At 68.9% G+C, this 51,179-nt stretch carries 46 protein-coding genes and 13 pseudogenes (1 of these 59 cut by a window edge); 30 read left to right on the plus strand and 29 right to left on the minus strand.

The features are described from left to right. Positions 1 to 46, plus strand: partial view of an NAD(P)H-dependent oxidoreductase gene (locus tag ACFZDJ_RS48000; protein WP_391068961.1) — the 3' end only. The gene continues 236 nt to the left of window position 1, outside the view; the window shows 46 of its 282 coding nt (coding positions 237-282); the start codon falls outside the window, past its left edge; the stop codon is at positions 44 to 46. A 204-nt stretch (positions 47 to 250) separates the two neighbouring features. Next, on the plus strand, positions 251 to 1,018 hold the full coding sequence (locus tag ACFZDJ_RS48005) for an SDR family NAD(P)-dependent oxidoreductase (protein WP_391068964.1): 768 nt from the start codon (positions 251 to 253) through the stop codon (positions 1,016 to 1,018). A gap of 46 nt (positions 1,019 to 1,064) precedes the next feature. On the opposite strand, the gene ACFZDJ_RS48010 is transcribed toward ACFZDJ_RS48005, so the two are convergent. Next, positions 1,065 to 1,673, minus strand: coding sequence for a TetR/AcrR family transcriptional regulator (locus tag ACFZDJ_RS48010; protein WP_385376510.1), 609 nt, complete (start codon positions 1,671 to 1,673; stop codon positions 1,065 to 1,067). Between the two features lie 160 nt (positions 1,674 to 1,833). On the opposite strand from ACFZDJ_RS48010, the gene ACFZDJ_RS48015 reads away from it, so the two are divergent. After that, a complete protein-coding gene (locus ACFZDJ_RS48015) occupies positions 1,834 to 2,286 on the plus strand; it encodes an iron chaperone (protein ID WP_391068967.1) in 453 nt (150 codons plus the stop codon). Between the two features lie 201 nt (positions 2,287 to 2,487). Here the strand turns inward: ACFZDJ_RS48015 and ACFZDJ_RS48020 are convergent, their stop codons facing one another. From ACFZDJ_RS48020 to ACFZDJ_RS48045, 6 genes are all read right to left on the minus strand, one after another. Then, the gene (locus tag ACFZDJ_RS48020; protein WP_391068970.1) at positions 2,488 to 3,393 is read right to left on the minus strand and encodes a YncE family protein; all 906 of its coding nucleotides are present in this window, start codon (positions 3,391 to 3,393) and stop codon (positions 2,488 to 2,490) included. Further along, entirely contained in the window at positions 3,390 to 4,379 is a 990-nt protein-coding gene (locus ACFZDJ_RS48025; RefSeq protein ID WP_391068973.1) for a 3-hydroxyacyl-CoA dehydrogenase NAD-binding domain-containing protein, read from the minus strand. The genes ACFZDJ_RS48020 and ACFZDJ_RS48025 overlap by 4 nt, the downstream gene beginning before the upstream one ends. A gap of 344 nt (positions 4,380 to 4,723) precedes the next feature. After that, a complete protein-coding gene (locus tag ACFZDJ_RS48030) occupies positions 4,724 to 5,956 on the minus strand; it encodes a CoA transferase (RefSeq protein WP_391068976.1) in 1,233 nt (410 codons plus the stop codon). A gap of 5 nt (positions 5,957 to 5,961) precedes the next feature. Next, entirely contained in the window at positions 5,962 to 7,188 is a 1,227-nt protein-coding gene (locus ACFZDJ_RS48035) for an acyl-CoA dehydrogenase family protein (RefSeq protein WP_391068979.1), read from the minus strand. 283 nt (positions 7,189 to 7,471) lie between these two features. After that, a complete protein-coding gene (locus tag ACFZDJ_RS48040) occupies positions 7,472 to 7,849 on the minus strand; it encodes a helix-turn-helix domain-containing protein (protein ID WP_391068982.1) in 378 nt (125 codons plus the stop codon). Continuing rightward, entirely contained in the window at positions 7,850 to 8,155 is a 306-nt protein-coding gene (locus ACFZDJ_RS48045) for a DJ-1/PfpI family protein (RefSeq protein ID WP_391068985.1), read from the minus strand. A gap of 26 nt (positions 8,156 to 8,181) precedes the next feature. On the opposite strand from ACFZDJ_RS48045, the pseudogene ACFZDJ_RS48050 reads away from it, so the two are divergent. Next, positions 8,182 to 8,442: pseudogene (locus ACFZDJ_RS48050) on the plus strand (hypothetical protein); the annotation flags it as partial. 72 nt (positions 8,443 to 8,514) lie between these two features. Here ACFZDJ_RS48050 and ACFZDJ_RS48055 read toward each other — a convergent pair. Next, positions 8,515 to 9,204, minus strand: a pseudogene (locus ACFZDJ_RS48055) (transposase); the annotation flags it as partial. Between the two features lie 191 nt (positions 9,205 to 9,395). Next, entirely contained in the window at positions 9,396 to 10,544 is a 1,149-nt protein-coding gene (locus ACFZDJ_RS48060) for an FAD-dependent monooxygenase (RefSeq protein WP_391068987.1), read from the minus strand. Positions 10,545 to 10,719: 175 nt separating this feature from the next. Between ACFZDJ_RS48060 and ACFZDJ_RS48065 the strand changes: the two genes are divergently transcribed. Next, a complete protein-coding gene (locus ACFZDJ_RS48065) occupies positions 10,720 to 11,337 on the plus strand; it encodes a TetR/AcrR family transcriptional regulator (RefSeq protein ID WP_168504126.1) in 618 nt (205 codons plus the stop codon). Between the two features lie 82 nt (positions 11,338 to 11,419). Next, a pseudogene (locus ACFZDJ_RS48070) lies at positions 11,420 to 11,617 on the plus strand (transposase); the annotation flags it as partial. Positions 11,618 to 11,739: 122 nt separating this feature from the next. On the opposite strand, the gene ACFZDJ_RS48075 reads toward ACFZDJ_RS48070, so the two are convergent. Then, the gene (locus ACFZDJ_RS48075; RefSeq protein WP_391068990.1) at positions 11,740 to 12,003 is read right to left on the minus strand and encodes a hypothetical protein; all 264 of its coding nucleotides are present in this window, start codon (positions 12,001 to 12,003) and stop codon (positions 11,740 to 11,742) included. An 80-nt stretch (positions 12,004 to 12,083) separates the two neighbouring features. Continuing rightward, positions 12,084 to 13,367, minus strand: a complete 1,284-nt coding sequence (locus tag ACFZDJ_RS48080) for an MFS transporter (protein ID WP_391068993.1) — start codon at positions 13,365 to 13,367, stop codon at positions 12,084 to 12,086. A gap of 133 nt (positions 13,368 to 13,500) precedes the next feature. Between ACFZDJ_RS48080 and ACFZDJ_RS48085 the strand changes: the two genes are divergently transcribed. Together ACFZDJ_RS48085 and ACFZDJ_RS48090 are read left to right on the plus strand one after the other, a co-directional pair. Then, a complete protein-coding gene (locus tag ACFZDJ_RS48085; protein ID WP_385388340.1) occupies positions 13,501 to 14,436 on the plus strand; it encodes a LysR family transcriptional regulator in 936 nt (311 codons plus the stop codon). A 152-nt stretch (positions 14,437 to 14,588) separates the two neighbouring features. After that, positions 14,589 to 14,870 (plus strand): annotated as a pseudogene (locus ACFZDJ_RS48090) (transposase); the annotation flags it as partial. 288 nt (positions 14,871 to 15,158) lie between these two features. Here ACFZDJ_RS48090 and ACFZDJ_RS48095 read toward each other — a convergent pair. The 4 genes and pseudogenes from ACFZDJ_RS48095 to ACFZDJ_RS48110 form a co-directional block, all read right to left on the minus strand. Next, positions 15,159 to 16,067 carry a hypothetical protein gene (locus tag ACFZDJ_RS48095; protein WP_391068996.1) on the minus strand — a complete coding sequence of 303 codons (909 nt, stop codon included), beginning with the start codon at positions 16,065 to 16,067 and terminating at the stop codon, positions 15,159 to 15,161. Between the two features lie 88 nt (positions 16,068 to 16,155). Beyond that, on the minus strand, positions 16,156 to 17,136 hold the full coding sequence (locus tag ACFZDJ_RS48100) for a pyridoxal-phosphate dependent enzyme (RefSeq protein WP_391068998.1): 981 nt from the start codon (positions 17,134 to 17,136) through the stop codon (positions 16,156 to 16,158). A 73-nt stretch (positions 17,137 to 17,209) separates the two neighbouring features. Beyond that, entirely contained in the window at positions 17,210 to 17,332 is a 123-nt protein-coding gene (locus tag ACFZDJ_RS48105) for a hypothetical protein (RefSeq protein WP_391069093.1), read from the minus strand. Next, positions 17,312 to 17,621 (minus strand): annotated as a pseudogene (locus tag ACFZDJ_RS48110) (IS256 family transposase); the annotation flags it as partial. The gene ACFZDJ_RS48105 and the pseudogene ACFZDJ_RS48110, both read right to left, overlap by 21 nt. A gap of 404 nt (positions 17,622 to 18,025) precedes the next feature. Between ACFZDJ_RS48110 and ACFZDJ_RS48115 the strand changes: the two are divergent. After that, entirely contained in the window at positions 18,026 to 18,571 is a 546-nt protein-coding gene (locus tag ACFZDJ_RS48115) for an AAA family ATPase (protein WP_391069001.1), read from the plus strand. A gap of 31 nt (positions 18,572 to 18,602) precedes the next feature. Here the strand turns inward: ACFZDJ_RS48115 and ACFZDJ_RS48120 are convergent. Both ACFZDJ_RS48120 and ACFZDJ_RS48125 read right to left on the minus strand, forming a co-directional pair. Next, positions 18,603 to 18,731: pseudogene (locus ACFZDJ_RS48120) on the minus strand (AAA family ATPase); the annotation flags it as partial. Between the two features lie 31 nt (positions 18,732 to 18,762). Further along, on the minus strand, positions 18,763 to 19,311 hold the full coding sequence (locus ACFZDJ_RS48125; RefSeq protein WP_391069004.1) for a hypothetical protein: 549 nt from the start codon (positions 19,309 to 19,311) through the stop codon (positions 18,763 to 18,765). Positions 19,312 to 19,653: 342 nt separating this feature from the next. Between ACFZDJ_RS48125 and ACFZDJ_RS48130 the strand changes: the two are divergent. After that, positions 19,654 to 20,607: pseudogene (locus tag ACFZDJ_RS48130) on the plus strand (phosphotransferase family protein). Between the two features lie 245 nt (positions 20,608 to 20,852). Here the strand turns inward: ACFZDJ_RS48130 and ACFZDJ_RS48135 are convergent. Together ACFZDJ_RS48135 and fabV are read right to left on the minus strand one after the other, a co-directional pair. Further along, positions 20,853 to 21,584: an HAD family hydrolase gene (locus ACFZDJ_RS48135; protein ID WP_391069007.1), complete on the minus strand. Its 732-nt coding sequence runs from the start codon at positions 21,582 to 21,584 to the stop codon at positions 20,853 to 20,855. 305 nt (positions 21,585 to 21,889) lie between these two features. Continuing rightward, positions 21,890 to 23,098, minus strand: coding sequence for an enoyl-[acyl-carrier-protein] reductase FabV (fabV, locus tag ACFZDJ_RS48140; RefSeq protein WP_391069096.1), 1,209 nt, complete (start codon positions 23,096 to 23,098; stop codon positions 21,890 to 21,892). 304 nt (positions 23,099 to 23,402) lie between these two features. Between fabV and ACFZDJ_RS48145 the strand changes: the two genes are divergently transcribed. The 4 genes from ACFZDJ_RS48145 to ACFZDJ_RS48160 all read left to right on the plus strand — a co-directional run bounded on the left by ACFZDJ_RS48145 (position 23,403) and on the right by ACFZDJ_RS48160 (position 26,878). Then, entirely contained in the window at positions 23,403 to 23,972 is a 570-nt protein-coding gene (locus ACFZDJ_RS48145) for an aldo/keto reductase (RefSeq protein ID WP_391069011.1), read from the plus strand. 39 nt (positions 23,973 to 24,011) lie between these two features. After that, positions 24,012 to 24,980: a sigma-70 family RNA polymerase sigma factor gene (locus tag ACFZDJ_RS48150; protein ID WP_391069014.1), complete on the plus strand. Its 969-nt coding sequence runs from the start codon at positions 24,012 to 24,014 to the stop codon at positions 24,978 to 24,980. An 85-nt stretch (positions 24,981 to 25,065) separates the two neighbouring features. Continuing rightward, the gene (locus tag ACFZDJ_RS48155; protein ID WP_391069017.1) at positions 25,066 to 25,971 is read left to right on the plus strand and encodes an alpha/beta fold hydrolase; all 906 of its coding nucleotides are present in this window, start codon (positions 25,066 to 25,068) and stop codon (positions 25,969 to 25,971) included. Positions 25,972 to 26,230: 259 nt separating this feature from the next. Continuing rightward, positions 26,231 to 26,878, plus strand: a complete 648-nt coding sequence (locus tag ACFZDJ_RS48160) for a histidine phosphatase family protein (protein WP_390942146.1) — start codon at positions 26,231 to 26,233, stop codon at positions 26,876 to 26,878. A gap of 46 nt (positions 26,879 to 26,924) precedes the next feature. Here ACFZDJ_RS48160 and ACFZDJ_RS48165 read toward each other — a convergent pair whose 3' ends face one another. After that, positions 26,925 to 27,548: a WHG domain-containing protein gene (locus ACFZDJ_RS48165; protein ID WP_391069019.1), complete on the minus strand. Its 624-nt coding sequence runs from the start codon at positions 27,546 to 27,548 to the stop codon at positions 26,925 to 26,927. Between the two features lie 89 nt (positions 27,549 to 27,637). On the opposite strand from ACFZDJ_RS48165, the gene ACFZDJ_RS48170 reads away from it, so the two are divergent. From ACFZDJ_RS48170 to ACFZDJ_RS48185, 4 genes are all read left to right on the plus strand, one after another. Next, positions 27,638 to 28,870, plus strand: a complete 1,233-nt coding sequence (locus ACFZDJ_RS48170; protein WP_391069021.1) for an NADH:flavin oxidoreductase/NADH oxidase family protein — start codon at positions 27,638 to 27,640, stop codon at positions 28,868 to 28,870. Between the two features lie 360 nt (positions 28,871 to 29,230). Then, positions 29,231 to 30,331: a serine hydrolase gene (locus ACFZDJ_RS48175; RefSeq protein WP_391069098.1), complete on the plus strand. Its 1,101-nt coding sequence runs from the start codon at positions 29,231 to 29,233 to the stop codon at positions 30,329 to 30,331. A gap of 545 nt (positions 30,332 to 30,876) precedes the next feature. Continuing rightward, positions 30,877 to 31,194 (plus strand): hypothetical protein, encoded by a 318-nt coding sequence (locus tag ACFZDJ_RS48180; RefSeq protein ID WP_391069024.1) that lies wholly within the window; start codon positions 30,877 to 30,879, stop codon positions 31,192 to 31,194. Between the two features lie 254 nt (positions 31,195 to 31,448). After that, positions 31,449 to 31,889 carry a transposase gene (locus tag ACFZDJ_RS48185; protein ID WP_391069027.1) on the plus strand — a complete coding sequence of 147 codons (441 nt, stop codon included), beginning with the start codon at positions 31,449 to 31,451 and terminating at the stop codon, positions 31,887 to 31,889. A 1-nt stretch (position 31,890) separates the two neighbouring features. Here ACFZDJ_RS48185 and ACFZDJ_RS48190 read toward each other — a convergent pair whose 3' ends face one another. Together ACFZDJ_RS48190 and ACFZDJ_RS48195 are read right to left on the minus strand one after the other, a co-directional pair. After that, positions 31,891 to 32,625: a transposase gene (locus ACFZDJ_RS48190; RefSeq protein WP_391069101.1), complete on the minus strand. Its 735-nt coding sequence runs from the start codon at positions 32,623 to 32,625 to the stop codon at positions 31,891 to 31,893. Positions 32,626 to 32,842: 217 nt separating this feature from the next. After that, a pseudogene (locus ACFZDJ_RS48195) lies at positions 32,843 to 33,016 on the minus strand (hypothetical protein); the annotation flags it as partial. A 388-nt stretch (positions 33,017 to 33,404) separates the two neighbouring features. On the opposite strand from ACFZDJ_RS48195, the gene ACFZDJ_RS48200 reads away from it, so the two are divergent. Together ACFZDJ_RS48200 and ACFZDJ_RS48205 are read left to right on the plus strand one after the other, a co-directional pair. Beyond that, complete coding sequence (locus ACFZDJ_RS48200; protein ID WP_391069029.1) at positions 33,405 to 33,824, plus strand: hypothetical protein; 420 nt, start codon at positions 33,405 to 33,407, stop codon at positions 33,822 to 33,824. 267 nt (positions 33,825 to 34,091) lie between these two features. After that, positions 34,092 to 34,532, plus strand: coding sequence for a GNAT family N-acetyltransferase (locus ACFZDJ_RS48205; protein WP_390942134.1), 441 nt, complete (start codon positions 34,092 to 34,094; stop codon positions 34,530 to 34,532). Between the two features lie 73 nt (positions 34,533 to 34,605). On the opposite strand, the pseudogene ACFZDJ_RS48210 reads toward ACFZDJ_RS48205, so the two are convergent. Beyond that, positions 34,606 to 35,494 (minus strand): annotated as a pseudogene (locus ACFZDJ_RS48210) (RNA-guided endonuclease InsQ/TnpB family protein). Between the two features lie 20 nt (positions 35,495 to 35,514). On the opposite strand from ACFZDJ_RS48210, the gene tnpA reads away from it, so the two are divergent. Together tnpA and ACFZDJ_RS48220 are read left to right on the plus strand one after the other, a co-directional pair. Further along, complete coding sequence (gene tnpA / locus ACFZDJ_RS48215) at positions 35,515 to 35,943, plus strand: IS200/IS605 family transposase (protein ID WP_391069032.1); 429 nt, start codon at positions 35,515 to 35,517, stop codon at positions 35,941 to 35,943. A gap of 322 nt (positions 35,944 to 36,265) precedes the next feature. After that, positions 36,266 to 36,796 (plus strand): GNAT family N-acetyltransferase, encoded by a 531-nt coding sequence (locus ACFZDJ_RS48220; RefSeq protein ID WP_391069035.1) that lies wholly within the window; start codon positions 36,266 to 36,268, stop codon positions 36,794 to 36,796. Positions 36,797 to 36,847: 51 nt separating this feature from the next. Here ACFZDJ_RS48220 and istB read toward each other — a convergent pair. Then, positions 36,848 to 37,558 (minus strand): annotated as a pseudogene (istB, locus tag ACFZDJ_RS48225) (IS21-like element helper ATPase IstB); the annotation flags it as partial. A gap of 65 nt (positions 37,559 to 37,623) precedes the next feature. Here istB and ACFZDJ_RS48230 point away from each other — a divergent pair. The 4 genes and pseudogenes from ACFZDJ_RS48230 to ACFZDJ_RS48245 form a co-directional block, all read left to right on the plus strand. Continuing rightward, positions 37,624 to 38,223, plus strand: a pseudogene (locus ACFZDJ_RS48230) (IS630 family transposase); the annotation flags it as partial. A 50-nt stretch (positions 38,224 to 38,273) separates the two neighbouring features. Next, a complete protein-coding gene (locus tag ACFZDJ_RS48235) occupies positions 38,274 to 38,390 on the plus strand; it encodes a hypothetical protein (RefSeq protein ID WP_391069037.1) in 117 nt (38 codons plus the stop codon). Between the two features lie 95 nt (positions 38,391 to 38,485). Further along, positions 38,486 to 38,928: pseudogene (locus ACFZDJ_RS48240) on the plus strand (transposase). 362 nt (positions 38,929 to 39,290) lie between these two features. Next, positions 39,291 to 41,117 carry a protein kinase gene (locus tag ACFZDJ_RS48245; protein WP_391069040.1) on the plus strand — a complete coding sequence of 609 codons (1,827 nt, stop codon included), beginning with the start codon at positions 39,291 to 39,293 and terminating at the stop codon, positions 41,115 to 41,117. A 707-nt stretch (positions 41,118 to 41,824) separates the two neighbouring features. Here ACFZDJ_RS48245 and ACFZDJ_RS48250 read toward each other — a convergent pair. From ACFZDJ_RS48250 to ACFZDJ_RS48260, 3 genes are all read right to left on the minus strand, one after another. Continuing rightward, positions 41,825 to 42,061: a hypothetical protein gene (locus tag ACFZDJ_RS48250; RefSeq protein WP_391069043.1), complete on the minus strand. Its 237-nt coding sequence runs from the start codon at positions 42,059 to 42,061 to the stop codon at positions 41,825 to 41,827. 250 nt (positions 42,062 to 42,311) lie between these two features. Continuing rightward, positions 42,312 to 42,725 (minus strand): hypothetical protein, encoded by a 414-nt coding sequence (locus ACFZDJ_RS48255; protein ID WP_391069045.1) that lies wholly within the window; start codon positions 42,723 to 42,725, stop codon positions 42,312 to 42,314. Continuing rightward, positions 42,713 to 43,108 carry a hypothetical protein gene (locus ACFZDJ_RS48260; protein ID WP_391069048.1) on the minus strand — a complete coding sequence of 132 codons (396 nt, stop codon included), beginning with the start codon at positions 43,106 to 43,108 and terminating at the stop codon, positions 42,713 to 42,715. The genes ACFZDJ_RS48255 and ACFZDJ_RS48260 overlap by 13 nt, the downstream gene beginning before the upstream one ends. Before the next feature lie 764 nt (positions 43,109 to 43,872). Between ACFZDJ_RS48260 and ACFZDJ_RS48265 the strand changes: the two are divergent. The 3 genes and pseudogenes from ACFZDJ_RS48265 to ACFZDJ_RS48275 all read left to right on the plus strand — a co-directional run. After that, positions 43,873 to 44,133, plus strand: a pseudogene (locus tag ACFZDJ_RS48265) (zinc ribbon domain-containing protein); the annotation flags it as partial. Positions 44,134 to 44,283: 150 nt separating this feature from the next. Then, positions 44,284 to 44,721, plus strand: coding sequence for a hypothetical protein (locus ACFZDJ_RS48270; RefSeq protein WP_391069051.1), 438 nt, complete (start codon positions 44,284 to 44,286; stop codon positions 44,719 to 44,721). Next, complete coding sequence (locus tag ACFZDJ_RS48275) at positions 44,693 to 45,286, plus strand: HEAT repeat domain-containing protein (protein WP_391069054.1); 594 nt, start codon at positions 44,693 to 44,695, stop codon at positions 45,284 to 45,286. The genes ACFZDJ_RS48270 and ACFZDJ_RS48275 overlap by 29 nt, the downstream gene beginning before the upstream one ends. Positions 45,287 to 45,443: 157 nt before the next feature. Here the strand turns inward: ACFZDJ_RS48275 and ACFZDJ_RS48280 are convergent, their stop codons facing one another. Continuing rightward, entirely contained in the window at positions 45,444 to 46,103 is a 660-nt protein-coding gene (locus ACFZDJ_RS48280; RefSeq protein WP_391069057.1) for a WHG domain-containing protein, read from the minus strand. A 459-nt stretch (positions 46,104 to 46,562) separates the two neighbouring features. On the opposite strand from ACFZDJ_RS48280, the gene ACFZDJ_RS48285 reads away from it, so the two are divergent. After that, positions 46,563 to 48,803 carry an MMPL family transporter gene (locus ACFZDJ_RS48285; RefSeq protein ID WP_391069060.1) on the plus strand — a complete coding sequence of 747 codons (2,241 nt, stop codon included), beginning with the start codon at positions 46,563 to 46,565 and terminating at the stop codon, positions 48,801 to 48,803. A gap of 250 nt (positions 48,804 to 49,053) precedes the next feature. Here ACFZDJ_RS48285 and ACFZDJ_RS48290 read toward each other — a convergent pair whose 3' ends face one another. Next, complete coding sequence (locus ACFZDJ_RS48290; protein WP_391069063.1) at positions 49,054 to 50,571, minus strand: cytochrome P450; 1,518 nt, start codon at positions 50,569 to 50,571, stop codon at positions 49,054 to 49,056. Between the last annotated feature and the right edge of the window lie 608 nt (positions 50,572 to 51,179).

The raw sequence follows: 51,179 nt of genomic DNA on the forward strand, positions 1-51,179 counted from the left end.
CTTCATCGTCGTCACGCCCGAATACACCCCCCGCCCGCCGCCCTGACCAATGCCATCGACTACCTGTACGCGGAGTGGGGCGGCAAGCCGGTCGGCTACGGCGGCTACGGCGCGGTCATGGCGGTGCAGAAACTACGTGCGCAGGCGGGCCCGCTGCGCGCGGCTACCCGGGCTGCTGCCTGAACGGCCGAAATCCCGTCCAAGGACAGGCCCTGAGAAGAACACGCCGTCCCATAGCAAGGAGCTGGTCATGAGCGAGTACGCCACACACCAGAAGATCGCGCTGATTACCGAGGCGAAGAAGGGGATCGGCCGTGCGGCTGCCGAGCAGCTCGCTTTACTGGGCATGACGGTCCTGATCGGCGCCAGAGACCCACGGCGTGGCGAGGATGCCGCTGGGGCGGTGCGCGCGGCCGGCGGCAACGCGCACGCGGTCGTCCTGGACGTCACCGACCAGGCCAACGCCCGGGCGGCCGCAGAGCAGATCGAGGAACGCTTCGGCCACCTCGACGTGCTGATCAACAACGCCGGCATCACCGGCTCCGGGCAGGTCTCACCCGAAGACGCCCACGATCAAGTCCCGAGCTCCGTCGACCTGGACAGGGTCCGGGCGGTGTTCGAGACCAACGTCTTCGGGGTGATCGCGGTGGCCAACGCCATGCTCCCGCTGCTGCGACGGCCGCTGGCGCCACGCATCGTCAATGTCAGTAGTGCCGCCGGGTCGCTGACCATCACGAGCGACCCGGACGGCCCGCTGGCGGCTCTGCCGACGTCGGCCGCGTACGCACCCTCCAAGACCGCACTGAACGCGCTGACCGTGCAATACGCCAATGAACTGCGCAAGAACGGCATCCTCGTCAACGCCGCCGACCCCGGCTACGTCGACACGGAGATCAACAACCACAGCGGGTACCTCACGGCCGCGCAGGGCGCCTCGGTCTTGGTGCGCCTGGCCACGCTCGGCGCGGACGGGCCGACCGGTGGGTTCTTCAGCGAGGACGGCCCAGTGCCCTGGTGATGCTGACCGTGGACAGCGGCTGCCACAACGGAGTCGCCCCGCAAGATCAATCATCCGACAGGCCCTGGTCGGTGGTTCCGTAGGCGGCCATGAACATGTCCAGCAGTCCGTCGATCGCGTCCTCGTCGATGGGGCGGGTCGACAGCAGGCTGCGGTAGTACAGAGTGCCGCACAACACCTCGGCGGCGAATTCCAGGTTCGCTTCTGCGGCCAGTTCACCGGTGTGTTGGGCGCGGGTGATCCGATCGAGGGTGCTCTGCTCGACGGTGACCAGGAATCGTTCGTGCAAGGTCGCCCGCAGCGTGGAATCGGCCTGCGCTTCTGCGATGACCGCACGGTAGATGGGGCCGATCGGCGGACTTGAGAGGGCGAAGCCTGACCGTAGGAACTGTTCGCGCAGATCACTTCGGACGTCCCCGGTGTCGCGGTAGTCCAGGTCCCTGGTCCACACACGACTCAGCGCGTCGAGCAGCAGCGCCGCCTTGGACGGCCAGCGCCGGTAGATCGTGTGTTTTCCGACCCCGGCCCGCCGGCCGACGGCCTCGATGCTCAGGCCCGCGTAGCCGACCTCCGCAGCCAGATCGAGGGTCACCCGCAGCAGCTCTTCGGTGCGCGCTGCACCTCGGCGCCGTGGCGTGGCTGGCGTGTCGGTCATGGCCCCACCTTATCGGCACGCAGCGTGCCGTTGACAATGCCGAGGACTGCGCGCAGCATTCAGAACCGATCGGCACGGTGCGTGCCGATGATGGACTGACGGCGTGTCGCCACACGCGCCCAAGATCCCGCCACATCGGATCAACAAAGGAAGATCTGCCATGACCAGCACCGACAGCAGCACGCACGAGGGATTCACGGCCGAGGAACGGGCCGCGATGAAGGACCACGCCCAAGAGCTGAAGACAGCAGCGCGCCGCGGCTCGCGCACGGACAAGGCCGCGGAGGCGGAGCGGGACGTGCTCGCGAAGATCGCCGAGATGCAGGACTCGGACCGGATCATGGCCGAACGCGTCCATGCCGTCATCACAGCCGGCGCCCCGGTCCTCGCGCCGAAGCTCTGGTATGGGATGCCCGCCTACGCGCTGGACGGCAAGGTCGTCTGCTTCTTCCAGAGCGCGGCGAAGTTCAAGGCGCGCTACGCGACGCTCGGGTTCAGCGACCAGGCGAAGCTGGACGAGGGCACGATGTGGGCGGCCGGTTTCGCCCTGACCGAGGTGACGCCCGAGGTGGAGGCGCGAATCAGTGCGCTCGTGAAGCAGGCGGTGAGCTGAGCCGCGCCCGGGGCCTGCGGCCTTTTCGCGCGCTCGGCGGCCTGGCGCTACTGATACGGCATCTGCTGTGCCTCCTCACCGACGGCGTCGAGGCACCAGGCTGAGTACAGCAGGCGTCGAGTTCCACCCACTGGTTCGGCCATGTCTGGCAAGGAGCGCCGTCCGCCCGGAGGACACCGGGCGGGATGTGCCAGACACGGCCTAGCCCCTCGTTCCCGTCGGCAGCGCGGCACGGGCGATGCCGGTGAGGTTGCCCTGCAGGAAGAGGATCTCCTTCTGGTTCGATCCGTTGAGATCGGCCCCATAGACGTTCCCGCCGAGGTCGGTCACGTACATGCGGCCGTGGTCCGGATCAAGGGCGAGGCCGATGCCTTCCATGAGGTGGGTCAGCAGGATCTCGGGTGTCCGCTGCCCTTCCGGCGCGTCCATCGGCGCGCGGTTCACACTGTTGCCCCGCGGCGGGTCGCCGCGATCCGTCCAGTACAGCATGCGCCGCGTGAGGTCGAGCTCCAGGTCGATCGGCTCGGGCAGCCCCTCGAACAGCACCTCGATGTCGCCGCGTTCGGCCGCTCTCTCCCCGGCGGGCAGGTCGATTCCGGCGCGCAGGATCTTCCCGAGTCCCGCGTCGCTCGGGCCCTTCTGTGTCCAGTAGAGGTGTCCGCCGACCGGGTCGACGGCGACTCCCACGCACCACCTGGTCTCGTCGCGGCGGTCGTCCTCTCCCTGTCCCGTCTGTACGAGGGTCTCGACGTTGTGCCCGTCGAGGTCGCAGCGCATCACGCGCATGCCTTCGCGATCACCCCAGTACAGCTTCCGGCCGGCGGCCTCGAGGTGGAGTTGCTTCGGCGTATGCGTGCCACCGCTCGGGACGATCGTCGTCCGGTGGCCTCCGTCCAGGTCCACGCGTTCGATCGAACCGTCGTTCTCCGGCGGACGGCCCATGTTCGTCCAGTAGATGTGCCCGGCCAGGACATCGACGGCGACCCCGTCCGGGATCCTGCACCCACTGACGATGACCTTCTTGTCGGAGCCGTCGGGGTTCACGGAGAACAGGCGACCGCCACTACTGGCCTCGAGCACGAACAGTCTTTCCTGGCGCCGCGTCACGATTCCTCCTTCGCCGGGCGACCGGCTGCGGCGTTCCGCGGACCATGCGGGTCATGCTCGGCCCGCACGGCCAGCAGGGCGGACAGCATCGCGTCGCGCCCGGCGGCCAGCTCATCGACCGAGCGGCCCTGCGCCTCCTGCAGGACGCCGCCCACGATCTTCTCCTTGAGCTCGGGCGTGAACTCGGGGGTGCCCAGGTCCTGCCAGGACGCCACCATTCGCGGCATGAGAGTGTCCATGAAGTGCTCGATGCCGCCTTCTCCTCCGCCGAGATGCCACAGCAGATGGGGACCCATGACGCCCCATCTGAGCCCCGGCCCCCAGGACACCGCGTCGTCGGAGTCCACCACGTCGAGCACTCCCTCTTGGACCAGGTACACGACCTCTCGGTACAGCGCGGCCTGGATACGGTTGGCGACGTGCCCGGGAAGCTCCTTCTTGAGGTGAATCGGCTTCTTGCCGATCGCGGCGTAGAACGCCATGACGTCCCGGATCGTCTCCGGGGCGGTCTTCGTCCCGCCGACGACCTCGACCAGCGGGACGATGTGCGGCGGGTTGAAGGGATGACCGATGACGGTCCGCTCCGGACGCCGGCATTCGGCCTGGATGACGCTCATCGTGATGCCCGAGGAACTCGACGCAATGATCGCGTCCGGCGGCGTGGCGTCGTCGATGTCGGCGAACAGCTTGACTTTGAGTTCCGGACGCTCCGGCGCGTTCTCCTGGACGAAATCGGCGTCCGCGACGGCCTGACGCATGTCCGTGGTGAAGCTCAGGCGATCGGGCGACGCCTCGGGCGCGAGCCCGATCGAAGCAGCCGTGTCCCATGCCGCCTCCACATACGACCGCAGGGCCGCCTCCGCGGTGGGGCCGGGGTCCGTCGCCGTCACGTCGAAGCCTCGGACGAGATAGTGCGTCGCCCAGCTCGCACCGATCGTGCCGGTGCCGACGATCGCCACGCGGTGGACGGGCTTGAGTGCGTTCATGACTGGTCACTGCTCCTGAAAGTCGGACACGGGCTGCGGGGAAAAGGCGGCTGAGGTGGCCGGCATCAGCGGCCTCGCCAGGCGGAGGCACGTTTCTCGGCGAACACCCGTACGCCTTCCCGCTTCTTGACGGCTGCCAAGGCAAGCGGTGCGTTCCGCGCGACGGGGCCCACCGGCTCTCGGGCCCTCCAGCGCGGCGCCGGGCGGGGTGAACGCACGAACGAGCCGGTACTCCCTGCCTTCGGCGGCCCTCAGCCGCTCGCCCGTAAGCGGTACGCGCGGCAACGTGATAGCGAAGGAGGGGCGCTCGTGGAGCACTACGCCGGACGCGTCGGGCGCCGCGCTCATCGCGCCCCCTCCGCTTCCGCCGGGTCGGGAATCGCTCCCTCGGCGCGCAGCTCGGCGATCTCGGCGGGGCCGAATCCCAGCTCGGCGAGGACCTCGTCGTTGTGCTCGCCCAGGTCCGGCGCCCGCTTCGCCGGGACCTTCGCGACGCCTCGCACGTTGACCGGGCTGTTGACGGTGTACTCCAGCCCGCTGACTCCTTCCAGCGGCACGACGATGTCGTTCGCGCGCAGCTGTGGATCCCGCGCGGCCTCCTCCGGTGTCTGAATGAGGCTGTAGGTGACGCGTTCCCGGGTCAGGGCGTCCTTCCAGTGGGCGAAGGGCCGCGAGCGGAACTCGGCGTCGAGCAGCTCGGTCAGCGCGGTGGAGTTCTTGACGAAGCCCTCGATGTTCGCGAAACGGGGATCCTCGAGCAGCTCGGGGTGCCCGATGGCCCGTGTCAGTCCCGGCCAGTGCGGGGCTGAGGTGACGAGCATGAACCACTCGCCGTCCGCGGTCCGGTAGGGGTTGATCAGCGGGTTCGCCGGTGCCTTCCGGTCGTGCAGCTCGAACGGTGTGCCGTCGGCGAGCGCGCCGGCCACGAGCGTTCCCGTGGCCCAGACGCCCTCGGCGAGCAGCGACGTCCCGACGCTCGCCCCCTGTCCCGTCCGCTCACGACGGTAGAGGGCGGTCACGATCGCCGCGTAGATCCCGATCGCCGACATGTAGTCGCCGCTGCCCCAGACCGGGACCGTCGGCGGAGCCCCCGCGTCCCGGGTGGAGGCCAGCAGCCCGCTGCGCGACCAGTAGGCGGTCAGGTCGAAGCCCGGCTGCCCGGCATCGGAACCGGCATCCCCGAAGCCCGTGATGTCGGCGTAGACGACCCGCGGGTTCCAGCCCGCGACCTCGTCGTAGCCGAGGTGCAGCTTCTCACGTGTGCCGTGCGGGAAGTTGGTGATCACCACGTCGGCCCACTCGACGAGGCGTTTGAGGATCTTGGTGGCCGCCGGCGACTTCAGGTCGATGACCATCCCGCGCTTGTTGCGGTTGGCGAGGTGCCAGCTGTAGTTGGCCTGTGCCCGGGGGCTGGGCGGCACGGAGCTCAGCCCCCGCTGAGGGTCGCCCTTCCCCGGTGGCTCGATCTTGATGACGTCCGCTCCGAAGTCGGAGAGCACGGTGGCCGCGGCCGGTCCCGCGATGAAGCTGGACGCGTCGAGGACCTTCAGGCCGGTGAAGACGGACTCGGTGGTCATCGTCGTCACCTCACGAAGGCGCTCAGGCCGTCGGTGACGGCACGTCCGACGATGAGGGTCTGGATCTCCCGCGTGCCCTCGTACGAGTAGATGGCCTCGGCATCGGCGACGAAGCGGCCGACCTTGTAGTCGAGGAGGATGCCGTTGCCGGCCAGCAGCTCCCGCGCCCACCCCACGTTCTCGCGCATCCGCACGGTGCAGTAGGCCTTGGCCAGGGCGGACTGTTCATCCCGGAATACCCCGGCGTCCTGCAACTGGGCAAGCCGCGCCATCATCCCGCACGAGGCCGTGGCGTTGCCGAGCATCTTCACTAGCAGGTCCTGCACGAGCTGGAAGCCCCCGATCGGGCGCCCGAACTGCTCGCGCTCCTTCGCGTACTGCAGGGCGATCTCGTAGGCGGCGAACATCACTCCCACGGCCTGCCACGCCACCCCGCTGCGCGTCTGGCGCAGGATCTTGGCGGTGTCCTTGAACGAGTTCGCGTTCTGCAGCCGGTTGGCCTCCGGAACACGGCAGCCGTCGAGCACGATGTCGGCGTTCTGCACGATCCGCAGCGCCATCTTGTTCTCGATCTTCGTCGCGGTGAATCCAGGGATGTCCTTCTCCACGACGAAGCCCAGCACATGACGGGTCTCGACATCGCGGGCCCAGATGACGACCAGGTCGGCGAACGTCGCGTTTCCGATCCACCGCTTCGCGCCGTCAATGATCCATTCGTCGCCGTCGCGGCGCGCGGTCGTGTGCAGGCCTCCGGCCACGTCGGAGCCGCCGTGCGGCTCGGTCAGCCCGAAGGCGCCGACCTTCTCGAAGCGGCTCATCGGCGGCAGCCACCGCCGCTTCTGTTCGTCGGAGCCGCAGGTGAGGATGGTGCCCATGGCCAGACCCGTGTGCACGCCCACGAACGTGGCCACGGACGCGTCGACATGCGCCAGCTCCAGCGCGAGGAAGCCCGCGAGGAGGTTGCTCGGCTTGGATTCCGGGGAGTCCGGGTCGGCCCAGTCCATAAGACCGAGCCCCCCGAAGCCCTCGATCAGCTGGAAGGGGAACTCGGCCCGGGCCCAGTGGTCGTCGACGATCGGTGCGACCTGCGTGCGGAGAAACTCGCGGACGGACTCGAGCTTCTCCCGCTCCGCGTCCGCCAGCAGGTCCTCGTAGGCGTAGAAGTCCGCGGGCAGCTGCCCTTTGTCCAGGTAGGGACCGGATGGTGTCGGCAAGGTCGTTGCGCCGCTCATGGCAATCTCCCTCAAGCGCTGCGGGGCATGGCTCGGAGATCCGTGCCCGTCAGCACTCTCCGCGCCTGGCATTTCGGTTCTCCGGCGTGATTAAACGCGGATCCCGAGCCGGTCCCCCGGACCCGCGCCGCGCAGGGGTGCCGTTGTCGCCGCGGACCACTCCAGTGGCCCGTCCCGGCCCGTGTGGGAGAGGTGACGGAGGTCTGCGAGATGCGCGCCGCATACGGGATCCCGTGCATCGGGTGCGCTAGATCCTGGTCCGTCCCACTGCCGTCGCGGCGGGTCAACACAGGGCCCGCGACAAGCGTCCGGCCCGGGCCAGGGAGGAGATGGACACGCTCGCCGGTGCCGGCTCTCCTGTCCGCTCCCCCATCTGACGCCACCGTTGCACCGACCGCACGCGGGCACGTAACTCCCTCGCGACCGCGTCACAGTCGTACCCCTGGGCAAACAACTCGGCCGCCTGCATGCGAATCCGCTCGCGAAACGCCCGTCGTTCCGCGGTCAGCCCACCACCTTGCATGGATTCGGCCGGATAACACCCGCAACGCCGCGCGGGGGTGGCGCGAGCGGCGGGCGATGACGCGAGAGGGTCCGTCAGTGCTTCGGGGCGAGAGCGGGGTGGCCGCCGTACGCGGAAAGCTCTCGCCGGTCTTCTCATTCAGCTCGGTCTCCAGCAGCCACGGTGCCCTGGAGGCAATTCCCCGATGGCCTCCTCTTCTTCATCGGTGAAGCACGTGACCCGGTAGCCCTTGAAGGGCGACTCGCCGTGGATCCTGGTGGCCAGCATTGCGAAGGGAGCGTGGCACACGACCGCGAGTGGGTTGCCCGAGGCGAGCTGCGCCGTCAGCAGCCGTCCCACGTCGGCGTCGAACGCCAAGTCCGCCATCGGACCGTGACCGCCGGGCAGGTACACCGCGTCGTAGTCCTCCAGGCGGACGTCCGACAGCTTGAGGGGCCGCCACATTGTCTCCGCGGACCGGATGATGGCCGACGGGCATGTTCGAGCGTGCCATGGGGACAGGCGTGCGGATCGTACGGGTTCTGCTCACCGCGTCAGACACCACCGCCGGCGAGCGGTTGGCGGGCCGGGATCTCGGCTCAGAACTGGGGCAGGAGTTGAAGGCGAGCGCCCACGAGGCACGGCTCTTGGACGAGCGGGCAGCTGCTGACACTGTGCGGGTGGCGACGGACGGGCGGCCCGTCGCGGACGTCGCCCGTGAGGTGGTGGCCGCTACCGGCTGGGGCGGTTAGCACTCCGCCGGCACATCGTGGGCTTCACGTGCGGGCCTCGGCTTGTCGCCGGCAATGGCTGGTGGGCTGGACGACGAGGGTGCTGAACAGGCGCTGCATCTCGTTGCAGGACAGCGGGACCAGGCCGTCTGGGGTGGGCCTGCGAGCGTGTTCCTCGGCGTGACCGCTGCCAGGAAGGCGTGGGCGAGCATCACGAGGGTGACCCAGCGGATCCAGGAGGGGTGGCGGCGGACCTGGTGCTCATCAAGGCCGGCCAGCCCTTTCTCACTCTGGAAGGTCTCCTCCGCACGCCATCTGGATCTGGCGAGCTTCACCAAGGCGGTCAGCGGCACCGGATCGGGTGAGTAGCAGCGGCAGCAGGCGAGTTCACCGGTGGTGCGGTTGCGGCGGATCAACAGCTGGCGGTGGCCCGGCGCCGGGTCGGCATGATCGATGACACCGCAGTCGTAGGACCGCTGTTCCTTCCTGCCGCGTCCGGCCGAGAGCTTCTGCCACGCCCGCTCGGGTACCTTCTGCACCAGGGCATCGGCGCGGAACGTGCCTGCGTCGGTGCGCACTTCGGCCGAGCAGGCCACCGCAAGCGCATAGCCCAGGCCACGTTCTCGATGGCGGCCCGCAGCTTCGGGTTGCCGCCGTGGACCTCGTCGCCGGTGACCCAGCCCACTTGGTGTCCGCGTCCAGGAACTGTTCGATCACCTTCCTGGTCAGTTCCGGCTTGGTCACGAAGGCAGTGTCCTGTCCTCGCCGAGCCCCGCGGCGCCGTCGCAACTCGCATGAAGGGGTTGTCGCATCGGGGATCGTCGTCGCCTGGTCCGGCGACGGTATATCGGTGTGTCGGCTCGCTGCGGGCGCGGGAGAGCCGCTCGTGCAGTGCCTCTGCGTCTGCGTCTACGTCCGCGCCCGCGCCCGCGTCTGCGCGACCCTTCACGCGGTCTCGGTCGCCGTGCGCGATGTCAGGGCTGGGCCTGACCGAACCGCGCGGTCTCGTCGGGGTCGGGCACGGACAGAAGATGCTCAGCGCCGCCTTCGAGCGTCTGGGCTATGTCGGCCGAGCGCGGGAGCATCGACTTCTCGTAGCTGCGTACAGCGTCGTCGATGGTGGAGGACTGGACGAGTGCGAGCGCGAGTTCGCTGGCGTCGAGCATGGCGAGGTTGACGCCGACGCCGAGCGGTGGCATGAGGTGTGCGGCGTCTCCCAGGAGTGTCACGCGGGGCGAGTGCTCCCATGTGTGCGGCACCGGCAGGGCGAAGAGCGGACGATCGACGTAGGGGCCGTCGTTGTCGTTGATCATCCGGAGTGTCTGCGGCGACCAGGCCGCGTACTCGCTCAGCAGATGCGCGCGGATGCCCTCGGTGTCCTCGGGGCGAAGCCCGTTCGCCGTGATCCAGTCCACAGGGACGCGCTGCATGATGTAGACGCGCATGTGGCTGCCGCTGTTGCGCTGCGCGAAGAGGCCGCGCTCGCCGTCGGCGACGTGGGCGCTGCCCTTCCCGACCAGTTCGGAAAGCTCGGGGTGCGCGGTCTCCATGTCGTCGAACCATGCCTCGAGGAAGCTGACCCCGGTGTAGCGCGGTGTCGCGGGCGACACGGCCGTGCGGACGCGGGAGAAGGCGCCGTCCGCACCGATCACGAGATCCGCCGCAGCTGTCGTCCCGTCGGAGAACGTCAGCGTTCGCGGCCCGTCGGCCGGTCCGCTCACTGATTCGAGAGTGCGTCCCCACTGGACCGTCCCGGCGGCGAGTGAGCGCAGCAGGAGATCACGGAGCTGTCCGCGGTCGATCTCGGGACTGACCGTTTCGCCCTCGCCCGGCAGATGGTGGGCAAGGACGCGCCCCGCAGGGTCCATGCGGCGCATTTCCTGGCTCTCGAGCCTGGCGAGCGCGAAGAACTCCTCCAGGAGGCCCGCTTCACGGAGTGCGAGCTGGCCGTCTTCCTTGTGCAGGTCGAGTGAGCCTCCCTGGTTGCGGGAGTTCACTTCTGGATCGCGGTCGTACACCGTCACCGGAATGCCGTGCTGCTGCAGGATGCGTGCGCACGTGAGGCCTCCCGGGCCGGCACCGATGATGCTGATCCGCGCGTCTACAGGCGTCGGAGAGTCCACGGTGGATTCCTTTCGTCGGTGGGGTTCCGGGTGACGCCGCGGCGCGGCGATGACCGGTGCCGCGACTCCCACCGGGATGCGGCAACCCCCGTGGAGACCACCAAAGCAGAAACGAGTCCATAAGTGCAACCGTTACAGTTTCTGCTTCATTCCAGTTGTGGGGTACAGTGACGCCATGCCCGACTCTCCGACCGTTGGCCGTCGCGAGCGCAAGAAGGCCGCAACGAGGCAGGCCATTGCCGACGCCGCCCTGGAACTCTTCCTGGAACACGGCTTCGAACAAGCCAGCGTCCGCGACATCGCCGAAAGAGCCGACGTATCGACGACGACCCTCTTCGCGCACTTCCCGAGCAAAGAGGCACTGGTCTTCGACCGCGAGGAGGAAGTTGAGGCAGCCCTGACCGCCGCCGTCCGCGAACGGCCCAAGGACCAGAGCGTGGTCGAGGCGCTCCGCGCCCACGCGCTGAAGTCCTGGGTGCCGATCGCGTCAGATCCACGTCTGCATCAGCTCACCGCACTGGTGGACCAGACGCCCGCGCTCCGCGAGTACGCGGAGCGGATGTGGATGCGGCACGCGGGCACCCTCAGCACCGTAATCGCGGAGGAACTCGGCCGAGAAGCGGACGATCTCGCATGCTCAGCACTCGCACGGTTCGTCCTGGAAGTCCCGACCTTGGCCAAGGGCCGACACGATCCACGCTCGACCGTGGAGACAGTGTTCGACCTGCTGATCCACGGTTGGCAGTCACAGCACGATTCCGGGGATGCAATCACAGGCTCTCGCAAGAGCTGACACATCGAGTTGGATCGGCCCTGACGGTCGTGTGCTGGGCTGGTAGTTGGGCGTTCGGTCCGGTACGCGGACAACGCCGTGGATGCCGCTGCCGGACCGAGAGGTGCCGTGCGGGATCTTGTACGTACTGCTCACCGGCATCCAGTGGGTGTACCTGCCCAAGGGACTCGGCTTCGGCTCGGGCATGACCTGCCGGCGTCGGCTGCGGGACTGGAACGAGGTCGGCGTGCGGCGGCGACGGCACAGGGTCCTGCTCGCCGAGCTGCACGCGGCTTCGCGGTGATGGCGACATCCGAACCCGGCTCTGCACGCGGCTTCGTGATCAGGTGCATCGGCAAGTGGGCGCTGTCCCTCCCCCTGTCAGTAGGCTCGCGACGTCGCGATGCCCCGGACGAGGTCTATCTATATGCTCCAGCGTGGAGCAACGTGATCGCAGTCGCGGGAAGGTTGGTTCAGGTCATGGTCACCAATGACCTCCAGGCCGGAACTCCACGGGCGGGTAAGGCCGACGGTGACAGCGTCGAGGTCCTGACGGAGGAGACCGGCGAAGCCCTGCATCGGCTTCGAAGCGTCCTGCTCGGCCTGGCGGATCCACTCCAGCAGCGGGTATCCGCGCCGGTGGCGGACGCGATGAGCGATGGCCACGGCGGAGGCCGTCGCGCTCATCTCCGAGCTGTACGCGGAGGGGTGGACCGCTGCGAGGAAGGGTGGTGTGGCCCGATCGCGGTGACGGCGGTGGCGGTCCGTCAGGCGCGACTCGATGTCGGCGATGTCGGCTCCGGCTCCGGCTCGGCGAGAGGCACTGCCGCGCGACGGGGACGCAGCAGCGGGGTCGCCAGAAGGAGCACGCCGGCCAGGCCGATGGCCGTACGCGGGCCGAGCAGGCCGCCCAGCACGCCCCAGACGGCGGTCAGGAGCGCGGTCGAGGCCTTGGTCGTCACCGTCCAGGCGGACAGCGTGCGGGCGACCCGGTCGGTCGCGGTGCGCTCGAGGCGGTAGGTGGCGTAGACGGGGTTGAAGACCCCGCAGCAGAAGATGAGCCCGAGCTCGACGCCCATCACCAGCAGCAGCCCTCCGGTGCCTGGCCCCAGGAAGGCCAGGCCGACGGGCCAGATCGCGCGCAGCGCCCCGACCACGACCAGGACCTGGTGCTGCCCGAACCGGGTGACGAGCGGTCGGGCCAGCCGTGAACCGAACAGTCCGCCGATCGAGGGCGCGGCGAAGGCGAGGCCGTACTGCCACGGTGCGAAACCGAGTTGGCCGAGCATCAGGACGGCCAGCAGCGGCTGGGAGGCCATCACCAGGCCGTTGAACAACGCGGTGTTGAACAACAGCGGACGCAGCGTCGCGTCGGCGAGGATGTACCGCCACCCGTCGAGCAGGTCCCCGGCCCGCATGCGCGCGACCTCCCGACGTTCGGGCAGCGGCTCGTGCCCGCCCGTCGCGCGGATGCCCAGGGCCGAGAGCAGGTAGCTCAACGCGTCGGCCGCCACCGTCGCCACCGGACCGAGGAGCCCGATCGCGGCGCCGCCCAGCGGCGGTCCGATGATCGTGGTCGTCCAGGCCGTGGACTCGAACCGGGCGTTGGCGACGAGCAGGTCCTCGGCCGGCAGCAGCGTCTTCAGGTACGCGCCGGAGGCGGCGCGGAAGGTGATGTCGGCAGCCGCGACGACGACCGAGACCAGCAGGAGCTGAAGGAAGGTAAGCATGCCGAGAGCGAACGCGGCGGGGATCGTCAGCAGTGCCCCGAACCGCACCAGGTCCATCGCGATCAGCACCGGCCGCTTGCGGCGGAACTCCACCCACGGGCCGAGCGGCACCGCCACGGCCGCGCCCACCGCAGCCCCCACGGAGGAGAGCGCGGCGACCTCGGCCGACCCGGCATGCAGCACCTGGATGGCGATCAGCGGGAACGCCCCGAAGGCGAGCCACGTGCCGAGCGCGCTGGTCCCGTATGCTCCCCACAACCACCCGAACCTCTGCCCCAGCCGTGGTCCGAGCAGATGTCCCAGTCGGTGCCCGCTCTTCATTCCCGCCGCCCCTCGCCACTCACCCGCACAACCGATCCGCGATCGGAAGCATCAAAGCGAGCACCACACCCTGGGATCAAACAACCGCGGCATCTGCAGCCACAACCAACGGTTGTACCCATAGGCTGTCGGCATGGATCTCGACACCGTCCGGACCTTCGTCGCCGCCGCCGACGCGGGGCAGTTCCAGGAGGCCGCCGCCGAGCTGGCGGTGACCCAGCAGGCTGTCTCCAAGCGCATCGCCGCGCTGGAGCGCAACCTCGGCGTGCGGCTGTTCACCCGCACCGCGCGCGGCGCCGAGCTCACCATCGACGGGCAGGCGTTCCTGCCCCACGCGCGCGAGCTGCTGCGCGTCGCCGAGCGCGCGGTCACGTCCGTGCGCACCGGCCGCCGTCCGCTGCGCGTCGACGTGATCGCCTCGCGTGGCGCGGCGGCGGGCCTGCTGCGCGGCTTCCACCGCGCGCACCCCGAGATCGACCTCGACGTGGTGATGCTGTTCGACATCGAGACGGCCGTCGCCGCCATCCGGTCCGGTGCGATCGACGCGTCCTTCCGCGCCGTTGCCGCGCCCGGTCGGCCCCTTCCCGAGGACCTCGAGTCCGTCCGGGTGGTCGACGAGCCGCTCCAGCTCCTGACCGGCCCCGCCCACGCGCTGGCGGGCGCCCGGTCGGTGACTGTTGCCCAGCTCGCCGGGCACCGGATCTGGATGCCCGGCATCGTCCCCGGTACCGAGTGGGCCGCCTACTACGACGACCTCGTCGCCGAGTTCGGCCTCACCATCGAGGCGACCGGCCCCAACTTCGGCTCCGACGCACTCCTCGACACCATCGCCGACACCCCGGCCCTGGCCACCTTCATGGGCGGGCAGACCCGCCTCGTCTGGCCCGCCGGTCACGGCCTGCGCCGTATCCCGGTGACCGACCCGACGCCCGTCTACCCGCACTCGCTCCTCTGGCACCGGGACAACCCCCACCCAGCGCTGCCCACCCTCCGCGCCCACCTCGCCGCCACAGCGGCCGGCCACGACGCCGCCGGGACCTGGGCGCCGGGCTGGGTGATTCCGCGCTGAACGCCGCCGCGCCTTCGACCATCGTGGCCGGATCGACGGACGGTGACTCGGGGGCGGGCGTGGCGTCATCGGCACGCTTCTGCTCTCTCCCTCCGTATCCTCACAGCCTTGACGGTGATCAAGGCTGTGAGCTGGCGATTCAGCTCAGGAACCCCAGATGGGTTCGGACGGGCCGGGCCTACTCGAAACTTCACCTGGTCACTGACGGCCACGGCACTCCGCTCGCGGTCCCGCTGACCGGCGGCAACCGCAACGACGTCACGCAGATGCTGCCTCTGCTCCACACGATCGGGCCGGTCCGCGGCCGGGTGGGTCGTCCGCGCCGCAAACCTGACCCACTCTTCGCCGACCGCGGCTGCGACCATGACGTCTGCCGCGAGGTCCGCGCCCGCGGCATCGTGCCCGCGACCGCACGCCGTGGTACGGCGCCGGGGGGCGAGGTGCACGGATGCGAGGCGGCAGCCCGGGCCGTGGCGGGCGAACTCCGCGGTGAGATCGTGTGGTTGACCGGGCGGTGGCGCAGGCGGAGGACCGGCTGTCCCGCCTGGAGATCACCCGCGAGACGCCGACCGTGATCCTCGGCGAGGCCGTGCGGATGAGGAGTCTTCGGAGCCGGGGGTCGAAAGGGGGCTGCAATGGAGGGCGGTACCGGCCACGAACCCCCAGCAGCCCGTTCGGATGACGGCGGAGAACACCGCCTCACCGATGCGGCAAAGACCCGGTCAGTCTCCTCCGGGGCCGTCGAGATCGACCGTCGGCTTGTCCCAGTCGGCCTGGATCCTGTCGTCGATGCGTTCGAGCACCGCGGACCCGAAGAGCGCGACCGCCATGGGAACCGTGCGCGGGTCGTACGCCTCCGACGCCGGCCGCGTCGCCGGATTGAGATCCGCGTACCGTTCACGCGCCAGGTGGAGCGCCAGCTCCCCTTTGGCGGTTCTGGCGGGCAGCCTTCGCGGAAGGATCTGGTCGCCCGGAGCCGACGCCGCCGCCAGCGTCAACGCGCCGCTGAGGAACGCCAGTACGGCTCGGACCCAGGCCTGGTCGAGGACCAGTACGGTCACCACTGGCACCGCCACCGCCGCGGCCGCCGTCGACCACCAGCCCCGGTGCCGCTGCCCGCCGCCGGGAACGAGCTCTCCCCGATGCCGCCCATAGCCTTCACTGATCAGCCGAGCCTCTGCCTCGTCCATAAGGCGGTAGGCGTCCGGCAGGGCCCACAAGTAGTGGCCCTCCCAGTCGGCCGGGCGGAGGGCCGAGCTGGACACAGGCTGCGGTGCAGCCGCGGCCCACAGTTCGCGCTCGAACTCGTCGGCGCCTTCGGGCAACGGGCCGCGAGCGACCCAACGCTGTGGGCTGGGTCCTTGGGGCGATGTCCGGTGCAGCACCCCATCGGCCACGAGCCTGGCCACTGCCGCCTTCTTCGCCCACGTGGCACCCCCCAAGCTCAGCCAGCCCATCTCCAGTGGACCGAGTCGTTCCACGGCAGCCGGTTCGACGAACGCGCTGTGCCGATCCTCTGCCACGAACGCCTCCAGCCGGGAGTCTTCGGCATTGGCGCGCGCGATGCCGTCAAGCGACACGGCCGTCAACGCGATCACCAGATAGCCCGCGAGTATGAGCCAGTCCGTCATACAGGCCAGTATCCCCCTGCCACAGTGCTTGACCAGTCCGCTCACTCACAACGAGCTACCCCCAACTCGCCTGCTGCCTGAGCCATTGTCAAGACCTGTGGATGGGAGCCGCGCCGACCCAGCGGTGGTAGGCGTCTACGTCGACGTTGCTGCCGCACACGATGGTGACGACGTGTCGGCCGGCGAAGCGGTCACGGTCTTCGAGGATCGCCGCGATGCCGAGCGCGGCCGAAGGTTCGACGACGAGGCCGGCGTGGTCAAGGAGCATCCGCATACCGGCGATGATCGACGCCTCCTGGACCAGGACGGCGTCGTCGGCGACCAGGAGGAGGTCGTCCAGGACGGCCGGGATGGGACGCCGGCCGGCGACGCCGTCAGCGATGGTGTTGGTCGAGTCGGTGGTGACGACACGCCGCCTGCGCCACGAGTGTGTCAGCGCCGGTGCGCCCAGCGGCTGGACACAGATCACCTCGACCTCGGGTGCCAATGCCTTCACCACATGACCCACGCCGGTGGCCAGCGCCCCACCACCGAGAGCAATCAGGACGGTGTCGAACGACGGCGCGGTGTCCACCAGTTCCAGGCCGATGGTCGCCGCGCCCTCGCAGGTCTCGATGTCCAGGCTGTCTTCGACCAGCCGGATGCCGTCGTACCGTGCGATGGCCGCCGCCCGCTCGCGTGCCATCTCGTGATCGCCGTCCACCAGCTCCAACCCGGCGTCCAGTGCGCGGATGCGATCAAGCTTGGCCCGGGTCGCAAAGCGGGATGCCACGACGGTGACGTCGAGCCCCCGGCCGCGACCGGACCACGCGAGGGCTTGGCCAAGGTTCCCCGCGCTCGCGCACACCGCGGCTCGCGAGCCCTTGTCGGCCAGCAGGCTCGCGACTACCTCGGTGCCGCGGGCCTTGAAGCTGCGGACCGGGTTCGCCGTTTCGAGCTTGATGCTCACCGCGCACCCGAGGCCGGGCTCCAGCGCCTCGCAGCGGTACAGCGGAGTGTCGAGAAAGACCGGGTCTATTACCCGGCGGGCCGCCCGGATCCGAGCAGTGTCGAGACGCGTCTCCAGCACGACACAGCAGCGTAGCGCCACCGGCGCTGGTTCCGTGAGCAACTGTCAGGAGTTGTACGTAGGTTGAGGTGTGTCACGTTGCGGCGGGCTCCTCGGGGCGTTCGACGAGGTGACCGTTCTCGAAGCGGGCGCAGGCCCGGACGAGGGCGACGAGGTGGGGTGCGGTGAGCGCACGCCAGCGCTCCAGCGCGGGCACGAAATCCCCCGAGGACAGGCCGTGCAGGTAGAGAGGTAGCGCAGCGGCAGCACCTCGGAGACCTTCGGCGACTTGCGGCACCAGGAAGGCAGGATCTTCGAGGAGAATCGCTTGTCCTCGCCGGTCGCCTCGTCGACCCGTCGGTCGTCGACCCGCGGCGCCTTCACCTTGACCGGTCCGGCGGCCCTGGTCACCGCGAGTTCGCGGTGGTAGCAGTTGCGGACCGCCAGCCGACGGTCCCCTTGTCGCGCTGCTCACCCAACTCGGCTATGTAGGCGTTGACTTCGGCCTACAGGGCACAGGCGCGCTTTCCCCACCCGCGCTGCTACGCGGGCCTACTCGATGACCAGAAATCGATCACTCGGGAAGGTTCGCCGCCGGCCGTTGTCAGACATGGCGTGCTCTTCCCTTCGATTTCCGCGGGCAGATGCTCGGCGGTCACTGGGCCGCCTGGGCTTCGGTGGTGTCCAGGGAGGCGAGTTGGCGGCCAAGGGCGGGTCAGAGCCTGCTCTGGTGGCCCGTTGGCTTCGGCAAAGTGAACCAGTTCCGCTTGACAGCGGGATTCGGCCCTACTCAGCGATCTTCCGGGCCTGATCTGACAATGGAATTTGGCCCCGCTCAGGTCGCGCGGCATGCTGATCCGACACGCCGGGTTCGACGCGCGGGCCTGGCAACGGGGTGGGGAGGATCGCGTTGATCATCTGGGTGAACGGTGCGTTCGGCAGCGGGAAGACGACGCTGGTGGACGAGTTGCGTCCTCGTTGGCCCGAGGTGCTGGTCTATGACCCGGAGATGGTCGGCTTTGTGCTGCGGGAGATCGTGGAGGTGCCGACTGGCGACTTTCAGGATCTTCGGTTGTGGCGGCGGCAGGTTGCCGACCTGGCGGTAGGGCTGATCGAGGAGTACCGCCGCCCGGTCCTGGTCCCCATGACCGTGGTCAACTCCGTCTACGTCGATGAGATTTTCGGCGTGTTGAAGAACGCGGGCATCGACCTTCACCACTTCTTCCTCAAGGTCTCTCGAGAGGTCCTGGAGAAGCGGATCGACGGACGAATCTTCTTCCCTGATGATCCCGAGCGAGAGGAGCGGGTCCGACGCTGGGCCAAGGACAGGATCGAACCGTGCATGGCCGCGGTCGGCACCCTGCCCGGCGACACGGTGTTCCTGGACGGAGAGCTGACTCCGCCGGAGTTGGCCGACCAGGTGTTGGCCCGTATCGGCGCGGGTTCGAACAGGTAGGACGCCCGGGAGCGTGATCGCAGAGACGCGGTCAGCCGCCGACCTGCTGGTTCTTGGCATGCGGGAGGCGGTATGAATCGGTACCGGTCTCGATAATGTTGCCGCCAAAGGTGAGCCGGTCGACGGTGACCGCGCAGAGCCTGGTGTCGGCGTACACCTTTAGTTGCTCCACGGAGTGCAGGTGAACGTGCTCAGGGCTGAATGGGCTGGCCTGGAGGCCGGGTGGGGTCGTAGTGCGTGCGGGCGAAGGTGTCGTTCGCGCGGTGGACAGTGTCGGGTCGCGGCGGTGCCGGCCAGATGCTCAGAAAGTGCACTTCCACAGGGGTGTCGCCTTCGTGCGCATCGCCTTCATCGCGTCCGCGTGCCTGGACGCGGACGCGGTACCAGCCGGCCCCGGCCGTGGCGAAGTTCCCGGCATCCTCCTCGACATCCCCGCCCCACCGGAACAGCCGCAGGATGCCACTCGTGCTGCAGATGCTCACGTCCACTACGGTCTCCCACTCCTGCCCCGGCAGAAGTGGTTCATCCGCGCAGTGCTGGGTGGTCAGGCGTATCCAGCCGGTGTGCGTGCCCGCGAGCACCGTGAGGTGTTCCGGGCCCCCGGCTGCCAGGCTGTTTCCCGCGAAGATCCGCCCGACCGTGTCGGTGTCGTCGTACTCGCTGAGGAAGTCGTCGCCCTGCAGGTAGTACTGCCCATAGGAGACGAACATGCGATCTGAAGTCCACGTCGTGTAGCGCATCCACCCGATCATGCCCTGCCCCACTGACAGTGCTGAAACAGCCCCGCACCCGGCTTGGTGTCCTTGGGTAGCCGCGCACGTTCATCTGTACCTGGCTGTGCATATTGAGCCGCACGCCGGCACCTGGGGTCGGTGACGGTCTCCTCATAAGCGCAGATGGGCGTGCCAGACCCCCTGTCTCCGGTGTGATCCGCCGGACAGGCCCTGGCCAGGCTGTGGCCACGGCTCGATGCAGGCACCTGAACGGTGTCTGCGGCAACTGTGAGAGGAGCAGAGCGGCGTTGCCATCGCCTCCAGCGAAAGCTTTTGCGCGTGCCGCCATCCGGATGATGAGGTGGCACGGTGACCAACCACGATGAGGCGGCGGCTGTCCGACCGTTGACCCTGGCTGGGTGAGCCGGCACCTGGAGGTCGGCGAGCGGATCGTCAAAACCGAGGCGCTGCAAAGCGGCATCACTGCCGAGGTGCGGAAGCTGATCATAGGCACGCGGGACGGAGGCACCCGCGACCTGGTACTCCGGACCTTCGTCAACGTGGAGCACGCCGAGGACTGGCTGAACAGGGAGGCCGGCGCCCTGACCCTGCTCCTGGGGACCGGCGTGCCGGCTCCTGGACTGGTCGCGGTTGATCCGACCGCCGCGCATTGCGCGTGTCCATCGCTCCTTATGACACATCTGGCGGGCCGGACGGTCCTCGACGATGAGGGATGGGAGACGCGAGTCCCTCTGCTGGCCCGTCAACTCGCGGCGATCCACGCGTTGCGACCCACCGAGCGGCCCCGGGAGTATGTGGCGTGGACGACCGCCGACACCGTCGTGACTCCGAAGGGCGCCGACGCGGCGTCATGGGCCGCGGCGATCGACGTGATCCGCAAGCCCGCTCCGCCCTATGAAGGGCGATTCCTGCACCGGGACTTCCACCCCGGCAACGTGCTGTTCGACGTGCCGCCCCCAAGGCGGGCAGGTGCCCGGATCACCGGCGTCGTCGACTGGGCAGCGACCTCCTGGGGTCCGGCGGATCTCGATGTGGCGCACTGCTCCACCAATCTCGCGCTGCTGCACGGTCCGGCGTGGGGTCTGCGGTTCGCTGATGTGTATGAGGAGGCCGGTGGGGTGCTGGCCGCGGCCGCGAGCGAGCGGCTGTACTGGCGGGTGCGGGACGCGCCGGCGTTCTCAGAAGGAGTGCGGTTGGTGGCGCAGCCATGGCGGGAGGCTGGGAGGACAGAGCTGACGAACGTGAGCCGTCGAGGAGCGGCTGGATGTCTATGTCACCTCCCTGATGGACGCGCTGGGCTGAGCCAAGACAACCGGGGGCGCGGGTACGGCGGCGAGCGCCGGGACCGTCTTCCACGTCCGGCAGCGGAGCCGATCGCACACCGGCACCGGGTCACCCCGAGTACGGACTGGCTCCCGGCCGACCGCTCTGCGACGACCCCGAATCCAACGGCGATATGGCTCGCCGTAACGGCTCCCCGTGATCGCTGCCAGGGCCCAAATAGCACCGCCCTAGCCACGCTCACTTACGACGGCCGTGAGAGCCGGTCAGGCGTTGGTGCGTGATAGGTGGTCGGGGAGGTCGGTGAGCCGTTCGATGCGGTGCACCGTCTCGTCGGCCGTCGGCGATGGCCCACCGGTGACGAAGTCGATGCCGCGGTCCAGCCAGATGCCGGTGAGCCCGGCGAGGGCGGCTGCGTTCACGTCGCTTTCCAGCATGTCGCCCACGTTGACCGCCTGCGCGGGGTCCGTCCGCATCCACCGGCAGGCGGTGGCGTAGGCGACGGGCTTGGCCACACCGAGCTCGGTCGGGGTCAAAACGGCTTCGAAGTATTCGAGTAGGCCGAAGCGGGCGAGCTTGGCGCGCTGCTGCTCGGGGTCCCCGTTGGTGAGGACAGCCAGACGCGGTCCTCGGGGAAGCCGTTTCAGGTTCTCCAGGCAGGGCTGGACATCGGGATAGCACCGCCAGGACTCCTCGAACACGGTGAGGTAGCGCTCGGCGATCCAGGCGTCCAGAAGGTCGGGATTTTCCGGAACCGGCTCGCCGAGCATCGGCAGGAAGGAACGGAGCCTGCGTCGGTGGTGCTCAGCGAACGAGCACTGACCGGCCAGGTATTCCCGCATGTGGCGCGCCTCCAGCGTCCACCACAACGTCACCAACTCCTCCGGTGGAGCCGCCGCGTTCGGCGCGGCCTGGACGATCTCGCCGATCGCTTCCCAGACCGCGCTTCGATGATCGACCAGGGTGCCGTCCAGGTCGAAGAAGACCACATCCGCCATAGGGTGATCATCTCGTGATGCCTGTCCCTGACGCCAGAAGTAGGCAGGTATCGCGATCTTCATCTCGGGACGGTTGTCCAGGTGGTCGCGACAGGGCGAACGTCGTCTGATCCGAGCTCATCTGCATGAAACTCCAGCGCGGCGTCCACCGCTCCGTCCCCGCCTTCGAACGCGACGTCCACGCCTGGTTCAAGTACTGGAACGCCAGCCCCCGCCCCTACGTAGGGCACAAGGCCGCCGACCAGTTCCTCGACAGCCTCGTCAGTGACTGCCGCCGCATCAATGGCCCAGGTCACTGGTGCTGGTCAGATGGTGGGGGTGGGCCACGGGACGTCGGTTTCGACGGGGGCGGTGTAGTCGACGCCGGGGACAGAGAAGCCGTAGAGGCGGCGGACTTCGTCGCTGAACCAGTCGAGGTCGGCGAGTTCGGTGATGGTGTTGCTGGTGGCGGCGTTCCAGCGTTCGGCGACGGCGTTCTGTGCGGCGGGGGCAAGTTCCCAGGTGTCGAGGCGGACCCGGCCCTCATCGTCGAGGTCGAGGGGTCGGGCGCCAGTCAGTTGGTCCCACAGCTGTGTCAGTTGTCCGATCGGGTTCACCATGGCGTCGCCGAGGACGCCGCGCAGCAGCCCGATGTACAGGGCGATGCCGGGGATGGCGGTGGAGGACTGAGTGACGGCAGCGGCGTTGACCGAGGTTACGGCCCGGCCGCCCAAGGTCTTGCCGAGACGCTCGTCCAACGTGCGTGCGGTGGCTTCGAGATGGGCCTTTGCGGCGCCGATGGTGCCCTGCCTGTAGATCGCCGCAGTGAGTGGCGAACCGATGTAGGACAGGGCGGCGGTGGTGAAGCCGTCGGCGAGCAGGGACCGGCCGGCCAGGAATGTGATCCACCGTTCCCAGTCGGTGCCGCCCATCACCGCCACGGTCTGCTCGATGTCGTCGCCCTCGGCCGGCGCGGTGGTGACCTCCTTGACCTCCGGGGCGCCGTACTCGTCGAAGACGAGGGTCTTGGTGGTGTACGGCGAGCCGACCGGCTTGAGGACCGAGGCATACACGTTGCCGGTGTCCGGGTCGGTGCGGCGAGGCGCGGCCACCGAGTAGATCAGGAAGTCGAGTCGTCCCCCGAACCGCTCGGCGAGGAGGTCGGCAACCTGCTCCTTCATCGCGTCGCTGAACGCATCGCCGTTGAGGAAGACCATGTCCCGCCCGTGCTGTTGGGCGAGCCGGGCGGTGGCGGCGGTGCGATACCAGCCGGCCGTGCCGGTGCGGCGCGCGGGCGCCTTCTCGAAGCACACACCGATGCCTCGGATACCGACGCGGGCCAGGCCCGCGATCGTAGCGGCCAGGCCATACCCGGCGGACGAGCCGATGACCAGAGCCACCGGCCCTTCGCCCTCGGCGGTGACCGGGGCGGGGACGGCCTGCCACATCTCGTCCACCAGCTGTCGGCAGCCGCCGGGATGGGAGTCGAGGAACAAGAAGCCCCGGCTCTTGGGCACAATGACGCGTTCGCTCACGTGTGGTGTCCCAGGTGTCGTCACGGACAAGGACGCGGCGGCCACCTCGGCCACCCCGCCCTGCAAGTCTGCGGCCGCGCTGATGAACACGGTGATCTTGACCGGCACAACGATGTCCAGCCGGGCTTGGAGGGTTCCCACTAGCTCCAGCGGGGACAGCTGGCGGCACCCAAGTCCCATCCCGCGGAGTACGGACCGCACCTGCCGACCGGCGGGAACGTCTCGACAAACCTCTATTGAGCTCAGCCAGAGGCGGCGTGTCCGAGACCGAGACCGGGAACGCACATCGGCCTTTCCGAGGTCGATGCCGCGCTCCTGCGACGCGCCCACGCCGTTCATCCGATCGCTGCGGTGCGGAGCGAGTACTCGATTCTGGTTCCGCGATCCCGAGACAGCGGTCGCGGGCTGCCTGCGTGAGCTGGGTGTGGCACTGGTGGCGTACTCGCCACTCGGCCGAGCCTTCCTGACGGGCACGGTCGACGTGACATCCCTGCCGCCCGGCGACGCCCGTAAGCGGCTTCCCCGCTTCCGGACGACGGCCAACCAGGCCATCGCGGACGCCGACCGCGCACTGGAGGAGAAGGCGGGAGTCGCTCCGGCCCAGCCGGCGCTCGCCTGGGTGCATGCGCGCCGTGAGCACCTCGGCATTCCCGTCGTCCCCGTCCCGCGAACCAAGCGTGTGAAGTGGCTGGAGCAGGACGTGGCCGCCGCTGACTTCGGGCTGATGGCCGACGAGGCCGTCGCGCTCGGCGGGTCGGCCGCGCAGGTGACGGGTGGGCGGGTACTGAGCGATGCGGGGGGGGCCGCGGCACTCCGGTGTGGCACGACGGTCCCCGCACCGGTCCGCCGAGGGAGAGGCATGGCGATCACGTAGTACGGTCACGCACGACGGCGGACGGTGGAAGGGGGCTCCATGAACCGGAAGTCAGACGAAGCCGCGCGCGTCGAGGACGCGGCGCTCACCCGTGCCGCGCAGGCGGGTGAGGTCACCGCCCTCGGTCTACTACTGGAACGGCACCGGGCAGGTATGCGCGCGGTGGCGCTGAGCATTCTGGGGCCGGGACCCGACGTCGACGACGTGGTCCAGGACGCGGCTGTGACCGCGCTCCGCCGTGTGGGCGACGTCCGTGACCCGGCGGCCGTGGGCGCATGGCTGCGGATGATCGTGCGCAACGCCAGCCGTTCCCTGTTGCGGTCCTCCGTACCCGTCCAGCCGATCGACGGTCTGCACCTGTCCGCCACGGACGCCGGTCCGGAGCGGTGGCTGGAACAGCACGCGATGCGGGACTGGATCTGGGAGGCCATCGAAGTGCTGTCCCCTGCACTGCGCCTGCCCCTGGTGCTGCGTCACTTCAGCACCGGCTTCACTTCCTACGAGCGGATAGCCGACGCCTGCGGGGTCCCGGTCGGCACCGTCCGCAGCCGACTCAACCAGGGGCGGGCCAAGCTCGCGACAGCCCTCGCCGCCACGGCGGACGCCCCCTACGACAACACCGCGCAGCGCCTCCGCGCCAGCCGTGCCGAGGCACACGAGACACTGGCCGCCGCCGAGAGAGGACGCTTCGGCGCGCTGATGACGGAGCGCTGGTCGCCCGGGATCGCCCTGCTCAGGGGGAACGAACCAGTGGGTGGCAGGAGCCTCCTCGCGCGCGGCATGGACGGTGACCTCGAGGCCGGGGTACGGCAGCGCCTGATCCATGCCGTGGCCGGCCGGTCCCTTGTCGTCTGGGAGATGGACCTCCTCAACCCCGCCGACAACCCCGATCACTGCCCTCCCTCGGTGGCCTGGCTGATGACCCTCGACGACGCCGGTCGTCCGCACCGGCTGCGCCTCCTGCATCCCAGGCCGGTGCAGGCCATCCAGTCACTCACCCCGATGTGACGGGCGTCACGCAGCCCGGGTCGAACTTTGTTCTCTCTCCGGCGTCATGCCGGTGTCATCGACACCTGCCGGATACGGAGACCCCATGACCACCTCTGCGACCGAACCCCTGGCCGCCGGAACGCACACCGTCGCCATCGACGGAGTCGTGCAGCGCTATCACGTCCACGGCACGGGTCCGGTGTGCGTCGCGCATTCCGGCGGACCGGGCATCGAATGGGAGTACCTGCGGATGCCCGCGCTGGAGCGGCACCTGACGATGGTCTACCTGGAGCCGATCGGCACGGGTGGCTCCGGCCGTCTGCCCTCCCACCCCCACGGCTACACCCGGCCCCGCTACAGCCGGTTCCTCGGGGCTCTGGTCGAGCACCTCGGCGTCCCCGAGGTGTACCTGCTGGGCCACTCGCACGGCGGCTTCGTCACCCAGTACCACGCCCTGCACCACCCCGACCGCGTCGCGGGGGTGATCCTCTACGAGAGCGCGCCGCTGACCGGTCCCGAACACATCACCGAAGCCATGCGCTTGGTGCAGTCGTTCGCCGCGCTCCACGCCGACCACCCCGAACTCCCCGAGGTCCTGGCCGCTTTCCAAGCCATCCCCACGATCTCCTGCGACGTAGAGATGACAGCCGTCGCCAGGGGGCTGTTCCCCGCATACTTCGCCGACTACTGGGGCAGGGAGGAGGAGTTCGCTCCCGTGCGTGCCTCGGTGCGGGCCACGCACATCTCCGGGTTGGACGAAACCCTTTCCCCGCACGTCATCGACGACCGTGCGGACCTCGGCTCACTCACCGTACCGACCCTCGTCGTCGTCGGTCGCCACGACATCATCTGCGGCGTGCGATGGGCCGAGGAACTGCACCTGCTGATCCCCGGATCGGAGCTGCTGATCCTGGAGAACAGCGGGCACTTCGGTCACATCGAGGAGCCGGAGGCCTTCGCGCGGGCGGTGACGCGTTTCGTGACGGCCGTGAAATCCCCTGCCAACTAGGTCATTTGATCGGAGCCGGAACGGACGGTCCGGCCTGAGGCTCATCCCGCAACGATCGGCAGCTGCCCGATGCCGCGGACCAGGCAGCCGGTGTCGAGGATCACGTCACAGTCGTACTCATCGGCTTTCCAAGTGCGGCCGATTCTTGGGCCGGCGCCCGGTTTCCATGGTGGGGCGGCCCTCCCGGAGCCGCCGGTGTTCACCGGGGAACCCGATGTGTACACTGCGCACATTAGCAGGCCAACGCGGGAGTATCTCTGTGCCGCTCATCTGTCTCGTCCGTCATGGTCAGGCGTCCTTCGCCGCGGAGGACTACGACGTCCTGTCCGACCTCGGCCGCGCCCAGGCCGTCGTGGTCGGGCAGGAGCTGGCCCGCCGTGACCTGCGCGACCCGCACCTCATATCGGGAACTCTCACCCGCCAACGCGACACGGCGCACCTCATCGCGGAGACGGCCCTCTTCAAGCAGCCCCTGAGCCAGGATCCGCGCTGGAACGAGTACGACCACGTCGCCCTGCTGGCCCGTTACGCACCGCCGACGAGCGACACCCATTCCGTTCAGGAGGTGCTGGATCGCGCGCTGCTGGCATGGATGGCGGAGCCCGGCGCGGTCGACGGCACGACCTGGGGCGCCTTCGCAGAAGGGGCGGCGGCCGCCCTGACCGAGTTGTCCGCCACACTCGGGCGAGGCCGTGACGCGGTCGTCGTCACCTCCGGCGGCCTTCTCGCCGCGCTCTGCGGGACCCTGCTGTCACTGCCGCCCGAGGGTGTCGTCGCGCTCAACCGTGTAACCGTCAACGCCTCCATCACGACGCTTGTGGTGGGCAGATCCGGGACCAGCCTGCTGACCTTCAACGATCACGCTCACTTCACCGGCGACCAGCGTCGACTGCTCACCTACCGCTGAGGCCGCCTCTCCCGCCCGTCCGGGCGGCCCCGCGGTCACGCGTGGGCTACGCCTTTGCCTGCTCCGGCGCCGCGGCCGCCGCTTTTGACGTCACCGATGAGGTGGCGAGCAGCGCGTGAACAGCCGTGCGGACCTGATGGGCGACCACTTCGGGGGTGGAGGTGTCGAGTTTGCCGTCGAGATGCAGGAATGCCAGACCGTGAACCAAGGCCCACACCGGGGTCGCCAGCACCTCCGGGTCGGCGCCCGGGAAGGCGCTGCGGACGACACCGCGGACATACTCCGAGAGGGCGGCGGTCGCGGCGACCCGTTCCTCGCTGCTGGGATCGCAGGGCTCGGCGAACATCACCCGGAACATCGCCGGGTGGTCGAGTGCGAAGCGGACGTAGGCGACGGCGATCGCAGCGAGGTCGTCAGATGTCGCCGGCGAGGAATGGGCCGCGGCCAGACAGCCACCGAGTTCCCGGTATCCCTCTGCGGCGACCGCGGAGACGAGCGCGTCGCGGTCCGCGTAGTGCCGGTAGGGGGCCGTCGCCGACACACCGGCCCTCCGCGCGACCGCCCGCAGGGACAGTCCGGCACTCCCGTCCTCCTCCAGTAGTTCCCGCGCAGCGCGCAGACAGGCGGCACGCAGATCGCCGTGGTGGTACGAGTCACTCGCTTGTGGCATGGGACACCCTCCCTCATGTTTACGCCGCGCACATTGTTCGCCTAATGTGAACGGTGTACACATTGTAATCGATGGAGAGGAGAATCCGGATGGCCAGCGAGCTGTTCTCACCGCTGTCCCTGCGCTCCGGGCAGGTATTGGGTAACCGGATCGCGAAGGCGGCCATGGAGGAGAACATGGCCGGCGACGGCCAGTTGCCTGATGGGCAGCTGCTGTCGCTGTACCGGCAGTGGGCCACCGGCGGCACCGGACTGCTGATCACCGGCAACGTCATGGTCCACGCCGAGGCGCTGACCGGTCCCGGCGGCGTCGTCCTCGACGATGCCGCACCGCTGGCGCCGTTCACCGAGTGGGCCAAGGCCGGCAAGTCCGGCGGCGGAGCGATATGGATGCAGATCAATCACCCCGGCCGCCAGATCCAGGCAGACATGCCCGGTGTCGTGTGGGGCCCGTCCGCGGTGGGGGTCGACCTGGGAAGGCACAGCAGCCGTTTCGGCCGCCCTGTCGCCATGACCCCCGAGCAGATCAAGGCCACTGTGAAGCGGTACGCGGTCACGGCCCACCGTGCCGAGAAGGCGGGGTTCGACGGTGTGGAGATCCACGCCGCGCACGGCTACCTGCTCTCGCAGTTCCTCTCCCCCCTGGTCAACCGCCGCACCGACCAGTGGGGCGGGTCCCTGGAGAACCGGGCCCGGATGCTGCTGGACGTCGTCCGCGCCGTGCGCGCCACCGTCTCGCCGTCCTTCGCGGTCGCCGTGAAGCTCAACTCCGCCGACTTCCAGCGCGGCGGATTCGACGCCGACGATGCTCGGCAGGTGATCGCGATGCTCGAACCTCTCGGCGTCGACCTGGTCGAACTCTCCGGCGGCAGTTACGAGAGCCCCGCGATGTCCGGCCGCCCCGCCGACGCGCGCACCCAAGCCCGCGAGGCGTACTTCCTGGACCTGGCGAAGGACCTGGTCAAGACCAGTCCTCTCCCCCTGATGCTCACCGGCGGCATCACCCGGCGCGATACCGCCGAACGGGTCCTCGACAGTGGCGTGGTGCTCATAGGGATGGGCACCGCCCTCGCCGTCACCCCGGACCTGCCCGACCGATGGCGCCACGACCGCGAGGCGGACCGGCAGCTGCGGCCGGTGACCTGGTCCGACAAGGCCCTCGCTTCCGCCGCGAGCATGGCGCAGGTCCGTCACCAGCTGCGCCGCATCGCCCGCGGAAGCCGTCCCAAGCCCAACACCCGCCCCGTGTACGCCCTGTTCTCCGAGCGGCGTCAGCAGCGACAGGCACTGCGCCGCTACCGCGCATGGCTGTCGCCGTCCTAGAACGGGCTGATGGCGGATCGGGCCGACACCGTCCGCTCCACACCGCGCTCACCGCGCCGTCCCGGGCCCGGACGTGCTCCAGCAGCACGGTCCGGGCCTGTCCTGTTTCTCCCTGGGTGGAGGGCTCGGGAGCTGATGCCTGCGCAGGGATCCCCCGCCCCGCTCCCCGCCAACCCAGCGGCCGGGGGTTGGCCCTACCTGGAGCTGGGTGGGTACCACGATCGTCCCGCGAGGTCGCTTCCGAGATGCTGGGCCCGTAAGCCGGTGGTTACCCAATGATTCCGTGGGAGTTGGCTCGTGCGTGAGCAGGCGTGGCAGAGGTTTCGTACGTCCGGGCGGCGGAGTGGTCGGCGCAGAGCCGTGCCGGCCGCGGCCGCGGTGGCCGTCGGCGTCATGACGATGGGCGCCCTGGCCCCGCCCGCGGCGTCTGCTGCCGCCAGGCCGCACACCGTCCAAAAGGGCCTGAACGCGCTGGTGCACACCGACGGCGTGCCCGCCGCGCTGGCGAGCGTCGAAGACCGTGCTGGCCATACCCGCACCTACACCGCAGGGGTCGGCGACCTGGCCACCGGAACGAAGGTGCCCCGGGACGGCCAGGTGCGCATTGGCAGCAACACCAAGACGTTCACGGCGGTGGTCGTGCTGCAACTGGTCGCTGAAGGCAAGATCGGCCTTGACGCCCCGGTCGACACCTATCTGCCCGGCCTCGTCCGCGGGGATGGAATCGACGGACGCCGCATCACCCTCCGTCAACTCCTCCGACAAACCAGCGGACTTCCCAACTACAGCAAATACCTCAGCGACGACATCCGCTACTACGACCCTCGCGAACTCCTCGACCTCGCTCTCCAGCACAAGGCCGACTTCGCCCCCGGCACGAAATGGGGCTACAGCAACACGAACTACCTGGTGGCCGGGCTGATCGTTCAGAAGGTCACCGGTCGCCCCCTCGTCGAGGAGATCGACCGGCGCGTCATCAAGCGCATCGGATTGCGCCACACCTACTTCCCCGCCCCCGGCGAGGTGACGATCCGGGAGCGCCATCCCAAGGGCTACTACCAGGACTCGGCAGGCGCGCCCCTGGTCGACGCCACGGAATGGGACCCTTCCTGGGCCTGGGCTGCGGGCCAGATAGTGTCCACCAACTCCGACCTGAACCGCTTCTTCACGGCGCTGTTGGCCGGCCGCCTTCTCCCGAAGGCTCAGCTCGACCAGATGCGCACCACCGTCCCCGCCAGTCACCCCTTTCCCGCCGGTGCCCGTTACGGGCTGGGACTCGTGAGCACGCCGCTCTCGTGCGGCGGTGTGTACTGGGGCCACGGCGGCAGCATGACGGGATACGAGACCCGAGGCGGCGCCACCGAGGACGGCCGCGCGGCCAATGTCGCTGTGACCATGCAGCCGAGCCAGGCGACCAAGGAGCGCATGGACGGTGTCGTGGACACGGCTCTGTGCCGCTGAACCGCGCCACTTGAGGAGTGTCCTGCGGGTCACTAACGGAGCCAAAGCCGGATCGACGCGAGGGTGACCGTGCCGTGGAAGACGTACGCTCTCTTGTCGTACCTGGTCGCCACGGCACGGAATCCGGGGGATTCTGGTCCCGGGCACGGAAGCTCTTTCGCAACGGGCAGGCGCCGGCCGACAGTTCACGGTCCAGGAACCGGCGCAGCGGGGTGCGCGGACAGCGAATCCCGGAGGTCAGGTTCATGAGGTCACCGCCTTGGGTAGAGCGCGCGCCTGCCGCGCTGGCCCCGTCTGCCCGGCTTCGCCCGGCCACTCCAACTTGTCATCTGTCCTGTCTCATCGATTCCAAATGCGCTTTGTCATGCGGCGAGAGCGGTGGTGCGTGCCAAGTCTCCTATCCCGTCGGGGTTACCCGCGCTCAAGAGTTCGGTCAGACTCGGCACATGGGAGATGGCACCCAATGGTCGCTGGACGATGACTGGGATTGGCAGATGCAATGCGCACGAGCTCATGATGCGTCGCTGCGTGGCACGGACTCGTGGGTGCCTCCTGTTGAGGAGGAGCTTGCGCTGGCCGCCCGGGCAAGCGCGTTGAGCCAGTGGCATCCAACTACCAGTCACAACTACCTCCGGTTCTCGGACGGCCCTCCGCCGTGGGTGCCTGGAGGGCGCGACGACGCGAGATATCTGCCAGGATGCATCTCCCTCGCGAAGGAAGGGGCGGACGGCAGCGCTGTCTTCCGGGTCTGGAGCGGGTTCCTGTTGCAGACCCCCGATCCGGTGCTCGTACTGGCCACCCCGAAAGCCGTGGACGCTGTTGAGGCCCTGGTGGAGGTTCTGGCCACTGATGGGGATTCTTGAAAACGGCTCTGGCCGCAGTTCCGTGAATCCCCAGGTCAGGAGCGGGAACGAGGGATCGTTTCGGCAGTGTGTTTCCTGCCGTGGCGAGCAAGACGGTAGAGGATGCGCTGTTTCCCGGGATCGGTGTGCGAGTGGAGCGTGTCAGCGACTCTTCCGGCGCCCTGGTGGTGGAGGCGGTGTCCACTGGTCGGCCGGGCCGGTGCCCGGACTGCCGGAAGCTGGCGAGACGCGTGCACAGTTCGTACCAACGCAGTTTGAACGAGCGGCCGTTGGCCTCGCGGCGGGACGTGGTCCGGCTCCGGGTCCGCCGGTACTTCTGCGACCGGAAGAGGTGTTCCCGGAAGACGTTCGTCGAGCAGGTGCCGGGCCTGACCGAGCGGCATCGCAGATCGAGCGTCGGACTGACGGGGTGGCTGCGGTCGATCGCGGTGGAGTTGGGCGGTCGTCCGGCGGTCCGACTGTGCCGACGGCTGCGGCTGGCCGCGGTCCGGACCCGGCTGCTCCAGCTGCTGACGGCGCCGCCGGCGCCGGGCCGTGCCCCGCGGGTGCTGGGGGTGGACGAGTTCGCCTTCCGCAAGGACTGCACCTACGGCACCATCCTGGTCGACGTCGAAGCCGGCCAGGTCGTGGACGTGCTGCCTGACCGCACCTCGGAGACGTTCGCAGCCTGGCTCAAGGAACATCCCGGCGCGTAGATCATCTGCCGCGACCGGGCGACCGCCTACACGAAGGGTCACGCAGGGTCCCCACGTAGCGGGAGAGCGTTGAGCACCCGCCGCGGAAGCCCCGTTCGCGGATCTGCTGGTACAGCTCGGTGGAAACGGTGTTGCCGGCGGCGAACTCGGTCTGCAGATATGGCTTGAACCGGTCGAGGGGTACGTTCCTGCGGTCGCGGGCGGATGCGAGCAGAACGTCGAAGCTGGTTTCGCGGTAGCGGCGCACGGTCTTGCGGTCCAGCCCGAGGCGGCGGGCGATCTCGCTGAGCGGGTAGCCGACGTCGACCATCCGGTTGATCTCCTCGTGGCGCCGTACGACCCGGTCCACTATCAAGGTCGGCGGCTGGGCCTCCTGTGCTGGCATCCTCGGCCCGGCCCGCTGGGCATGTTCGGCATACTTCTGCAGGCAGGGACGATGCTCATGGCAGGTCTTCTCCACCGCGAGCGAGAGGTTGCGCAGCAGGTGCCAGCGATCTGCCACCTCGATTACCTGCGGGGCGGCTTCTGTGACGGCGCGGGCATAAGCACTGGCCCGGTCACGGCGCACCATCTCGACCCCAGGGTGATCGTGCAACCACGCGGCCAGCGTCTCGGAGGTCCGGTCCGGAAGGACGTCGACCGGCGTCGGCTCTCGATGTCGACAAGGATGGTTCCGTAGCGAACGCCTCGCCGGAAGGCGAGCTCGTCCACCCCAACACCCGTGGGGCCCGCTCAGGTACCGCTGGAGTGTGGATCCGCCGCAGCAGTCTCATTCGCCCGCCGGGCACGGAGAGTTTCCTGCACAGCCGTGCGCCGGCCCGGCCACCCAACTCTGCCGCGATAGCTCGGAGCCAGCTCCGTAGTTCGGTACTGGCCTGCTGGTGACGTTCCGTCAGGCCTGGGACTTGCTCAACGAACGTACAGCGCCGACGGGTTGGAGCATCACAGAAGAACCGGCGCACGGTCAGCCGGACCAGCCGCGGACAACCGCCTACAGGGCAGTCGGCCAGAGTACGACGGTAGCGGCTGTGCACCCGACGGGATACCGCACCACAGTCCGGGCACGGTCTCGAAGGGCAGATACACAAGCATTCACGAGTAGCTCGCCCATCAACGCCGCCACACACTCCACTGTCACCCCGGTAATCCCAGGAAAGTGCAGCTCTTCAACCGATAACCGCGCAACCCCCATGACCAGGGCTTTCCCGACCAAGCCACAGTCTGACCTCCTCGTTCACGAAACCGCTGCCAGAACCAAATCCAAATATCCCCATCACCACCGACAGCCGAGAGTCTGCAACGAGCTGAGGGTTCGGATGGCGATAGCCTGGACGGCGCCGCCGTCGGCCAAGTCGATGCCCCAGGTCACCTCGTTGCCGAGGACCAGTACTTCGGCGAGAAGTTCGAGGAGTTCGGGTTCGTCGTTGGCGACGCGTCAGGGAACCTTGACCGGTCTCACCGAAGTTTGATCACCGCTGGGCGGTACTTGTGAATCGGCCGCGTAGTCTCGGCTCCGTGCCCCGCCATCCGAAGAAGCCCCGCCGACTGGTCGCCGACGGACGCACGTACCTGTGGACGCTCCGCCACAGTCACCGCGTGCTGGACAGCGGCCGGTTCGCAGACTGCTGCGAGACCCTCACGCTGTACCCACAGCCGGCCGGCACCGGTGGCCCGCTGCGCATCGTCTTTGCCGAGGGCCCGGGCCGGTACGTCCCGGGCGGGTTCCCCATGGGCTCCGGGGACGTGGGGTACGTCCGGGGCGGCTCCCTGAACCTGCACGAACCGGGCGCCGTCCGGGCCCTGCTCGACGCGGCGTCGGCCCGCGGGTGGCAGCTGGCAGAGCGGCGAGCGGTGGAGGTCGACGGCTGGCCCCTGCTGGAGACAGTGGCCGCCGCACGAGCGGGGGCGCCTGTCCCGCGGGCGTGTGAAGGGTGACTCCGACCTCCCCGTCGGAACGTGGCAACAATGACGACATGGCAGCCCACCACGCCGCGTTCAAAATTCGGTGAGACTGGTCAAACCCCGTTGAGACGGGTCAGAAGTCGCCGCGCTCGCACCGCACGCGGCCAGGTGTCCGTCCCAGTCGAACGGGTCCCTGTCTCAGATGATCTGGCCCACTTCGCTCGTCGTCTCAGGTGATCCGGTGTCCGAGATGGTCGCAGTCCGCTGATCGACAACTCGCAGGCCGATAGGTTCCAGAGCATGAGCGTTGAGACTGAGGCCGTTCGCGAGGCGACCGACGAAGTGGTGGAGGCGTTTGCTCGTCTCCTTCCGCAGCTGTCGTCCGAGGCCAAGCCCCTGGACCATGAAGCAGTGGGGAGATTGACGGGTACCAGTACCAACACGTTGCTGGTGGCCCGTGTCGAGGGCGTGATCGTCGGGACGTTGATGCTGGTGATGTCCCCCTTGCCGTCCGGTCTGCGGGCTCACATCGAGGACGTGGTGGTCGATGCCGCCGCACGTGGCCACGGCGTCGGCAGAGCCCTGATCGACAAGGCCCTTGCCCTGGCCGCGGACGCAGGAGCTCGTACCATCGACCTCACATCACGGCCTTCGCGAGAGGCCGCGAACCGCTTGTATGAGCGGGCGGGTTTTCGACGGAGAGAGTCCACTGTCTATCGAGTCACCCTGGAGTCAGCTTGACCCGGCCCTAATGGACCGGGTTTGGAGGTGGCGCCCAACTGGCTGCTGGGTGGGCTCCTCCGTCCAGACACCCTTATGGGGCGGCAGGGACGCGTGACTCACGCCCCGCAGTCCACACAGCCTCGCCCTTGCGGGCGATGTTGTGGGAAGCGTTCCGGTCTGCATGGGCAACAACCCCGCAGTTCCGGCAGGTGAAGAGGGCCTGGCTTGCCCGGTTCTTCTTGTCGATGTGGCCGCACTGGCAGCACTGCTGCGAGGTGTAGGCGGGATCGACGAAGACCACGGGCACGCCGGCCCTGCGGGCCTTGTAGACGATGAAGGCTGCGAGCTTGGCGAAGGCCCAGGAGTGGAGTGCGACCCGTTGGGGCTTGCGGAGCCGTACCCTCTGCCGGATTCCATGGAGTTCTTCGTACTGCTCGGCCTCAGGAACGTCGCAGGTTGCGATCAGGTAGAACACGCCGTCACGCTCGATCAGATCAGACTCGCCCTGCCGGTGCTCCCGGAGCGTCTTGAGTGCATCCGGAGAACAGGCGAAGCGGACGTTCTTTGATACGCCCGGCGGTCGTCCAGATCGAAACGGTCTGCGCGTCGTACTGCCAGCTCAGGCACCGGTCGTCGTATGGCTGCGCGGCCTCGCGCCGGAAGGTGGTGGGCTTCGTCCCGGCCTTGACGCGACGCTTCGATCCCGGCTTCCCCAGGTTTCCGGCCTTGATGTTGGCCAAGAGCGTCGTGTAGGCGTCGCGGGTCTTCTTGATGATGTGCTGGGCGGCCTGCGCCCCTAGTCCCCGCGCCCGGAGTTCGCCGTACGTGTGCTTGCGCAGCTCGTACTCACGCGGGACACCGCGCTCGAACGCGACCGCCGACACCCAGTTCGCGGCCTCGTTGACCGTGTGCAGCGTCACCGAGAGCGCGGCGGCCTGCTCGGCCTCCGGCATCAGCTTCACCTGCGTCACGAGCTTCATGACCATGACCGTATCGGTCTATGTCGCCACGGCGGGAGCCAAACCCCAATATTTGCAGGGGTCGCACGGTCGTCTGCGCCCTCCATGCCCATTTGGGCTTCACACCCAGGTATCGGCGCGGACCCTTCACCGACGAGATCCTTCGACGCTGCGAGGAAGTCACGCGCGCCGTCTGCGCGGACTTCGAAACAGCGCTGGTCGAGTTCAACGGCGAGACCGATCACGTGCACCTGCTGGTGCACTACCCGCCGAAGGCCTCCCTGTCCCGGCTGGTCGGCTCTCTCAAGGCCGTCTCCGCCCGCAGGCTCCGTCACGAGTTTCCCGGACACATCCGCAAGTACCTGTGGGGCGACCACTTCTGGTCACCCTCGTACTTTGCCGCCTCGTGCGGAGGCGCCCCGCTGTCGATCATCAAGGAGTACATCGAGAACCAGAAGCGTCCCGGTTGAGGTCAACCGTACGGACCCGTGGGAACTTGCGGGCCAGAGCAGTCCAGAGAAGCGCTTCCTCCCGGGCGTGAACGACTCAGTTGGGAAATCCGCGAAATGGCTTCGTTCACGGTCATCGACAGCGTTTGTCGATCGGTTTCAGCAGCAGTTGGTGATCAGCGACCCGACGGATGTTCACGAGAATTGACGTCACCGGGATCAGCGTCGCGCTTCGTTGCCGGTCCGGGGCTGAACGGAGTGACGAGGGCCGGCGGTGCTCGAAACCCGAGTGCGGGCCGAGCTGGGGCAACGGCAGAATGGGAGGATGGAGCAACCGCTTGACGTGCCTGAACTCGCCGCTGGTGCTGGATTCATGCTTCGGCCGTGGCGTCTTTCAGACCTTCCGCTGGTCCGTGAGGCGTCGGAGGACGACTACATCCCGTTGATCACGACGGTGCCCTCGCCGTATTCCGAGTCGGCGGGCGTCGCGTTCATCGAACGGCAGTGGGGCCGGGCGACCACGAGGGCTGGGTATACGTTCGTGATCGCGACCTCTGCCGGTCGGCCGGTCGGTCAGGTGGGGCTGTGGTTGAAGAACCTGGAACAGGGCCGTGCGTCGCTGGGCTACTGGGTCGTCGAGGCGGCGCGTGGTCAGGGTGCCGCCGTGGCTGCCGTCAACGCAGTGGTCGGCTGGGCCCTGCGGGATCTGCGGATTCCCCGGCTTGAACTGTGGGTGGAGCCGTGGAACACGGCCTCCGTGCGAACTGCCGAGCGTGCGGGATTCCAGCGCGAGGGACTGCTGCGGGGGTGGCAGCAGGTCGGGGACGAACGCCGGGACATGTTCATGTATTCGCTGATGAATGACGAGCTGTGATGCCGTTGGTCCTGCCGCCAAGCCGGCAGGACCAACGTGCCGGCAGCGGGGTCAGCCAGCCTTGGCCGGGGCTTCGGCCCGTGCCCGGGTGCTGGCGAGCCGGTAGGAGTCGGTGCCGGTCTCGATGATCGTGCCGTTGAAGGTGAGCCGGTCGACGATGGCCGCGCAAAGACGCGGGTCCGTAAAGGTCTTCGTCCACCCACCGAACGACTCGTTGGAGGCGATGGCGACGCTGTTCTTTTCCTCGCGCTCGGTCAGGACCTGGAACAGCAGCTCAGCGCCATGCCGGTCAAGCTCCATATAGCCCAGTTCGTCAATGCAGAGGAGATCGACGCGACCGTAGCGGGCGATGGTCTGGTTCAGCTGCTTCTCGTCGGCGGCCTCGACCAACTCGTTCACCAGCTTCGTGGCGAGGGTGTAGCGGACGCGGTAGCCCTTCGTCGCGGCCTCGGTGCCCAGCGCGATGAGCATGTGGGACTTGCCGGTGCCCTAGTCGCCGATCAGGCAGAGCGGCTGGCTCTTCTTGATCCACTCGCAGCTGGCGAGGGTGTTGACGGTGGCCGGGTCGATGTTGGGGTTGGCGTCGAAGTCGAAGGTCCTCAGCGACTTCTCGCGTGGGAAGCCGGCGGCCTTGATGCGGCGTTCCGAGCGGCGGCGGGCTCGGTCGTCGCACTCCGCCATAAGCAGCTCGGCGAGGAAGCCGCGGTAGCTCATCTGGTCCTTGGCCGCCCGGTCGGCGATATCGCCGAACGCGGCCCGGATTCGCGTGCACGCGGTCGCCGCCGTGGTTCGCCCCGGCCTGCCCGGACCCGCACCATGATCGTCTGATGCGTCGAGGCCAAAAAAAGGGGTGGCGCAGGGCGGTCGACAGCCCGTTCACGGTGCGGTGGGACGCTGCCCAACGCGGGAGGCTGGAGCAGTTGGCGCACTCGCGGACGGCCGCGGTGCGCCAGGTCCAGCGGGCCCGGGCCGCGCTGGCCGCCGCCGAGGGGCGGGCCAACGCCGACATCGCCCGCGAGTTGGGGGTGCACCTGGCCACAGTGCGGCGCTGGCGCAAACGGTTCCACGAGGAAGCGCTGGCCGCGCTGCGGGACCGCGAGCGCCCCGGACGCCCACGCCGGTACGGACCCGAGGTGCACCTGGCGATCGTGGCCACCATCACCTCGGCGAAGCCCGCCATCGACAGCCAGTGGACCCACCGGTTGATCGCCAAGTTCCTGTCCACGACCGGGATATCGCCCTCCCAGGTCGGCCGGATCCTGGCCGACCTGGACCTCAAGCCCCACCTGGTCCGGGGCTGGCTGACCCGCCCCGACGACCCGGACTTCTCCTCCAAGGCCGCCGCGCTGTGCCTGCTCTACCTGCGCTGCCCGCCGCGGTCGGTGGTGCTGAGCGTGGATGAGAAGACCGCCGTGCAGGCCCGTCCTCGCACACCTCCAAGGCCACCCGGGCTTGGCTGGCCGGGCACCCCCGCTTCGTGGTCCACCACACGCCCCAGCACGCCTCCTGGTTCAACCAGGTGGAGATTTTCTTCTCGATCCTGGCCCGCCGCCTCCTGCGACGCGGCGAGGGTGTGTGGGCGCACATGAAGTGAACCGTGTCCGGGCGGAGTTGGCGTTGTACGTGGCTGATGTTTTCGCCTCGGTGCCGCGCAAGGACCAGCGGGCCAAGGGCGACTGCTACCTGCGGATGCTGCCGCTCATCCGCCCGACGGCTTGGGTGATCGACGATGTGTCAGTGCCCAAGGACGGGAGGATGTCGGTCGCCGTGGCCCTGCAGTACTGCGGGGCCTTGGGCAAGCGGGCCAACTGCCAGGTCGCGGTCAGCGTCCATGCCGCGAGCGACACCGCCTCGTGTCCGCTGCAGTGGCGGCTTTTCCTGCCCCAGGAGTGGGCGTCGGACACCGACCGCCGGGCCATCACCCGGATCCTGCCCGAGGTCACACACCGTGAGAAGTGGCGCCTGGCCCTGGACATGCTCGACACGCTCGCCGCCTGGGCATGACGCCGCCAGTCGTGATGGCTGACGCCGCATATGGCGCCAATGCACATCTGCGGGCCGCGTTGTCCGACCGCGGACTCGCCTACGTGCTGGCCGTCCGCCCTACGTGCTGGCCGTCCGCGCGGATGTGACCGCCCACCCGTTCGACGCGCAGCCCGTGGCCCCGGCCCGCAACGGGGCCATCGGATGTCGGCCCCAGCCGCGTTACCGGCAGGCCGCACCGTCGGTGGCAGCCCTGGTCACCGGCCTCGGACAGCGGGCACAGCCACCTCCCCGGTCCGGGTCCTGCGTCGAGCAAGACCAGGGGCCACTCGTGCACATTGCGGTCAGGCCGAAAGCCGGAACCCCGGTTCCGACACCGCCGCGCGGAACATATGCGGGCTACACCCGTTCTGGGCGACTTGCTGTTCTTCGAGCGATATGCGATATGTGGAGAGGACCCCTTCAGCGCTCGCCGAGGAACCCCTGCTGGCCGTCCTGGAAGGGGAGTGCCATGACAGGAGCGCAAGAGGCCGCCGGGCGCGTGATTACCGGACGTTACCGGCTCCTGCGTCGGCTCGGCACCGGCGGCATGGGACGTGTGTGGCTGGCGTACGACCAGGAACTTGCGTGCGAGGTCGCGCTCAAGGAGATCATTCTGCTGCCGGACCTCCCCGAATGCGAGGTGAGCTCCCGGATCGCGAGGGCTCGCGGCGAGGCCCGGCACGCCGCCCGGCTGCGCAACCATCCGCATGTCGTCACCGTGCACGACATCGTGGAAGAGGACGGCCTGCCGTGGATCGTCATGGAATACGTCATCGGCGCCATGGACCTGGAGGCGGTGGTGCGCGAGCGGGGGCCGCTGCCGCCCCGCGACGTCGCCCGGATCGGTCTGGCGGTCCTCGACGCCCTGCTGGAGGGACACCGGCTCGGCGTCCTGCACCGGGACGTCAAACCGGCCAACATCCTGCTGACCCATCCGGGGCCCCAGCCCTCCTATCCGACGGAGGGCGGCGACCGGGTGATGCTCACCGACTACGGCATCGCGCTGGAGCCGAGCTCCGGGGAGGACCGCCTGACCGCCACCCTGGAGCTCCTCGGGACGCCGCGCTTCATGGCCCCGGAGCGGGCCAACAGTCAGCCGCCCAGCCCTGCCGCCGACCTGTTCTCGCTCGGGGCCACCCTGTACTACGCCCTCGAGGGGGCCGGTCCCTTCGACCGCGACACCGCCCTCACCACGCTGAGCGCCCTGCTGTTCGAGCCTTGCACCCCGCCGCGCCGGGCGACGGAGCTGACCCCGGTCCTCGTCGGGCTGCTGGCCAAGACCCCCGCGGACAGGATGGACGGCGAGGAGGCCGCCCGGCGGCTCGCCTCCATCGCCGACCAGCCCTACCCGTCCCCTTTGCAGCAACCGGCTCCCTCACCGGAGGTGCCGCCGCCCGAGCGGCCCCCCGCCCCGAAGCCGCCGCGCCTCCGGGAATCGGCCCCGCCGACCGAGATCCTGCCGCCGTCCAAGCCGGAGGAACCGGCCGGCCCGCCCCTGGAACCGCTGCCGCGCAAAGGAGACGAGGCCCGACTGCGGCCCCGCCCGCCGCGGCCCAGAAACCGACGGGCCAGGCTCATTGTGGGGGTGGCGCTGGCGGCGCTTGCCGCGGCGGGCGGCGGCATCTACCTGGCACAGTCCCGTTCCTCGGGTCCCACCGTAGCGTCCGTGTCCACGATCCAGGTCGGCAAACTTCCGGGCGGGGTGGCGGTGTCGCCGAACGGGCGCCGGGCCTACACGGCCAACTACGGGTCGGCTTCGGTGTCGGTGATCGACACCGTCACCAACCGCACCGTGGGCAACCCCATCGGTGTCGGCAATAAGCCGCAGGGGGTGGCGGTGTCCCCGGACGGAGGCCGGGCCTACACGGCCAACTACGGGTCGGCTTCGGTGTCGGTGATCGACACCGTCACCAACCGCACCGTGGGCAACCCCATCGGTGTCGGCAAGGACCCGGTCGGGCTAGTGGTGTCCCCGGACGGACGCTGGGTCTACGTGGCCAACTCCGACTCGGCTTCGGTGTCGGTGATCGACACCGTCACCAACCGCACCGTGGGCAACCCCATCGGTGTCGGCAAGAAGCCGTACGGGGTGGCGGTCTCCCAGGACGGAGGCCGGGCCTACACGGTCAATGCCGGCTCGGCTTCGGTGTCGGTGATCGACACCGTCACCAACCGCACCGTGGGCAACCCCATCGGTGTCGACAAGTACCCGGTCGGGGTGGCGGTCTCCCAGGACGGAGGCCGGGCCTACACGGCCAATGCCGCCTCGGCCTCGGTGTCGGTGATCACTTTCTAGCCTCCCCTTTTCGCTTGGGGCGGCGGAGTCGAGTTGGTCGCGGTGGGCCGGTGGTTTTCGGCTGTTGGTCGCCGGGCGGGCATGGCCGCGGCCCGACGCTGGGGTCGGGTTCTCCAGGGATCCTCGGGTCGTAGGCGGGCAGGGACGAGGTGATTTCCTTGTGGATCTTCCTCGTCTCTGTCTGTGGGACCGTCGCGTGGGAGGGGTCCAGTTGTCATCAATCACGTGGGTGGGCTGTCCGGAGTGTCGCCACTACATGCGGCAGGGGCACACGAGACGGCCCCGCAAAGACCGCCCCACTCCCGCTCCCGCCCCACTGCACTTCCCACCTCCAGGCCGTTGACAGTGGTCCGGCTGTAGCGCCAGGCTGTAGTACTTAAACTGACAAATCAGGAGTAATCCATCACCCCGGCCAAGGGAGATCATCATGGTGACAAGCGTCCGGAAGCGCATCCGGCACCTCGTTGGTGCGTTTTGCGTTGCTGCGCTGCTCGCCGGAGCGGTGGGCGTGACGAGTGCTGAGGCAATGCCTCAGACAACGAAGGCCGCAGCGGAATCGCTGAGCACGGACTGCGCGGGCCCCCAGAACCCGCCGGGCTGTTAGAAGCTGTCGGTGGTCGGTCGTGAGCGGGACGTGACCGGCACTCCGGTCGTCGGGCATGCAATGCCGTCAAAGGTACGGTCTGCGGCTTGGGTCGTTGGAGGGTTCACCGTGAGGGGTGGGTGTGCGGGGACTGCGAGCCGGGGTGGGACGAGGAGCCTGTAGGTCCCTGGACCTTGACCAGCAGGTTCTTGCGGGCCCAGGTGCTCATGTGCAAGGCAAAGGTGTTCTCGGTGGCGGTCGGCAGCGCGGCCGCGATGTCGCGGGGGCGCCAGTCGCGGGCGGGGTCGGTCTGCATGATGGCGAGGACGTCCTCGCGGCGGACGGCGCGTCTGGGGGGCACTGGCGGCCCGCCGGGAAGACAGGTACGACCTCCGACTGCAGGGGGCGTCCCCCGACCGCGCCCGACTCTTGGAAAACCACAGGTCACAACGGGCGAACGGAGTCCGCTGTAAACGACAGGAAGACCTAACGGAGTCCTACTAGTCGCCGTCGGATAGTCGCCGTCGGAGCGTTGATCTCCGCGGTTCGCACCGCCGCAACGGCGTTCAACCTTGATCGGTACTGGCCTGGCATCCTCGATCTGATCGATCTCATTCTGGACAAGGCGGGAGCCCGTCAGCTCTGAGGAGCGGACGCCGGTCGGCTGGAGCCGTCGGACACGCGATCACCGGGAACGCCCCGGTCTGCCCGCCGGCAGGGGTGAACGCGATCAGGACGGGGGCGCTCGCCCAGAACGGGCTCACGTCGATGAGGTCCTCGCTGTCCAGCATCCGCATCCACGCCATCACCGTGGCCACGCTCGCCTGGTAAGCGGTCACGTCCCAGGAACCGGTCACAAATCCGCAGGTTCGGGCCGTGGCGATCACGGTGTCCGGTTGGTCGGCCGTGGACAGGTGGATGGCCGTGCCGTCGTACACGAGCCGGATCCCGTCCTGCTCCAGGTCCCGCCGCCGGGAAGCCCGGCTCAGGAGGTCGTACAGGTCCCGGATCGTCAACTGAGCCACGTCGTCGTCCCGTCCTGGTGCTCGGCGCTGACCGCCTTGAGGACGACCGTGAGGATCTCCTCCGACAGGTCGCGGTTGTAGCCGGTGCAACCGGTCAGGGACACGAAAATCCGCTCGGCTGCCTCGCTTACCCGGTGCACCTGCTCCTCCCCCACGGCGTCGACCGCCATGGGTGAGCGGCGCGGTGGCGGGCTCGACGCGGCCGGTGGCGGTTCCGCCGCGGCGGTCGTCGCGCGGGCCTGGCGGACGGTGCGGTCGGCGATGTGGGTAAGCCGGCTCGTCACCACCTGGACGGCACCGAGCCAGCCCTCGCCGAACTTGTCGCTGCTACCGGCGGGCGCCGGCGTGCCCAGCTCGGCGACTTCGGCATGTGCGCCTTCCACGGCACCGGCCTCGATCACCGTCAGGAGGTGCTGTACCCTCCCCCAGCCTTGCGCCGGCTGCTTCAAGGAGATCGGCCACGCGACGCCGGGCGCTCGCAGCTGCCTCTGCGTGCACGGTGATCAGCGGTAACGCGGGCTCTTCAGGGCTGGTGCTCATACGCGGCTTACCCGACCCTGCGCGAAACCCTCTTCGGACGCCGCCAGCGCAGCAAGTCAACACGGCTCACCGGGCCGGCCCGTACCATCCCCTGGGCCACGCAGGCCCTCCCGGCACACGGCCACTCGCAGCCGGCCGATGCGACACGCCCGGACCGGACCGGTGACCTCCAGCAGGGCCCGTGCGGAGTCGTGATCGACACGACTAGGTGGGAAGCCTGGGAGGCCGCGGCAGGGTTGCTGGCGGCGCCGGAGGCGAGGCGTACCTTGCCGTGGAGCTGGGTGACCTTCTGTTCGGCGTGAACTCTGCGGGCCTGTCACCTTCGGTGTCGTTCCTGGTCGCGTGGGGTCGTCCAGAGGGATCCTGGAGTTGTGGCAAGGAAGCAGCGTCCAGCTCATAGCTCTCCACTACCAACACCAACTCCTCGATGGCGACCTCGGTGGCGGTGCCGCTGAGGGCGCTACCGCGGGGTCATCAAGGACGCACCGCATCCCAGATCCTGGTGGTCCGCTCACGCCCTACGGCCCCACGCCCCGACAAGATCTTGCTGCTGCCCGCCAACTACCAGGATCGCGTGCCCGGTCGAAGCTGATCTGTTCGGCGATCAGCGATCAGCGATGCCGGATGGGGGGTGTTCCTGAGGATCCTGCACGCCAAGGCTGAAAGCGCCGGACGGGAAGTGATCGCCGTGGACCCCCGCAACACCTCCCGCACCTGCCCCGCATGCGGGCACACGGCGAAGGAGAACCGGCCCACACAGGAAAAATTCCACTGCGTCGCCTGCGGCCACCACGCCCACGCCGACACAGTGGGAGCCACCAACGTTCTACGGGCCGGGCTGGCCCGTCGCAACGCCAACCCGGCGTAACGAGAAGCCCTCGGCTCCAGCCAGAGGAGGAGTCACGACCGTATTCAAGCCGTACGGTCTACGCGCCCCCAACTCGGGTCGCCCTGGCCGAGCATGCCCCTCCAGCGTCGCGGTGCCGGGCCCGGGGGGCGCAGTAAATGGAGATTGCCGGTGAATTCGTGGGACAGCGACCTGGCGTACCAGGCGGTGGTGCGGGCGTTCGTGAACGGGGATCCGCTTGATCAGGCGGGAGGGCCCCTCGACGTTCGTGCGGTGGTGGCGGGCATCCGTGCGGACGCCAAGGACGGGTTCCTGCTTGAGGAGGTGCCCTGGGAGCGCTTCCCGGACGGCGTCAGCGTCCGGGAGGTCATGGAGCGGCTGCGGTCGGGAGACGCCTCCGCCGTCCGTGGTGCCCTCGACAGCCTCATCGGCCTGTGCGCCGACGACATGAGGGCCGCAGTGGCGCCGACGGTGCCCTTCCTGATTCGGATCGGTGCCGACCCGGAGGCCGGCCACCGCGCCGGGGCTCTGACGGTGACAGCCGAAGTGGCGCGCTTTCGGCACCAGGGTGTGTGCACGCGTGCCGACATGGCGGTTCCGCGGCGATGACGAATGGTTCTTCGAGGTCACCGGCTACTTGCAGAACTGGTCGGTGCAGGCCGCCCGCGACGCGATCGCCGTGGACACCGATCTCCTCCTGCCCCTGCTCGACGACCCCGACCCCGCGGTACGCATCGCCACCGCCTACGCGCTGGCGGCTGCCTCAGCCCGTGCGCAGGACATCCTCTCCGCGTTCCACGCCTGCCTGCTCGCCGAGCATGACCCAGCCGTACGCGCGGGCCTGGTACTGGCGATCGCTCAGCTGGCCCGGGCGCACCAGGATTCGCCGACGGTGGTGTGGATGCGGGCCTGTTGGTCCGACCCCGCACGGCAGCCCGAGGTGCGGGTGGGCACCGCACTGGGGTGGATGTGCCTGACCGACCTGCCGGTCCCGGACGAACTGCGCGCCATGCTGGACGACCTCGCCACCCACGAGACAGCCCAGTTGATGGCGCCGCTGCCGTGGATGCGTGCGGCCGAGAACACCAACGGCAACGGCCTGCACCGCTGCCTACGCGCCATGCTGCACCCCGACACGCCTGATGCCGAGGACCACGACGACCCGTGGTCGTGACCACGCCCCGGTCACCACCCGCAAGGCCGGAACCGAGCGACTGCACGGCCTACGCCGCAACGAGGTGGGGAACCCCGCCCGCAGGGCACCGACATCGGCGACCACGTGCGTTTCATCCGCTTGCCGGCCGCTCGCTGGAGCACTAGGAAGACCCCTCTCAGGACTTCGTGGACGTGCTCAGCAGATCGGCCAGCTCAGCGTCGTAGAGCCGCGCGGGGTCGAACCCCATCCCCGCGAAGTGGCCGGCGAGTTCCAGGGACAGGACGCCGTGCAGGCGGGTCCAGATGGTCAGGGCCCGGTGGAGCACGGCGGGCGGGGCGGGGTGGTCACCCGCCCAGTCCCGGTGGTCGGCGAGGTGGGCGTCGAGCGAGGTCGCCGGGCCGTCTGCGGACAGTTCGACGCACGCGTCGAGCAGGGACGCCATGATCTCGGAGGCGATCGCGGTGATGTCGTCGGGCGCGTGGTAGCCGGGGACGGGGGTGCCGTAGACGAGGAAGTACCGCTGGGGGTCGGCCAGGGCCCAGCCACGTAGCGCGTGCGCGAGGCCGGCCGGGTCGGCACCGGCGGTGCGGGCCGCCCGGAAGGTGTCGGCGAGGCTGCGGTACGCGCCCCTGACCAGCTCGGTGATCAGCTCGTCCCGGCTGGCGAAGTACCGGTAGAGCGCGGGTCCGCTCATGCCCATTCCCTTGGCGATCGCGTTGAGGGAGAGCGCGGACGCGCCCGCCGTGGCGATCTGCTCCCACGCCCGCTCCTTGATCTCCGCACGCACCTGGGCGCGGTAGCGCTCGCGTGGCGTCGTCGCCTCTGCTCCGTCCATGACCTGCCCTCCTTCACCGTCTAGTTAGAGGTTATCACGATGGTTATTGACACTTCCCGCGAAGGTGAGTTACAACTTCTAACGAACTCGATAGCAGATAACTCAACGTGGAGGCATTCATGAGTCGGCAGGTCGCCGTACGCCTTGGCGATGAGCACTGCGCCGCGAGCGTCCCGGCTCGGGAGGTGGCGATGGAGTTCCTGCACCGTCATCCCGAGGACGCCGGCGGCCGCTCTCGGGTACAGGGCCGCGGGCCCACGTCCGGCGATGTCACGCGCATCGCCGGCGAGGTGAGAGCGGGGCCGTCGCTTGCCCGTCCCCGGGCATGCGGCGACCGCACGACCGCAACCCTGACGAGGCATCAGGGGCCAAGAGGTCTGGCGGGGCACTGCGCCGGCTCCCCCATGCGTCCGGCTGCTTCACGCCAATTCCACCGTAAGAACGCAAAGGAGAACGGACGTGTTTGAACGCTTGGCCGAACTTGCGATGCGCCGGTCCCGGCTGGTCCTCGTCATCGCCGTCGTGGCCGTGGCCCTCATGGGTGTGCTGGGAGCCGGCGCATTCGCCAAGCTGCGCGGGGGTGGCTTCGACGACCCCGCCTCCGAGTCCACCCGGGCCGCGAAGGTCATCGACGACAAGTTCGGCGGCGAGACGAACCTGGTCCTGCTGGTCCAGGCCCCCGAGGGCCGCGTCGACACCCCAGCCGTCACGCGGAGCGGCCAGACCCTGGTGGCCGACCTCAGGAAGGAGGAGGAGCTCACCAACGTCATCTCGTACTGGGACACGGGCAGCCCCGACCTCCGCTCGCGGGACGGCCGCGAAGCCATGGTGCTCGCCCATGTGACAGGCGACGAGACGCAGGAGCGGGAAAACGCCCGGAAGATCCTCGACGCCTACACCGGAACTCACCAGGGCGCGCTCACGGTCCAGGCCGGAGGCGGCGCCGCCGTGGGCAACGACCTGTCGAAACAGGTGGTCGACGATCTGGTCCTGGCCGAGACCATCGCCATACCGCTCACTCTCGTGCTGCTCCTGTTCGTCTTCGGCAGCGTGGTCGCGGCCCTGCTGCCGTTGGCGATCGCCGTCATCGCCGTCATCGGCTCGTTCGCCCAGCTCTCCCTCCTCGGCAGCGTCACCGACGTCGCAGACACCGCGACCAACCTCACCACCGCCCTGGGCCTCGGGCTGGGCATCGACTACGCCCTGCTGATGACCAGCCGCTTCCGGGAGCAGCTCGCGGCAGGGGCGAGCGTGGACGACGCCGTACGGCGCACGGTGCGCACGGCCGGCCGCACCGTCGCGTTCTCCGCCGCGACCGTGGCGGCGGCGCTCGCGGCACTCCTGGTGTTCCCGCAGTACTTCCTGCGCTCGTTCGGCTTCGCCGGAGTCGGTGTCGTCGCCATCGCCGCCCTCGGCACGCTGTTCGTGATGCCGGCCCTGCTGGCCGTCCTCGGTCACCGGGTCAACAGCGGGCGGCTGCCGTGGGCGAAGCCAGGGCACTCCGGCGCCCGGGCACCGATGTGGGGACGGCTGGCCCGCACCGTCATGCGGCGGCCCGTGCTCACCGCGCTCCCCGTACTCGCCGTGCTGCTGGCGGCGGCGAGCCCGCTGCTGGGCATCACCTTCGGCACACCGGACGAACGCGTCCTGCCCAAGGACGCCGCCAGCCGCCAGGTCTCCACAGCACTGCGGGAGAACTTCGACGGCAGCGAGGACTCGGCCGTCAACATCGTCATCGACCAGCCGGTGAACAAGGCTCCGCTGGAGTCGTACGCGGTCGAACTGTCCGGGCTCAAGGGCGTCATACGCGTCGAGACCAGCACGGGAACCTACGCCGAGGGACAGTCCACCGCGAACGCCCCCGGCAACACCGTCCTCGGCCGGCCCGGCGCGCAGCGCATCAGTTTGGTGAGCGCTCTGACACCGAAGTCGGACGCGGCCCAAAACCTGGTCAAGGAGGTGAGGGCACTCACCCCGCCCGCCGGGACACACCCTCTGGTGGGCGGAACCGACGCCGTACTGGTCGACTCCAAGGACTCCATCGGCGTCCGACTCCCGATCGCCGTGGCCCTGGTCGCCCTCACCACCTTCGTCCTGCTGTTCTTGTTCACCGGCAGCGTCGTGCAGCCGCTGCGCGCACTGGTCCTCAACGTGATCAGCCTGGCGGCGACCCTCGGCGTCATGACCTGGATCTTCCAGGACGGCAACCTCTCCTCCCTCCTCGGCTTCACGGCACAGCCGATGGAAATGTCGATGACCGTGCTGATGTTCTGCATCGCCTTCGGCCTTTCGATGGACTACGAGGTGTTCGTCACCAGCCGGATCAAGGAACTCCACGATCTGGGCAAGGACAACGAGACCGCCGTGGCCGACGGCCTCGGCCATACCGGACGCATCGTCAGCGCGGCGGCCTTCCTCCTCGCGGTGAGCTTCTTCGCCTTCGGCACCGCCAAGATCAGCTTCATGCAGATGTTCGGCCTGGGCAGCGGACTCGCCGTCCTCATCGACGCTCTCGCCGTACGCGGTGTACTCGTCCCCGCCGCCATGCGCCAGCTCGGCCGCTCGGCCTGGTACGCGCCCGGCTTCCTTCGCAAGCTCCACGACCGGTTCGGCCTCAGCGAAGGCGGCCCCGAACCCACGGCCGCTGCGGAACGGGCAACGGCAACGTCGCCGTACGTGAAGGACACGACGGGAGCCTGACCACCGACGACCGCGTCGCACCGTGTGCCCGCCTCCGCCACACCGGAGGCGGGCACAATCCTGCATCGGCGCACGGCTGTTGGCGTTTCATGCGCCTCGTCGGCAAGATGCCGCCCCGAATCTGCCCTTCTGCGTCTGCAGGCACGCTTGTGGATCTTGTCGGCACAACGCCGGCCCAACTGTCGCACCCTCAGGCACTTTCAATGACGTCCAGCAGACAGCGGCGCCAGGGCAGGGGCGGCGCGTCACCTCACCCGTCGGCAGGCGGCCCCAGCAACACCGGCACCTCCCGTGGCCCGTTCGAAATGAACGACTCCGTCGGACGCAGCGCATCCGGCTCCACCGCCAGCCGCATCTCGGGAAAACGGGCGAACAGCGCCTGCAGGGCAATCTCGGCTTCCAGCCGCGCCAACGGTGCCCCCAGGCAGTAATGCACCCCATGACCGAACGACAAATGCTCCCGTCGCGTCGCCCTCATCACATCGAACCGCTCCGCATCCTCTCCGTGCGCCTCCGGATCCCGCCCCGCCGCCGCGAACCCGATCACCAGCGCATCCCCGCGCGGGATCACCGTCTCCCCCACCCGCACGTCCTCCACCGCATACCGCAAAATCGCATTCGCCCCCGGCGCCTCCACCCGCAACGCCTCCTCGACCACGTCCCCCCACGACGCCCGCCCCGACCGCACCAACTCCAACTGCCCCGGCTCACGCAGCAACAACACCACCGCGTTCGCCAGCAGATTCACCGTCGGCTCACACCCCGCGCTCAACAACATGATCAGGTTGTCGACCAACTCCTTCTCACTCAATCCCCCACCCCCCGCAGCCTCCGGGCCACCCGCGCCCGCACCGTCCGCGACATCTGTGAGGTGTGTGAGGTCCGAGTGGGCGACCGGGTCCGCGGGATCCGCCCCGGTCCCCGCAGCGATCAGCGCACTCGTCAGATCCTCACCAGGACAGCGCCGCTTGAAAGCGACCAACTCCCCCATCGTCCGGTACAGCGCCGCGTAGTTACGCCGCGCCTCCTCCAACGACACCCCCGTAGCGAAAAACCCCTCAATGATCTCCCGCAACGCCCCCCGGAACTCTTCCGGAATCCCGAACAACTCCAGCATCACCCGGCTCGGCAACGGCTGCGCATACAACCCCCGCACATCCACCACCCCGTCCCGAGCCTCCGGCGCCGCCGCCTCCATCCCTTCCAGCAGCCCCGCCGCGATCTCCCCCACACGCGGCCCCAGCAACCCCACCCGCCGCGCCGTGAAAGCCGACCCCATCAACCCCCGCAGCCGGCGGTGCTCCGCTCCGTACGACGTCACCAGATTCTGCACCGACACCCACACCGCCAACGGCCACTCCGCCCCCACCTCACCCCGCTGCCACGCCGGCCAATGCCGATACGCATCCTTCGACACCCGCCCATCCGTCAACAACCCACGAATCACCCCCGGATCCGTCACCGCCCACGCTCCCACTCCACCCGGCAACACCACCCGCACCACCTCACCCCGACCCCGCAACAACGCCCCCTCCCCCTGCACATCCCGCCCCAACCCATCCATCACATACGGACACCCACCCCGCCCAGCACGCAGATCCGGCACACCCTGCGCATCCGGCACAGCCTGCTGGTCCGGCCCGTCGGACGCGGCACGCAGGTCCACCACGCCCTCGCCGCCCCGCAACCCCCGCTGCTCCTGCTGCTCCTGCCGGCCCCGCTCATCCCGCCGACCCTGCTGCTTCTGCTGCTCCTGCTGACGCGCCACCGGACACCTCCACGACACAGACCGCGAAAACTTCCCGACAAGCACCACAAACACACCCCGGCACCCGCATCACCACCCGGACGCCCACCAGGGGCACAACCCCACACACACGCCAGGCCCCGCCCGGAAAGCCACCCCGGAAACCCGCCACCAGCCACGGACCTCCGACACCCGATCCTCCGCGGGACACCGGAACCCAACCCCTGGACACATGCCAGGGACCCGTCTCCAGACACACAGACACCGCCGAAGAAGCGGCCCGCGCACACGCGGGACCCGGCCCAGGGTGCACACCCGGACCTCAACACCAGCAACCGCCCAGACCCACACCCGGCGCACCCAGGCACGCACCCCTGGCGCCGGTCACAAGCCATGTGCATTTGGGTGCCGGCCCGGGCCATGCGCATCCCCGGAAACCGTCCCCCCGGCACCGACACCCGCCAGAGAACCACTCGCAAAACAAAACCGCTCGGCCGGTTTCACTATAGCCTCGCCCGAGACCCACACAAGAGACACCAACACACCCCCGCGACCACCCGACCCCGAGCCTCGCACACCACCCCCAACCCCCGGAAGACACCCGCAGAACGGAATCAAAACCCCCGCTT

Source organism: Streptomyces sp. NPDC007896, from assembly GCF_042959425.1.
Lineage (GTDB): Bacteria > Actinomycetota > Actinomycetes > Streptomycetales > Streptomycetaceae > Streptomyces.

What these genes read in the sequence shown, in the direction of transcription:
- ACFZDJ_RS48005 (WP_391068964.1), top strand. Translation starts at nt 251, where the DNA reads ATGAGCGAGTACGCCACACACCAGAAGATCGCGCTGATTACCGAGGCG.
- ACFZDJ_RS48010 (WP_385376510.1), bottom strand. Translation starts at nt 1,673, where the DNA reads ATGACCGACACGCCAGCCACGCCACGGCGCCGAGGTGCAGCGCGCACC.
- ACFZDJ_RS48015 (WP_391068967.1), top strand. Translation starts at nt 1,834, where the DNA reads ATGACCAGCACCGACAGCAGCACGCACGAGGGATTCACGGCCGAGGAA.
- ACFZDJ_RS48025 (WP_391068973.1), bottom strand. Translation starts at nt 4,379, where the DNA reads ATGAACGCACTCAAGCCCGTCCACCGCGTGGCGATCGTCGGCACCGGC.
- ACFZDJ_RS48030 (WP_391068976.1), bottom strand. Translation starts at nt 5,956, where the DNA reads ATGACCACCGAGTCCGTCTTCACCGGCCTGAAGGTCCTCGACGCGTCC.
- ACFZDJ_RS48035 (WP_391068979.1), bottom strand. Translation starts at nt 7,188, where the DNA reads ATGAGCGGCGCAACGACCTTGCCGACACCATCCGGTCCCTACCTGGAC.
- ACFZDJ_RS48040 (WP_391068982.1), bottom strand. Translation starts at nt 7,849, where the DNA reads ATGAGAAGACCGGCGAGAGCTTTCCGCGTACGGCGGCCACCCCGCTCT.
- ACFZDJ_RS48045 (WP_391068985.1), bottom strand. Translation starts at nt 8,155, where the DNA reads ATGTGGCGGCCCCTCAAGCTGTCGGACGTCCGCCTGGAGGACTACGAC.
- ACFZDJ_RS48065 (WP_168504126.1), top strand. Translation starts at nt 10,720, where the DNA reads ATGCCCGACTCTCCGACCGTTGGCCGTCGCGAGCGCAAGAAGGCCGCA.
- ACFZDJ_RS48075 (WP_391068990.1), bottom strand. Translation starts at nt 12,003, where the DNA reads ATGAGCGCGACGGCCTCCGCCGTGGCCATCGCTCATCGCGTCCGCCAC.
- ACFZDJ_RS48080 (WP_391068993.1), bottom strand. Translation starts at nt 13,367, where the DNA reads ATGAAGAGCGGGCACCGACTGGGACATCTGCTCGGACCACGGCTGGGG.
- ACFZDJ_RS48085 (WP_385388340.1), top strand. Translation starts at nt 13,501, where the DNA reads ATGGATCTCGACACCGTCCGGACCTTCGTCGCCGCCGCCGACGCGGGG.
- ACFZDJ_RS48095 (WP_391068996.1), bottom strand. Translation starts at nt 16,067, where the DNA reads ATGACGGACTGGCTCATACTCGCGGGCTATCTGGTGATCGCGTTGACG.
- ACFZDJ_RS48125 (WP_391069004.1), bottom strand. Translation starts at nt 19,311, where the DNA reads ATGCGCTACACGACGTGGACTTCAGATCGCATGTTCGTCTCCTATGGG.
- ACFZDJ_RS48135 (WP_391069007.1), bottom strand. Translation starts at nt 21,584, where the DNA reads ATGGCGGATGTGGTCTTCTTCGACCTGGACGGCACCCTGGTCGATCAT.
- ACFZDJ_RS48145 (WP_391069011.1), top strand. Translation starts at nt 23,403, where the DNA reads ATGCCGCGCTCCTGCGACGCGCCCACGCCGTTCATCCGATCGCTGCGG.
- ACFZDJ_RS48150 (WP_391069014.1), top strand. Translation starts at nt 24,012, where the DNA reads ATGAACCGGAAGTCAGACGAAGCCGCGCGCGTCGAGGACGCGGCGCTC.
- ACFZDJ_RS48155 (WP_391069017.1), top strand. Translation starts at nt 25,066, where the DNA reads ATGACCACCTCTGCGACCGAACCCCTGGCCGCCGGAACGCACACCGTC.
- ACFZDJ_RS48165 (WP_391069019.1), bottom strand. Translation starts at nt 27,548, where the DNA reads ATGCCACAAGCGAGTGACTCGTACCACCACGGCGATCTGCGTGCCGCC.
- ACFZDJ_RS48170 (WP_391069021.1), top strand. Translation starts at nt 27,638, where the DNA reads ATGGCCAGCGAGCTGTTCTCACCGCTGTCCCTGCGCTCCGGGCAGGTA.
- ACFZDJ_RS48205 (WP_390942134.1), top strand. Translation starts at nt 34,092, where the DNA reads ATGAGCGTTGAGACTGAGGCCGTTCGCGAGGCGACCGACGAAGTGGTG.
- tnpA (WP_391069032.1), top strand. Translation starts at nt 35,515, where the DNA reads ATGTCGCCACGGCGGGAGCCAAACCCCAATATTTGCAGGGGTCGCACG.
- ACFZDJ_RS48245 (WP_391069040.1), top strand. Translation starts at nt 39,291, where the DNA reads ATGACAGGAGCGCAAGAGGCCGCCGGGCGCGTGATTACCGGACGTTAC.
- ACFZDJ_RS48280 (WP_391069057.1), bottom strand. Translation starts at nt 46,103, where the DNA reads ATGGACGGAGCAGAGGCGACGACGCCACGCGAGCGCTACCGCGCCCAG.